The organism is Campylobacter sp. CNRCH_2015_0338h (assembly GCF_025772785.1).
Lineage (GTDB): Bacteria > Campylobacterota > Campylobacteria > Campylobacterales > Campylobacteraceae > Campylobacter_D.
Map to the genome: position 1 here is coordinate 1 of NZ_JAKMST010000001.1, position 55,773 is coordinate 55,773.

The 55,773-nt window shown below is 29.6% G+C and carries 66 protein-coding genes (1 of these 66 only partly in view); 47 read left to right on the forward strand and 19 right to left on the reverse strand.

What is annotated here, in order from left to right; genetic code table 11:
- On the forward strand, positions 1-376 hold a 376-nt coding region (locus L8X30_RS00005), incomplete at its 5' end, for a flagellin (RefSeq protein ID WP_263678363.1).
- A 24-nt stretch (positions 377-400) separates the two neighbouring features.
- Here the strand turns inward: L8X30_RS00005 and L8X30_RS00010 are convergent.
- The 4 genes from L8X30_RS00010 to pseI all read right to left on the reverse strand — a co-directional run bounded on the left by L8X30_RS00010 (position 401) and on the right by pseI (position 7,107).
- Positions 401-2,278 (reverse strand): motility associated factor glycosyltransferase family protein, encoded by a 1,878-nt coding sequence (locus L8X30_RS00010; protein WP_263678364.1) that lies wholly within the window; start codon positions 2,276-2,278, stop codon positions 401-403.
- A gap of 90 nt (positions 2,279-2,368) precedes the next feature.
- Positions 2,369-4,108 (reverse strand): motility associated factor glycosyltransferase family protein, encoded by a 1,740-nt coding sequence (locus L8X30_RS00015; RefSeq protein WP_263678365.1) that lies wholly within the window; start codon positions 4,106-4,108, stop codon positions 2,369-2,371.
- Between the two features lie 57 nt (positions 4,109-4,165).
- Positions 4,166-6,070, reverse strand: coding sequence for a motility associated factor glycosyltransferase family protein (locus L8X30_RS00020; RefSeq protein WP_263678366.1), 1,905 nt, complete (start codon positions 6,068-6,070; stop codon positions 4,166-4,168).
- Positions 6,071-6,072: 2 nt separating this feature from the next.
- Positions 6,073-7,107, reverse strand: a complete 1,035-nt coding sequence (pseI, locus tag L8X30_RS00025; protein ID WP_263678367.1) for a pseudaminic acid synthase — start codon at positions 7,105-7,107, stop codon at positions 6,073-6,075.
- A 111-nt stretch (positions 7,108-7,218) separates the two neighbouring features.
- On the opposite strand from pseI, the gene L8X30_RS00030 reads away from it, so the two are divergent.
- The 3 genes from L8X30_RS00030 to L8X30_RS00040 are packed head-to-tail and all read left to right on the forward strand — an operon-like array spanning position 7,219 to position 8,689.
- Complete coding sequence (locus L8X30_RS00030; RefSeq protein ID WP_012660918.1) at positions 7,219-7,641, forward strand: hypothetical protein; 423 nt, start codon at positions 7,219-7,221, stop codon at positions 7,639-7,641.
- Positions 7,638-7,934: a flagellar motor switch protein FliN gene (fliN, locus tag L8X30_RS00035; protein WP_012660919.1), complete on the forward strand. Its 297-nt coding sequence runs from the start codon at positions 7,638-7,640 to the stop codon at positions 7,932-7,934. The genes L8X30_RS00030 and fliN overlap by 4 nt, the downstream gene beginning before the upstream one ends.
- Complete coding sequence (locus tag L8X30_RS00040) at positions 7,931-8,689, forward strand: hypothetical protein (protein WP_263678368.1); 759 nt, start codon at positions 7,931-7,933, stop codon at positions 8,687-8,689. Before fliN ends, L8X30_RS00040 begins: the two co-directional genes overlap by 4 nt.
- Here the strand turns inward: L8X30_RS00040 and L8X30_RS00045 are convergent.
- The 5 genes from L8X30_RS00045 to plsY form a co-directional block, all read right to left on the reverse strand.
- On the reverse strand, positions 8,686-10,182 hold the full coding sequence (locus L8X30_RS00045; RefSeq protein WP_263678369.1) for a Ppx/GppA phosphatase family protein: 1,497 nt from the start codon (positions 10,180-10,182) through the stop codon (positions 8,686-8,688). The two genes, L8X30_RS00040 and L8X30_RS00045, sit on opposite strands and share 4 nt — an antisense overlap.
- The gene (locus L8X30_RS00050; RefSeq protein WP_012660922.1) at positions 10,182-10,427 is read right to left on the reverse strand and encodes a YfhL family 4Fe-4S dicluster ferredoxin; all 246 of its coding nucleotides are present in this window, start codon (positions 10,425-10,427) and stop codon (positions 10,182-10,184) included. Before L8X30_RS00050 ends, L8X30_RS00045 begins: the two co-directional genes overlap by 1 nt.
- 114 nt (positions 10,428-10,541) lie before the next feature.
- Positions 10,542-11,216, reverse strand: coding sequence for a homeostatic response regulator transcription factor HsrA (hsrA, locus tag L8X30_RS00055; RefSeq protein ID WP_039667907.1), 675 nt, complete (start codon positions 11,214-11,216; stop codon positions 10,542-10,544).
- A 77-nt stretch (positions 11,217-11,293) separates the two neighbouring features.
- A complete protein-coding gene (locus tag L8X30_RS00060; protein WP_173787072.1) occupies positions 11,294-11,611 on the reverse strand; it encodes a dihydroneopterin aldolase in 318 nt (105 codons plus the stop codon).
- Positions 11,596-12,207, reverse strand: a complete 612-nt coding sequence (gene plsY / locus L8X30_RS00065; protein WP_263678371.1) for a glycerol-3-phosphate 1-O-acyltransferase PlsY — start codon at positions 12,205-12,207, stop codon at positions 11,596-11,598. Before plsY ends, L8X30_RS00060 begins: the two co-directional genes overlap by 16 nt.
- 200 nt (positions 12,208-12,407) lie before the next feature.
- On the opposite strand from plsY, the gene L8X30_RS00070 reads away from it, so the two are divergent.
- From L8X30_RS00070 to recO, 33 genes are all read left to right on the forward strand, one after another.
- A complete protein-coding gene (locus L8X30_RS00070) occupies positions 12,408-13,442 on the forward strand; it encodes a cytochrome-c peroxidase (RefSeq protein WP_173787074.1) in 1,035 nt (344 codons plus the stop codon).
- Positions 13,443-13,537: 95 nt separating this feature from the next.
- The gene (locus tag L8X30_RS00075) at positions 13,538-14,884 is read left to right on the forward strand and encodes a COG3014 family protein (RefSeq protein WP_263678373.1); all 1,347 of its coding nucleotides are present in this window, start codon (positions 13,538-13,540) and stop codon (positions 14,882-14,884) included.
- Entirely contained in the window at positions 14,881-15,210 is a 330-nt protein-coding gene (locus tag L8X30_RS00080; RefSeq protein WP_263678375.1) for a YcfL family protein, read from the forward strand. Before L8X30_RS00075 ends, L8X30_RS00080 begins: the two co-directional genes overlap by 4 nt.
- A gap of 13 nt (positions 15,211-15,223) precedes the next feature.
- Complete coding sequence (locus L8X30_RS00085) at positions 15,224-15,853, forward strand: penicillin-binding protein activator LpoB (RefSeq protein ID WP_263678377.1); 630 nt, start codon at positions 15,224-15,226, stop codon at positions 15,851-15,853.
- Between the two features lie 24 nt (positions 15,854-15,877).
- Positions 15,878-17,221, forward strand: coding sequence for a DUF6844 domain-containing protein (locus L8X30_RS00090; RefSeq protein WP_263678598.1), 1,344 nt, complete (start codon positions 15,878-15,880; stop codon positions 17,219-17,221).
- A 9-nt stretch (positions 17,222-17,230) separates the two neighbouring features.
- Positions 17,231-18,388 carry a hypothetical protein gene (locus L8X30_RS00095; protein ID WP_263678379.1) on the forward strand — a complete coding sequence of 386 codons (1,158 nt, stop codon included), beginning with the start codon at positions 17,231-17,233 and terminating at the stop codon, positions 18,386-18,388.
- Between the two features lie 124 nt (positions 18,389-18,512).
- Entirely contained in the window at positions 18,513-18,821 is a 309-nt protein-coding gene (rplU, locus tag L8X30_RS00100) for a 50S ribosomal protein L21 (protein WP_039617324.1), read from the forward strand.
- A gap of 10 nt (positions 18,822-18,831) precedes the next feature.
- Positions 18,832-19,086, forward strand: a complete 255-nt coding sequence (rpmA, locus tag L8X30_RS00105) for a 50S ribosomal protein L27 (RefSeq protein ID WP_002862355.1) — start codon at positions 18,832-18,834, stop codon at positions 19,084-19,086.
- 96 nt (positions 19,087-19,182) lie between these two features.
- The gene (gene obgE / locus L8X30_RS00110) at positions 19,183-20,226 is read left to right on the forward strand and encodes a GTPase ObgE (protein WP_263678381.1); all 1,044 of its coding nucleotides are present in this window, start codon (positions 19,183-19,185) and stop codon (positions 20,224-20,226) included.
- Entirely contained in the window at positions 20,226-20,693 is a 468-nt protein-coding gene (locus tag L8X30_RS00115) for a DUF6194 family protein (protein ID WP_263678382.1), read from the forward strand. The genes obgE and L8X30_RS00115 overlap by 1 nt, the downstream gene beginning before the upstream one ends.
- Entirely contained in the window at positions 20,690-21,601 is a 912-nt protein-coding gene (gene fmt, locus L8X30_RS00120) for a methionyl-tRNA formyltransferase (RefSeq protein WP_263678383.1), read from the forward strand. Before L8X30_RS00115 ends, fmt begins: the two co-directional genes overlap by 4 nt.
- Positions 21,582-22,217, forward strand: a complete 636-nt coding sequence (locus L8X30_RS00125) for a biotin--[acetyl-CoA-carboxylase] ligase (protein ID WP_263678384.1) — start codon at positions 21,582-21,584, stop codon at positions 22,215-22,217. Before fmt ends, L8X30_RS00125 begins: the two co-directional genes overlap by 20 nt.
- Complete coding sequence (locus tag L8X30_RS00130) at positions 22,214-22,996, forward strand: ParA family protein (RefSeq protein ID WP_012660935.1); 783 nt, start codon at positions 22,214-22,216, stop codon at positions 22,994-22,996. The genes L8X30_RS00125 and L8X30_RS00130 overlap by 4 nt, the downstream gene beginning before the upstream one ends.
- 3 nt (positions 22,997-22,999) lie before the next feature.
- Entirely contained in the window at positions 23,000-23,851 is an 852-nt protein-coding gene (locus L8X30_RS00135; RefSeq protein WP_263678387.1) for a ParB/RepB/Spo0J family partition protein, read from the forward strand.
- Between the two features lie 63 nt (positions 23,852-23,914).
- A complete protein-coding gene (locus L8X30_RS00140) occupies positions 23,915-24,340 on the forward strand; it encodes a FoF1 ATP synthase subunit B' (RefSeq protein WP_173787084.1) in 426 nt (141 codons plus the stop codon).
- A gap of 9 nt (positions 24,341-24,349) precedes the next feature.
- Positions 24,350-24,862, forward strand: coding sequence for a F0F1 ATP synthase subunit B (locus tag L8X30_RS00145; protein WP_173787085.1), 513 nt, complete (start codon positions 24,350-24,352; stop codon positions 24,860-24,862).
- Positions 24,862-25,383, forward strand: coding sequence for a F0F1 ATP synthase subunit delta (locus tag L8X30_RS00150; RefSeq protein ID WP_263678389.1), 522 nt, complete (start codon positions 24,862-24,864; stop codon positions 25,381-25,383). The genes L8X30_RS00145 and L8X30_RS00150 overlap by 1 nt, the downstream gene beginning before the upstream one ends.
- A 9-nt stretch (positions 25,384-25,392) precedes the next feature.
- On the forward strand, positions 25,393-26,898 hold the full coding sequence (gene atpA / locus L8X30_RS00155) for a F0F1 ATP synthase subunit alpha (protein ID WP_012660940.1): 1,506 nt from the start codon (positions 25,393-25,395) through the stop codon (positions 26,896-26,898).
- A 9-nt stretch (positions 26,899-26,907) separates the two neighbouring features.
- Complete coding sequence (atpG, locus tag L8X30_RS00160) at positions 26,908-27,792, forward strand: ATP synthase F1 subunit gamma (protein ID WP_263678391.1); 885 nt, start codon at positions 26,908-26,910, stop codon at positions 27,790-27,792.
- 14 nt (positions 27,793-27,806) lie between these two features.
- Positions 27,807-29,261: a F0F1 ATP synthase subunit beta gene (atpD, locus tag L8X30_RS00165; RefSeq protein WP_039667925.1), complete on the forward strand. Its 1,455-nt coding sequence runs from the start codon at positions 27,807-27,809 to the stop codon at positions 29,259-29,261.
- 3 nt (positions 29,262-29,264) lie between these two features.
- On the forward strand, positions 29,265-29,657 hold the full coding sequence (atpC, locus tag L8X30_RS00170) for an ATP synthase F1 subunit epsilon (protein ID WP_012660943.1): 393 nt from the start codon (positions 29,265-29,267) through the stop codon (positions 29,655-29,657).
- Entirely contained in the window at positions 29,657-30,217 is a 561-nt protein-coding gene (locus L8X30_RS00175) for a MotA/TolQ/ExbB proton channel family protein (protein ID WP_173787088.1), read from the forward strand. The genes atpC and L8X30_RS00175 overlap by 1 nt, the downstream gene beginning before the upstream one ends.
- Positions 30,218-30,220: 3 nt before the next feature.
- Positions 30,221-30,607 (forward strand): ExbD/TolR family protein, encoded by a 387-nt coding sequence (locus L8X30_RS00180; RefSeq protein ID WP_012660945.1) that lies wholly within the window; start codon positions 30,221-30,223, stop codon positions 30,605-30,607.
- Between the two features lie 3 nt (positions 30,608-30,610).
- Positions 30,611-31,390 carry a Tol-Pal system subunit TolA gene (locus L8X30_RS00185; RefSeq protein ID WP_039667927.1) on the forward strand — a complete coding sequence of 260 codons (780 nt, stop codon included), beginning with the start codon at positions 30,611-30,613 and terminating at the stop codon, positions 31,388-31,390.
- Positions 31,387-32,586 (forward strand): Tol-Pal system protein TolB, encoded by a 1,200-nt coding sequence (gene tolB / locus L8X30_RS00190; protein ID WP_263678393.1) that lies wholly within the window; start codon positions 31,387-31,389, stop codon positions 32,584-32,586. The genes L8X30_RS00185 and tolB overlap by 4 nt, the downstream gene beginning before the upstream one ends.
- 68 nt (positions 32,587-32,654) lie before the next feature.
- A complete protein-coding gene (pal, locus tag L8X30_RS00195; RefSeq protein ID WP_263678394.1) occupies positions 32,655-33,140 on the forward strand; it encodes a peptidoglycan-associated lipoprotein Pal in 486 nt (161 codons plus the stop codon).
- A gap of 11 nt (positions 33,141-33,151) precedes the next feature.
- Positions 33,152-34,141 carry a tetratricopeptide repeat protein gene (locus tag L8X30_RS00200; protein ID WP_263678395.1) on the forward strand — a complete coding sequence of 330 codons (990 nt, stop codon included), beginning with the start codon at positions 33,152-33,154 and terminating at the stop codon, positions 34,139-34,141.
- Positions 34,142-34,154: 13 nt separating this feature from the next.
- Entirely contained in the window at positions 34,155-34,739 is a 585-nt protein-coding gene (locus L8X30_RS00205; RefSeq protein WP_039617371.1) for an FKBP-type peptidyl-prolyl cis-trans isomerase, read from the forward strand.
- Complete coding sequence (gene fabD, locus L8X30_RS00210; RefSeq protein WP_263678396.1) at positions 34,739-35,659, forward strand: ACP S-malonyltransferase; 921 nt, start codon at positions 34,739-34,741, stop codon at positions 35,657-35,659. The genes L8X30_RS00205 and fabD overlap by 1 nt, the downstream gene beginning before the upstream one ends.
- Complete coding sequence (locus tag L8X30_RS00215) at positions 35,656-36,342, forward strand: 5'-methylthioadenosine/adenosylhomocysteine nucleosidase (protein WP_263678397.1); 687 nt, start codon at positions 35,656-35,658, stop codon at positions 36,340-36,342. The genes fabD and L8X30_RS00215 overlap by 4 nt, the downstream gene beginning before the upstream one ends.
- On the forward strand, positions 36,339-37,100 hold the full coding sequence (locus L8X30_RS00220; RefSeq protein WP_263678398.1) for an ATP-binding protein: 762 nt from the start codon (positions 36,339-36,341) through the stop codon (positions 37,098-37,100). Before L8X30_RS00215 ends, L8X30_RS00220 begins: the two co-directional genes overlap by 4 nt.
- Positions 37,093-37,605 (forward strand): cysteine hydrolase family protein, encoded by a 513-nt coding sequence (locus L8X30_RS00225; RefSeq protein WP_263678400.1) that lies wholly within the window; start codon positions 37,093-37,095, stop codon positions 37,603-37,605. Before L8X30_RS00220 ends, L8X30_RS00225 begins: the two co-directional genes overlap by 8 nt.
- 1 nt (position 37,606) lies before the next feature.
- Positions 37,607-38,221: a recombination protein RecO gene (gene recO, locus L8X30_RS00230; RefSeq protein WP_263678402.1), complete on the forward strand. Its 615-nt coding sequence runs from the start codon at positions 37,607-37,609 to the stop codon at positions 38,219-38,221.
- On the opposite strand, the gene L8X30_RS00235 is transcribed toward recO, so the two are convergent.
- The 7 genes from L8X30_RS00235 to bamA all read right to left on the reverse strand — a co-directional run bounded on the left by L8X30_RS00235 (position 38,205) and on the right by bamA (position 44,422).
- Positions 38,205-38,525: a hypothetical protein gene (locus tag L8X30_RS00235; protein WP_070256278.1), complete on the reverse strand. Its 321-nt coding sequence runs from the start codon at positions 38,523-38,525 to the stop codon at positions 38,205-38,207. The genes recO and L8X30_RS00235 overlap by 17 nt on opposite strands.
- A gap of 61 nt (positions 38,526-38,586) precedes the next feature.
- A complete protein-coding gene (locus L8X30_RS00240) occupies positions 38,587-39,513 on the reverse strand; it encodes a tRNA dihydrouridine synthase (RefSeq protein WP_263678404.1) in 927 nt (308 codons plus the stop codon).
- Positions 39,510-40,493, reverse strand: coding sequence for a hypothetical protein (locus L8X30_RS00245; protein ID WP_263678405.1), 984 nt, complete (start codon positions 40,491-40,493; stop codon positions 39,510-39,512). The genes L8X30_RS00240 and L8X30_RS00245 overlap by 4 nt, the downstream gene beginning before the upstream one ends.
- Positions 40,490-40,846 (reverse strand): RNA polymerase-binding protein DksA, encoded by a 357-nt coding sequence (gene dksA, locus L8X30_RS00250; protein ID WP_263678407.1) that lies wholly within the window; start codon positions 40,844-40,846, stop codon positions 40,490-40,492. Before dksA ends, L8X30_RS00245 begins: the two co-directional genes overlap by 4 nt.
- 8 nt (positions 40,847-40,854) lie before the next feature.
- On the reverse strand, positions 40,855-41,310 hold the full coding sequence (locus L8X30_RS00255) for a 23S rRNA (pseudouridine(1915)-N(3))-methyltransferase RlmH (protein WP_263678409.1): 456 nt from the start codon (positions 41,308-41,310) through the stop codon (positions 40,855-40,857).
- 2 nt (positions 41,311-41,312) lie between these two features.
- Positions 41,313-42,155, reverse strand: a complete 843-nt coding sequence (gene accD / locus L8X30_RS00260; RefSeq protein ID WP_012660961.1) for an acetyl-CoA carboxylase, carboxyltransferase subunit beta — start codon at positions 42,153-42,155, stop codon at positions 41,313-41,315.
- Positions 42,156-42,205: 50 nt separating this feature from the next.
- Positions 42,206-44,422, reverse strand: a complete 2,217-nt coding sequence (bamA, locus tag L8X30_RS00265) for an outer membrane protein assembly factor BamA (protein ID WP_263678411.1) — start codon at positions 44,420-44,422, stop codon at positions 42,206-42,208.
- 78 nt (positions 44,423-44,500) lie between these two features.
- Here bamA and L8X30_RS00270 point away from each other — a divergent pair, with 78 nt between their 5' ends.
- From L8X30_RS00270 to rimP, 9 genes are all read left to right on the forward strand, one after another.
- Positions 44,501-45,328: a prephenate dehydrogenase gene (locus tag L8X30_RS00270; RefSeq protein WP_263678412.1), complete on the forward strand. Its 828-nt coding sequence runs from the start codon at positions 44,501-44,503 to the stop codon at positions 45,326-45,328.
- A 73-nt stretch (positions 45,329-45,401) separates the two neighbouring features.
- Positions 45,402-46,781: a M23 family metallopeptidase gene (locus L8X30_RS00275; protein WP_263678413.1), complete on the forward strand. Its 1,380-nt coding sequence runs from the start codon at positions 45,402-45,404 to the stop codon at positions 46,779-46,781.
- A gap of 2 nt (positions 46,782-46,783) precedes the next feature.
- Entirely contained in the window at positions 46,784-47,668 is an 885-nt protein-coding gene (gene lpxC, locus L8X30_RS00280) for a UDP-3-O-acyl-N-acetylglucosamine deacetylase (RefSeq protein ID WP_263678415.1), read from the forward strand.
- Between the two features lie 41 nt (positions 47,669-47,709).
- Entirely contained in the window at positions 47,710-48,117 is a 408-nt protein-coding gene (locus tag L8X30_RS00285) for a tRNA threonylcarbamoyladenosine biosynthesis protein TsaB (RefSeq protein WP_263678416.1), read from the forward strand.
- Positions 48,118-48,125: 8 nt separating this feature from the next.
- Entirely contained in the window at positions 48,126-49,004 is an 879-nt protein-coding gene (gene thrB, locus L8X30_RS00290; RefSeq protein ID WP_263678417.1) for a homoserine kinase, read from the forward strand.
- Positions 49,005-49,028: 24 nt separating this feature from the next.
- Positions 49,029-49,295 carry a DUF448 domain-containing protein gene (locus tag L8X30_RS00295; RefSeq protein ID WP_263678418.1) on the forward strand — a complete coding sequence of 89 codons (267 nt, stop codon included), beginning with the start codon at positions 49,029-49,031 and terminating at the stop codon, positions 49,293-49,295.
- Positions 49,276-51,894 carry a translation initiation factor IF-2 gene (infB, locus tag L8X30_RS00300; RefSeq protein WP_263678419.1) on the forward strand — a complete coding sequence of 873 codons (2,619 nt, stop codon included), beginning with the start codon at positions 49,276-49,278 and terminating at the stop codon, positions 51,892-51,894. Before L8X30_RS00295 ends, infB begins: the two co-directional genes overlap by 20 nt.
- On the forward strand, positions 51,891-52,253 hold the full coding sequence (gene rbfA, locus L8X30_RS00305) for a 30S ribosome-binding factor RbfA (protein ID WP_039617407.1): 363 nt from the start codon (positions 51,891-51,893) through the stop codon (positions 52,251-52,253). The genes infB and rbfA overlap by 4 nt, the downstream gene beginning before the upstream one ends.
- Positions 52,243-52,665: a ribosome maturation factor RimP gene (gene rimP, locus L8X30_RS00310; RefSeq protein ID WP_263678420.1), complete on the forward strand. Its 423-nt coding sequence runs from the start codon at positions 52,243-52,245 to the stop codon at positions 52,663-52,665. The genes rbfA and rimP overlap by 11 nt, the downstream gene beginning before the upstream one ends.
- A 472-nt stretch (positions 52,666-53,137) precedes the next feature.
- Here rimP and L8X30_RS07890 read toward each other — a convergent pair whose 3' ends face one another.
- The 3 genes from L8X30_RS07890 to L8X30_RS07900 form a co-directional block, all read right to left on the reverse strand.
- Positions 53,138-53,431 carry a hypothetical protein gene (locus tag L8X30_RS07890; RefSeq protein ID WP_318529738.1) on the reverse strand — a complete coding sequence of 98 codons (294 nt, stop codon included), beginning with the start codon at positions 53,429-53,431 and terminating at the stop codon, positions 53,138-53,140.
- Between the two features lie 161 nt (positions 53,432-53,592).
- The gene (locus tag L8X30_RS07895) at positions 53,593-54,522 is read right to left on the reverse strand and encodes a motility associated factor glycosyltransferase family protein (RefSeq protein ID WP_318529739.1); all 930 of its coding nucleotides are present in this window, start codon (positions 54,520-54,522) and stop codon (positions 53,593-53,595) included.
- Between the two features lie 46 nt (positions 54,523-54,568).
- Positions 54,569-55,057 carry a hypothetical protein gene (locus L8X30_RS07900; RefSeq protein WP_318529740.1) on the reverse strand — a complete coding sequence of 163 codons (489 nt, stop codon included), beginning with the start codon at positions 55,055-55,057 and terminating at the stop codon, positions 54,569-54,571.
- 109 nt (positions 55,058-55,166) lie between these two features.
- Here L8X30_RS07900 and ribD point away from each other — a divergent pair, with 109 nt between their 5' ends.
- Positions 55,167-55,773, forward strand: partial view of a bifunctional diaminohydroxyphosphoribosylaminopyrimidine deaminase/5-amino-6-(5-phosphoribosylamino)uracil reductase RibD gene (ribD, locus tag L8X30_RS00320; protein WP_263678422.1) — the 5' portion only. Its footprint extends 386 nt past the window's final position; the window shows 607 of its 993 coding nt (coding positions 1-607); it begins with the start codon at positions 55,167-55,169; the stop codon falls past the right edge of the window.

Genomic DNA, 55,773 nt, shown 5'->3' on the forward strand with positions numbered 1-55,773 from the left:
CGGTGATGGCTCAAGTCAATTTGCAGCATTTATTGCAACTGGTACTAATAGTGGTATAGCAGCAAACGATCAAGCTCCAGGTGTTACTACGCTTAAAGGTGCAATGGCTATGATGGATATAGTTGAAACTGCTACGGCAAATCTTGATGCTATCAGAGCTGACATTGGTGCGGTGCAAAATCAAATCACTGCTACACTTAATAACATCAGTGTAACTCAAGTAAATATTAAATCAGCTGAATCAAACATCAGAGATGTAGACTTTGCAGCAGAAAGTGCAAACTTTTCTAAGTATAACATCCTAGCTCAAAGTGGATCTTATGCTATGAGTCAGGCTAATGCTGTACAACAAAATGTTCTAAAACTTTTACAATAAATCCAAAGTGGGTTTTTGCCCACTTTATATTAAATTTCTTTTTTCTAAGATATCTTGTAAAGGCATAATGGCTATTTTCAAAGCTTTTTCTTGAATCAAGGTTAATTCTGCAATGTCTTCAAGCCAAGTTTTATGTGCTAGTATCCAAGCTGTAAGTTTGTTTTGTTTATCACTTTCATTATGTACAGGAGTAACATAAATTTGAGAAATAGTACTTTCTAAATGAAATAAAGAAGGAGAGATAACTTCTCTTAAAAAAATATATTTTTGACTTTCTAGTGTTGCTTTGAGAGTATCTATTTGAGCGCTTAATTCTTGAGGAGTGTAGCGGATCTTGCTTTGATTATTAAGTGCTTTGTGTAATCTTTTACACTCTTTAAAAAATTTATTACTTGCTTTGATGTGTTGTTTGATTTTTTTATAAGCTTGTAACATAAGTTCATTGCTATTTTTGCGTTTTGGTTTTTGTATTTTTGGAAAAGGCTTTTTGATTTCATTAGTAAGTAAATTTTTGCAAAGTTCTTTAAAAGGTTTTTCTATGGTTCCTTCTATTCTAGCTCCACCCTCTGTAGCATTATAAATTTTTACTTTTGTTTGTTTGTGGAATAAATTTTCAAAAATTTGTTTAAAAATAAGCCATATTTCAGAGCTTTGCACATAGCCTTTTCCGCCATATGCTAGGGTTTCATATTTACCATGATCGCGCTCAAAATCTCCCTCATGATAACTTTCGTGTAAAAAGCCATCGCTGTGTGTTTTACCATCATTAGCATAGGCTAAGTCTTGTCCTATTAAAATGATATTTTCATGCCCTAATAATTGAGCTAGCTCATAATTTAGATGAGCAACACTCATTCCTCCGCTAACATAACCAAAATCATGCAAACCCAAAGAATAAGCAAATGCATAAGCTCTAGAAACTAAAATATATTTTCTTTTATTTTTTTCTAAAAAATTAATACTATCTTGATGGACCAAAGAAACTAAAATAAAAGTTATATCTTTATCAAAATCACCAAAATCATTATCAAAACATTTAGCTACTATATCATCTCTTTCAAGCATACAAACATAATCAGGTTTTATACCTGCTTTTGCTAAGATAGGATAAGCACTATCAGCACAAAAGATAGTTGCTTTATTTGCATATTTCTTAAGCAAAGGAAGTTGTTTTTGTAGTGATGGTCCTGTAGCCACTAATATAGCGTTTTTGCTTTTATGACTTCTTTTTTGTTTTAACTCTTTAAAGCTTGGGTGTGTTAGCATTTTGGGTAAATTTAAAACAAATTGCTCCACTCCTTGCATAGCATCTACTGGGTCATTTCCTTTTCGTAAGGCTATATTTTTGATTACTTTGGAATTTAAGGCACTGATATACTGAATTTCTTTTTTTTGATCTTCATAAAAATATGAGTGAATATGCAAATCATAAGTTCTTAAAAACAAACCCAATAAACTACAAATTAAATCCGCTTTAACATAATTTAATTCTTTAGTATGAACGACAATTAATCTTCCCTCTAAAAGCTCTTTGGAAAAATCAATCATATTAAAGACTAAAAATATAAGCTCTATATCTTTTTCATAAACAATAACCCTTTCATGGGTTTTATTGGTTAATAAATTTTTATAAAAAATTCCATTACCTAAACCATAAAAAAACAACACAGGGTATCTTAGATATTTTTTATTAAAAATTTCTATTTGTTCTTGTAATTCCTTTAGTGGATCTTTATATATGTTTTTTAGATTTTTATAACAAATATTGCAGTTTAAAGGATCTTTATCAAAAACATAAATATAATCTTTTGCTTCTTTGATTTTACCTAATTTTCTTTTTAAGCTCTGGTGTTCGCTTCCTTTTAAAGCTTTGATATTTTTTTTAAAAATTTCTGTTTTCATATTACCCTTTCACCTAAAGAAAATCGTCATTTTTTCAAATAAAAATAGTGTAGTTTTTTACTTAGAAAATAAAAAAATTAAATATGTTGGTTATTTATTATCAAGATTTTCCTTAATAGTCTCATTGTATTTTTCTAGGTATAAAATGATTTCCTCAAAAAAGTCAATTTGCTGAGCTAAGAAAAATTCTAAATCTTTGACTTTCGTAACTTTGTATTTTAAAACCTCACATTCGTTTTGAAAACACCTAGCTTGCACAATATCTGAAAAAAAATCACTTTTTGGTAGCTTTAACCTCAGTTTTTCTAGTTTTTCTAAGTTTTTTTCTTTAATAGCTTTTTTGCATTCATTAATAAATATTTCGCATTGTTTTGTTTGTTTGATAAGTTTTTCTTTACATTGTTTGATTTTTTTTTGAGGATTTTTTGGTTTTGTTAAAGCGATATTTTTGTCAATTTTTTCTTTTAGCATTTCGTCACAAACTTCTTTAAAAGGCTTTTCTATAGTTTCTTCTATCCTAGCTCCGCCTTCTGTAGCATTGTATGTTTTTATATTTAGGATATTTTTTGCAAGAGCAATATCTTTTTCAAAACTTTTTAAAAACAAATACCAAGTGAGTTGTGTTTTAACCTTTCCGTTGCCACCATAAGCGGTTATTTCTTTATAGACTACTTCCTCATCTCCTTGATCACCATATAGATGCTCTTTTGGGTGTGATTTGCCATCATCACTATAGGCTAAGTCTTGTCCTATTAAAATGATATTTTCAAATCTTAAAGCACCAGCAAGTTCATAAGCCATATTGGCAACACTCATAGCATTTCCTAAAAAGCCATACTCATTTAAGCCAAGCTTGCTTTCAAAAAATAAAGGTCTTAAAACAAGTATATAATTTCTATTATTTTTTTCTAAATACTCTATGGTTTTAGGATGGGTTAAAGAAGCAATTATAAATAATATATCTTTATCAAAATCTCCAAAATCATTATTAAAAAATTCACTTGTAAAGTCTACTCTTTCTAGCGAAAAAACATAATCAGGTTTGATCCCTTCTTTTGCTAAAATCGCATAAGAGCTATCAGCACTAAAAATAACAGCATTTTCTTGGTATTTTTTTAAAAGAGGAAGTTGTTTGATTAAAGAAGGGCCTGTTGAAACTATTATAGCGTTTTTTGCCTTTGCTTTTCTGTCTTTTATTAGACTTTTAAAAGGAGTGTGGGTGATGATTTTTTCTAGGTTTATAACATTATGTTTTATTCCTATTAAAGCATCTTTTGGGTCATTTCCTCGAGCAAGCATGAGTGTTTTGATTATATTTAGTAAAGTTTGCATTATATTTTGGGCGTTAGATGAGTAAAAATTGGTGTAAAATTCATTATAAAAATGAAAGTTAAAAATTTTTAATGTATGTTTGATGTTTGGATAATTAAATAAAACTTTGATTTGAGCGGTGTTAATATTTGGTGTAAAAAATAAAATCAATTTTTCCTTTCTTAAAAATGCAGAAAAATCAATCATATGAAAGGCTAAATATAAAATTTCTAATTCATCTTCAAAGATTACGATGTGTTTTAAGTGTTGATTTTTTAAAAGTTCTAAGAAAAATTTTCCATCACCAAATCCGTAAAAAAACAATACTGGATATAGCTCAAATTTTTCAAAGTCAAAAGAGTGATTTTCATCTAAAAGTATTTGATTGTGTGTATCATAAATTTTATTTTCTATAAGTTGAAACCGTTGAGTGTTAGTTAATTTTCTTAATTCATAAGCTAATATTTGATCAACTTCAAAAAGGGCTTGAGTGTTTTTTAAAAATAATTCTTTATTCATTAATATCCATTTTTATTTTAATTATAACAAAATTATATTGAATGTACTTTATATTAATCAACAGCTTTGTAGTTTTGTTGCTTTTATTTTATTTACATATTTTTCAAAGTTATTTTTGATCAGAAAATTTTCTAAATTTAATATATTTGTTTCTAAGGTTATTTTTAATGCAATAATATGTTCGTTAATAATTTCAATAAAAGATAAGTATTCTTTAATCCAAAGAAGCATTTTGTTAAAATTATCTTCTTGTGTTTTAGGGTTAAGCACTTGAATTCTTGCTAAATTAAGCTCAAATTGAACACTAATAGCACTTGTCAGCTCTTTTAAAATATCTACTTTGATAAGTTTTATTTTATAATTTTCTATTTCTTGTATTAAACTAATAAAATTTTTTTCATCACTCATTAAAAAACAAATACGATTGAGCATATATAAATTTTCTTTATGCAAAAACTCACAAAGCTTGATGGCTTGTTGTGTTTTATAAAACGTTTTAAGCATGAGTTCATTTTTTTTATTTTGTGTGATTTTATCAAGTTGTATGAATGATTTTGGTGTGGTGTTTTCAAATAAAGATTCACAAAGCTCTTTAAAAGGCTTTTCTATGGTTCCTTCTATCCTAGCTCCGCCTTCAGTGGCATTATAAGTTTGGATGTTTTGTTTTTTATTATCAGCAATAGCTTCTTCTAGATAATGTTTAAACACCATCCATATTTCGTGTGTTTTCACCATGCTGTTACCACCATAACCCAAAGTTTGAATATGTTCATAATGACTTTCGCAGTCTGCCTTATAATGATAATCTTGAGGATGTGAAAATCCATCATCAGAATAAGCTAAATCTTGTCCTATTAAAATGATATTTTTGTGTTGTAAGCAAGATGCTATGAAATAAGCCATATTTGCCACGCTTGGAGTATTTATTAAGCTACCTAGGTCTTTTAAATGAAAAAGTTTACTAAAATCACCTATTTTTTGTATAAAAATAAAATCCCTATTGTTTTCTTTTAAATATTTAGGGGTGTTTTTATATACAATTTCAGTTAAGATGAATAATATATCTTTATCAAAATCTCCAAAATTATTATTAAAAAATTCACTTGTTTTTTCTATTCTCTCTAAAGATAAAACATAATCAGGTTTTATATTATGTTTTGCTAGTATAGGATAAGCACTATCAGCACAAAAGATAGTTGCTTTATTTGCATATTTTTTAAGCAGAGGGAGTTGTTTGATTAAAGAAGGGCCTGTTGAAACTATAATAGCGTTTTGGTAGGTGTTTTTTCGTTTTGATAATAATTCTTTAAAAGAATGATTTAAAAAAAGATCTGGTAGGTTATAAATAAAATTTTCTATACCTTTTAAAGCATCTTTTGAAGAATTTCCAAATTTTAAAATAGAATTTTTTATATAAGTTTGCATAGTTTCGTTTGTTTTTAAAATATCATTGTGAAATTTTTCATAATAATCACAATGGATATCTAAAAAATAAGTTCTTAAGAAATTAAAAAACGGTGAGCTATTGCATAAAATTTGAAAATGTGTGTAGTTTATATTGTTTATATCTAAAATAATTAGTCGACAGTCTTTTAACTCTTCACTAAAATCTAAAAGATGAAAACTCAGATAAATAAATTCTATTTCTTTTTCAAAAATAACAATTTTTTGTCTATTTTTGTTTTGAAAGAGAATTTTATACAAAATTCCGTTGCCAAAACCAAAAAAATATAATATTGGATATAATAAATATTTATCATTGTATAGATTTATTTTTTCGTTTAACTCATCAAGTGTATTATTATATAACGCTTGTTCTCTTTTATGATGAATAAAATTAATATCTAAAGGATCAGATCCTTGTTTTATTTTAAAATTATTTTGCTTGAAATTTGTTAGTTTTTCTTTTAAATCTTTATTACTTAGAGCTTTTAAATTTTTATTAAAAATATTTTCTTGCATAATTACTCCAAAAAATCTTCTTTTTTTAACGCTTGTCCAAAATCTATATCGCAACTTGCTTTTTTACCAAGTATGATAGGTAAAAATTTAGGATGTAAGCCCAGGCTTGGTCTTATGCTTTTTACATTATCTTGTGTAAAAACCTCACCTTTTTTTATATCTTTACTAGCATATAAGCTTCTTGCAAAATGGCGATTTTTTAAGGTTTTATCATCTATTATTAAGCTAGATTTACCTAGTGCTTGCTCGCTCAAGCGTACCATAGAACACATTTGTTTAAACTCTTCATAATCAAGACTAAATTTAGCATCAGCACTATTTAAGCTTTTATCTAATATAAAATGTTTTTCTATGACTTTTGCTCCAAGAGCTACTGCTAAAGTAGGTGCTAAAAAACCCTCGCTATGATCGCTTAAGCCTACTATGGTTTTAAATTTTTCTTGTAAGGTTTTGATGGCGTTTAGATTTAAATCACAAATTTGCGAAGGATAAGCCGAAGTGCATTTAAGCAAAATTAGATTTGGGTTGTTTTCTTCTTGGAAAATTTTAACAACCATTTCAAGCTCTTCTTCATAAGCTATACCCGTAGAAACCAAAGTAGGTTTGTTTTCTTTTGCCACATAACGCACAAAATCATAATCATTTACCTCAAAAGAAGCGATTTTATAAGCTGGGGGATTAAATTGTTTTAAAAAATTCACATCCTCTTTAGAGAAAGGACTAGAAAAGCATATTAGCCCTTCATTTTTGGCACATTCAAAAAGTTTTTCATGCCACTCATAAGGCGTTTTAGCCTCTTCGTATAATTCGTATAGTTTGCGTCCATGCCACAAACCACCTTCGATAATAAAATCTTTTTTGTCAGAATTTAGTGTTAAGCTATCTGGGGTGTAGGTTTGAATTTTTATAGCATCAGCCCCTGCTTTTTTAGCTGCTTGTATGGTTTTTAAGGCCACTTCAATGCTGTTTGCATGGTTAGCTGAAAGCTCGGCAATGATAAAAACTTTTTCATCTAAATTAAAATTTTCTATAAACATTAAAAGCCTTTTAGCAAATCAAAATTATAGTATTTTATATTTTAATTATTAATTATGATTAAAGGTTTATTTAGTAAAATAAATTTATTATAAGTTTATTAAGGAAAAGCTATGACTAAAACACTTGAGTATTCGATTTATCATTTTTTTGAGCATATTTTAAAATTAAAAATTTCACAAAAAAGCGTGATTAGAGGCGAACTTTATGGGGCTTCTATACCTTTGTATTTTAAAGACGAGGAATATAGTTTTTATTTGTTTTTTCAAAAACAAGCTTTAAATGAAATTGCACAATTTTTATTACATGAAGAATTAAAAGAAGATGGATTGGCAGATTTAGTTAAAGAAGTGGCTAATCAAATCATAGGCTATGCTAAAAAGCTACTTAATGATACTAATGGAAAAGATGAGTATCGTTTAGGTGTTCCTGAGTATTTAGGGCGTATTGATGGATTTTCAAAAATTAAACTCAAAGAAAAATTTACTTATGAAGTAAAAAATGCTTCCTTTAGAATAGGTTATAAAAAAATATGATAGAAGATCATTTAGGATTATTGCAATCTTATGAAGATATTTTAGATATTAGTGTTGATTTTGTTAGTGAGCTTGGCACGACTAATATGAGTGTGAGAGAACTCTTAAAGCTAGAAGTTGGTTCTGTGATAGATCTTGAAAAGCCAGCAGGCGAAAGTGTGGAGCTTTACTTGAATAAAAGAATTTTTGGTAAAGGTGAGGTGATGGTGTATGAAAAAAACCTTGCCATAAGAATTAATGAGATTTTAGATTCTAAATCAGTATTGCAGTATTTTAAAAAAGAATTGCAATGAAATTTATTTGGATTTTACTACTTGCTTTGCCTCTTTTTGGGGCAAAAATTCTTGATTATAATATCTATCCTAGAGAAGATAGGGTGGATATTACTTTTTCATTTGATATTCCTTATAAAGAAGGCATTAGTCAAAAGAGAAAAGGCGATATTATTATTTTTACACTAAATGCTCAAAGTGTTAAAGAAGAAGATAAGATATTAAATTCTAATATAATTAAAAAAATAAAAATTTTTTCAGAAGGTAAAAAAACTTTTATAGCCTTAAGTGTTGGCGATAAGATACAAATTAATGCAGATACGATTGGTGAATATGGATTAAGACTACGCGCTCAAAAAGAAGGTATGAATTTAGCAACTAAAAATAGCTTAGAAGAAAAAAATGAGGAGATAAAAATGCAAGAGTATGATTTTACAAATTATATTTTAGTTGTAAGTGTTTTGATACTTTTGCTTGTTGGACTTTGGTTTTTAAAAATGTATTTAAGACAAAAACATCCTTTAGATAGAAATTTTACTTTGATTTTTCAAAGACCACTTGATAGACATAACCAACTTGTAGTCTTTGAGTATGGCTTAAAACGCTATACTATGATCATAGGAAATTCTAATGTGGTATTAGAAACAAGTGAAGCTATGATGAAAAATGAGGAACAAAACAAAACATCCCAAAAACCAAAAGAAAAAGACTTTGATTCTTATTTTGAAGAAAATAAACAAAGATTGCAAAATTTACTTTTAAAACAAAATGCTTAATTAGATTGATTAAAAGCTAAAACAATAAGTTTTGGCTTTGAAATTTTTTTGATTTCTTCTCTTGAAAAATAAATTTGTTTTTTTGTTGAATAAATATATAAGGTATGATTTTTTAATGTAAAATCAAGATTTTCATCACTATCTTTAGCAAGTTTTTTTGCTAGTGTTAGAATAAAATTAAGCCAAGCTAATATATGGTTATTTGGTAATAATTCTTTAACATGTTCTATAGCAAGGGGATTTATTTTTTTACCATTGGCTTTTAAAAGAGTTGCAATAAGCAAAATTTCTTTGTGTGAAAAGCCAAAGTTTAAGCCACTCATTGCCATATAGGCGCTATGTTCATTAGCAAAATAAAAATTAATTTTTTCACCTATATGGGCTAATTTAGCAGCGCTTAAAAGATCTTTTTTAAAATCTGAACTTATTTTGTGAATAGGTGAAAGCACATCAAATAATTTACTTGCAAAATAAGCACTTTTATCTTTATAATCAACACCAAAGCGATCTTGTAAGGATTTTAAACTTGGGTTGAAATTTGGCGGAAATTTGGCATTAAATTGCGAAAAGTCATTAGTGTCGTTTTTTATTTTGGCGTATTTTTGAAAAAGATTAGATAAAAACACGCCTTCTCTGACACCTACTGCAGAAGTGATGATATTTTTAGCTTTGAGTTTTTTAGCTAAGGCTAAAAATATAACACAACCTTCTTTTATAGTATCAAAGCGATCTTTTTTGATATCAAAATCTGTTAAATTTTTTGCATTTTGAATTTTTTCTATATAATTTTTTTCTCTTTCAAAGCTGTAGCTGAAATTATGGATTATTTTTAAAGGATAGGAATTTTTTTTCATTATAGAATTTGACAATGCTCTTAAGCTTCCACCTATGGCAATAATATTTTCACTTTGAAAATGTTTTGGAACTTGCATTAGAGCTTCTTGTATGAATTGATCTAGAGCATTTAATCTTTTAGTATCATAAAAAATCTCTTTTAATCTTACGGTTCCTAGATTAAGCGAAATACAATCTATAATTTTACCTTCTTTAATCAAGCAAAGCTCGGTTGATCCTCCACCTATGTCTATGGTGGTGGCATTTTGAATATTTGATAGTAAATTTAATGCAGCAAGACCACCTAAAAATGATTCTGTTTTACCATTAATGCATTTTATGTTTAAACCCACATTTTTTGATATTCTAGTAATAAATTCTTTTGCATTAGGCGCATCTCTTAGCGCAGAAGTTCCAACAGCAATAATTTTCCTACATTTTTCTTTTACAGCTTTTTCTTTAAAATAAGCTAGTGCCTTCTCGGCCTTAAACATGGCTTCTTCTTGGAGGATTTTGTTGTTATTATAAGCATTTTCTCCAAGTCTTACTTTCTTTTTGTGTTCACTGCAAATAAAAAAACCATATCTTGAGGTTCTTTCAAAAACAACCATACGAACGGAGTTAGAGCCAAGATCAATTACTGCTGTTTTTTTAGCCATTAAATATCTTTATTTTTATGTTTTAAGCGAAGCTCATCAATACTTTCTACATTATCAGGATCAGGTATGATACAATCTACTGGACAGGCCACTATACAGGCTGGTTCTGAAAATTCATTCACACATTCAGTACATAAATCAGGATCTATGACATAGATTGGATCATTATCATAAATTGCTTCATCTGGGCATTCTTCTCTGCATGCATCACAGGATATACATTCTCTAGTGATTAAAAGTGACATACTTTTCCTTTTATTGATAATAAAGCAAACTTATACTATATAAAAACTTATAGCTAATTTAAAAAGAGATAAAAATATTTAATTTTTAGAATGATTAAATCATTCTAAAAATTTTTAGTTAGTTTTTTTAGGAAAACAAAAGCGATATCCTCTGCGGCGCACAGTTTCTATAGTGGAAATATTAAGAGGTTTATCCATTTTTTGTCTTATTTGATTGATTGCAACTTCTATAACATTTGGAGTTACAAGTTCAGGTTCTTCCCAAATAGCATCTAAAAGTTGTTCTTTTGATACGATTTGATCAGAGTGTCTAGCAAGGTGAGTTAAAACTTCAAAAGGCTTTCCTTTTAACTCTATGTCTTTTCCTTGATAAGTGATTTTTTCTTCATCAGGATCAATCACTAAATCATCAATCTTAATCACATTTGTCCCGCCAAATCTAAGTCTAGCTTCGATTCTTGCCATTAAAATTTCAAAATCCAAAGGTTTTTTTATATAATCATCTGCTCCAGCTTTTAAAGCTTTGATTTCATTTTCTTTATCTGCTTTTGTACACATTGTTACTATAGCAGTTCTTGGAGATTTTTGTTTGATAGCATTGATCAAATCGCTTGCATCATTATTGCCTATAGTCCAATTTGATAATACTAAATCATAATGTCTAATACCTATAAAATACTCAGCGTCTTTAAAATTTTCTGAAGTGTCGCTTTGGTAGCCAAACTCATTTAAAGTGTTTGATAAGGTTTTATTAAGCGATGCTTCATCTTCTACAACTAAAATACGCATTTTATTCCTTTGAAGATAGTTTTAGTGCAAAAGTATAACACAAATTAAGCAAATGTTCAAAATTCTTTAAAAAATTTTTAATATTTTTTGCTTAAACTAGCTCCAACGCACGCATTTTTGATGATATCGGGCTTATAACAAGTAATATTTATAAATTGAAGTTTTTTATGATGTTTTTTGATATCTTTGCATATATATTTTAAAGATTTTTCTATAGTCTTAAATTTTTTCTTTTTATAGATTTTTTCTATTCTAGTGCATAATTTTGCATAATCTAAAAATTTCTTACTTTTAGCTTCTAATTCTATTAGGACTTTTTGCTCTTGGATTCTTTCAAAATCCAAAAGCCCTATAATGCATTTAAATTCTAAGCTAACTTTTATATGACTTTGCATTCTTGTTTTCCAATAAGCCTTAAAATATTTGGTATGTGTTTATAAACTACTATAAAAGCGATGATAAATATCGGCGCATGGGTATTAATCACAGGCATATCATAATGAAATATAAAAGAAGTTGCAATTAAAACAATTAAAGCTCCAAGTGAGGCCAAGCTTGAAATTTTAAATACCTTACCTATAATAAACCAAGCCAAAAGTGCACATATAATCTCAAAAGGTAAAAATACTGCTAAAACCCCAGCTCCAGTAGCTACTCCTTTGCCACCTTCAAATTTTAAATAAGGAGAAAAACAATGGCCAAATACTGCTAAAACCGCCATAGTCCATAAGATATTTTCATCATAGCCTAAAATTTTTGCTACTAATATAGGTGCAATTCCTTTAAGTGCATCTAAGACAATTGTTGCAACAGCAAGTGTTTTGGCAAGCTTAGGATCGCTTTCTTTTACTACTCTTAAAACATTGGTAGCACCTATGCTTTTACTGCCTGCATTTTTGATATTTGTTTTGGCAAAAATTTGAGCTAGTAAAAGACCAAAAGGTATAGCACCTATAAGATAAGCTAAAAGATAAATTATTAAATTTTCCATTTACTTTCTATCCTAATTCTATAAAGATTTATAATAATGATAGCAAAAAACTCTGAAATAAATATTTAAGAGATATTTTATCCTATAATAATTTTTATTTTTAAATATAAATTTTTTATTTTATTTAAAGAAAATTATAGATATATTTTCAATAAGTTTATTTTAAATAGGCTTTATTTTATCTTATTTAGGAGTGAATAATGAAAAAAATTTCATTATTAGTTGCATCATCATTATTAGTTGCATCAACTGCTTTTGCTAACGATAAAGCTTTGCTTGATGAAGCAAAAGCAGCAGGTTTAGCACCTTTGCCAAAGGATCAAGCAGGCGTTGAAAAACTATTAAAAGAAATGGGCGTTAAAGCTAGCAAGTTTTCTAAAGAAAAAGCTAATCTTGGTAAAAAGCTGTATTTTGAACCAAGACTTTCTAAAAGTGGTTTGATTTCTTGTAATACCTGTCACAACTTAGGTATGGGTGGTGCTGATGGTATAGCAGCAGCTGTAGGACACAAATGGACTGCTAATCCTCATCATTTAAATTCGCCAACAGTTTATAATTCTGTTTTAAATTCAACTCAATTTTGGGATGGTAGAGCAGGTACTTTAGCAGATCAAGCAAAAGGACCAATCGAGGCAGAACCTGAAATGGCAACTCCTGCTAAGTTAGCAGTAGAAAAAATTTCTTCTATGCCAGAATATGTTAAAGAATTTAAAAAAATATATGGTAATGATGGGGTAACTTTTGATAATATAGCAGATGCTATTGCTACATTTGAAAGAACACTTCTAACTCCATCTAAATTTGATAAATTCTTAGAAGGTGATACAAAAGCTTTAAGCAAAAAAGAAAAAGAAGGTTTAAAAACTTTCATCGATAAAGGCTGTACAGCTTGTCATACAGGAGTAAATTTAGGTGGTAGCATGCAAGCTTTCCAAGTGGCAGCTAAATATAAATTTGCAAATGTAGGTGATTTTAAAGGTGATGCAAATGGTTTAGTTAAAACTCCAACTTTAAGAAATATTGCCGAAACAGCTCCATACTTCCATAATGGCGCTATTTGGTCTTTACAAGATGCGATTAAAGAAATGGGTAGTGTGCAACTTGGCATAGAAATTTCTGACAAAGAAGCAGCTTCTATAGAAACTTTCTTACATGCTCTAACAGGCAAAAAACCAAGCATTACTTATCCTCAACTTCCAAAAGCTACTGAAAAAACTCCAAAACCAGAGCTTTAATTAAAATTTTCCCTAAAGATATTTCTTTAGGGAATGTTGTTTTTTGTTTATTTTTTATATATAATACATTCTTAATTTTTAATTAGGAATTGGCTATGAAAAATAAAATTTTATTTAGTGTGATTGCATTAACAGCTATTTTATTTAGTGCGTGTGCTAATCATGCAAAAGTAAACAATGAATTAGAGCAAAAGTTAACCCAAAAGATATGTTCTGATGAATTTTTTACTCAAGAAATGACTAAGGTGGATAAAAAAGATGATCCAGTATATGTAGGATTAAATGCAGGTTTAATCGCAAAAAATTGTGGAGATTTTAATCTTAGTAATGAATTTTTTGATAAGGTTGAGGAATCTTATCAAGTTGATGTGGATTTAAGAAGTGGCGCTCAAAAAATTGCTAAAACAGCTGTAACTACATTAATAAATGATTCCATATTAGACTATGATGGCTCTTTATATGAAAGAATAATGGTAAATACATATAAGGGTTTAAATTTTATGAGTGAGGGTGATTATAATAATGCAAGAGTGGAGTTTAAAAGAGCTTTATTGCGTCAAGATAGAGCAAAAGATTATTTTAAAGCTCAAATTGCTAAAAATAAAGCAGAATTAGAAAAGGCCAAAAAAGAAGATCCAAATTTTAATAAAAATTTTAGTGAATCAACAAAACAAATAAATGCTCAATATGAAGTTTTGTTTGAAGAATTTTCAACAAGTAAAAATTTTACCAATCCTTATGCAACTTACTTAGCTTCGATTTTTTATTATATGAGTAAAGATTATACTTTGGCTAAAGATTTATTTAAAGAAATAAAGATTTTAAACCCAAAAAATAAAGAAATTAATAAAGAGTGGAAAGCAATTAGCAATGCTAAATCAAAAAATAAATATGTTTTTATTGTTTATGAGAATGGTTTTGGTGTGATAAAGGATGAGTTTAAATTAACTCTGCCTTTGATTTTAAATGACACTCTTACGACAACTTCTATTGCTCTACCTAAGCTAAAAAAAAGAAGTCAGTCTTTTGAGTATTTAAGTGTAAATGATACTAATACTACAAAATTAGTTGATTTGGATAATGTTGTAGCAAGCGAGTTTAAGTTCGAGCAACCATCAATAGTTACAAAAGCAATAGTTTCAGCTATCTTAAAAACTACTTTCAATGCAGCAGTAGCTAATAATGACTCAACAGGAGGTTTTTTAAGCCTTGCTAGTGGTATCATGAATGCAGCAACTACTCAAGCTGATGTTAGATCTTGGAGAGGATTGCCACAAAATATTGGTATTGTTATGATTAAAAATACAGGTAAAATTATTATCAAAACTCCAAGTAATGATGTGCTATTTGAAAGACAGATTAATCCAAAGAAAAATGCATTGGTTGTAGTGCGTTCTTTTGCACCTAATATTGCTCCAAGTATAAATATTATAGAAAAATGAAAAAGATAATTTTTTTATTGTTATTAAATTGTATGTTATTGGTTTCGCAAGATACTTTTGATGCAAATTTTAAACATACAAATGTAAAAAGTATAAAAGAAAGAATAAATAATGCAGGATTATTAGAAGTGCAGATTACTTTTTATAGTTCTGTTGATAAAAAGCTTTCTTATAAAATAGAATGGTTTGATAAGGATGGGTTTGCTATAAAAAATACTATTGATAAAAACTATAAAAATATAAGATTATTAGCTAAACAAGAGTATATTATACAAAATATAGCTAGCAATAAGGAAGCAAAAAAATATAAAATATATATTAAATAAAAAAGGATAAAAAATGCAAAAAATTAAAATTTTAACAAGTGTAGTGGTTATAGGTGTTTTATTTAGTGCGTGTATGCAACAACCTATTTATGTAGATGGAACTGCGACAAAAGTAAAACAAGGCGATTCTTTAAGCATGGCTTTAACTGGTGAAGATTTTGACAATACAGCTAAAGAAATGTTAAATAGTTTGTTTAATTCAAGTTATGTTGTGAATAAAATAGGAAATTCAGGTAAGGCTATTGTGGCAGTTTATGATGTGGTAAATGATACGGCTTTAAGAATAGATACTAGAAATTTGACTGATTTGATGGTAGAAGAACTTATAAATTCAGGTAAATTTGCAGCTTCAGCTACTCAAGGCAGTGATAGTGCTACTCAAAATAATATGGATGATGTAACGAGCGATAAAGATGATGATAGATATGATAAAGCTACAGTATCTAAAAATCATACGCAAATTAGTGCTTCTTTGACTTTACAAGGAAGAATTGGTCAGCAAAATATAAAATTAAGCAACGGTAAAACCCAAGTTGAATACTTTTTTGTTATGAAATTAGCTGAAAAGGGCAGTGGTTTGGTAGTATGGCAAAAAACTAATAGAATCAATAAACTAGGATCTAGTAAAACTGTAAGCTGGTAATATAAAACAACAAGGAAAGATATGATGAAAAAAAGATTTGTTATTGGATCATTATTGGTAGCGAGTTTTCTTTATGCTCAAGCAACTCCACAAGTTGAAATTACTCAAGAAGATATTAAAATTCAAAATGAAATGTCAGATGCTAGCTCTAAAGATATTACTCCAAAATCTTTAGATGATTTTTTTGAAGAATTTGCAGATAATTTTGGTATAGAATATGGTATTACAAAAGATGGAAAAACCTTTTATACGGGTAGAAGTGTAGTTGCGCTAAGCGATAGCGATCCTCAATTTGCTCAAGCTTTGCAAAATGCTTACCAAAAAGCTATGCTTAATTTACAGTCTGATTTTATTGAAGATGCCTTTGGAAGAATGGCAGTGAGTAAAATTCAAAATTACGAAGCTGATAATTCTACTAATGCAAAAGAATTTGAAGAACTGCCAAAAGGAAGTGTTGTAGGGCAAATTTTTGATAAACTGGTTCAATTAAGTGGTGCAAAATTAGATAAAGCTTTGAGAGATTTGGGTATTAATGTAGAAGGTTTAACAGAGGAAAGAAAGAAGATTTTATTAAAAGAAGAGTTTCTTAATAAAACAATTACTAGTGCAGTTGGCTCAATGAGCGGTTTAATTCCTGTGCAAACTATAGTTACGCAAAGAAGAGGGCAATATGATATTGGTGTAATTGCAGTTGTTTCTAAAAAAACTCGTCAACTTGCTAAAGATATGTCTTTAGCGCGTCAAAGCAAGATCAAAGGTAAAGGAAAAAATATCAACGAGTATTTACCAAAAGACAATAAAAGCTTTCTTAATGAATATGGCATTCGCTTAGTTTATGATGAAAAAGGTTCACCGGTTATTTTAAGCTATGGAAATTGGGGTTATATTGCTGATGCAAATAATGCCAAGAAGACAAATATATTAGAAGATAGGGCTAAAGATACAGCTTCAACTATGGCTGATGCAGCTATAATTGAATTTATCAATACAAATTTAAGTTTAAAAGATGAAAAAACTACAGGTGAAAGTTATGAAGAAATCATCAAGCAAAGCTTAAATATCAATGACAACACTACTCAAGAACAAATTCAAGATTTCACAAATATTGTAGAAAAAATCAATACAAAAATAAAAGCAAGTGCTAGCGGAAAAATCAAAGGCATAGGAACACTTAAAAGATGGAATTATACAAGCGAAAATGGTATAGAACATGTAGGTGTTGTAAGATTTTATTCTTATGATAATGTGGCAAATATTAACGAAGCTTTAAAATCAAATTCAAACACTAGTGTCCCAAAAACTGAACCTAAAAAGTCTTCTAATATACAAAGAAGTTCTAATGTTGTAAATGATATAGATGATTTTTAGGAAAAATTTATGAAGATATTACAAATTTGTATTTTGATTTTATGTTTTCATTTGAGTTTATATGCCAAAATAATCACCACAAGCACTACCAATTCAAGTACAGGCGAGGGTATAGGAGCTAGCAGAGAAGAGGCAATAAATAATGCCATAATAGAAGCTATTGGTAAATTAAATGGTGTTAATATTGACTCAACCAAGCAGTCTTTTGTCGGGGTAAATTCAAATAATAAAAAGACTAATATAGAAGATAGCTATAAAGAGCAAATCATAAAAGCTACAAAAGGCAGAGTTGATGCATATGAAATTGATAGTGTGGTTCAAGAAAACGACAAATACATAGCAAATGTAACCATTTTTAAAACTACTACTCATAAAAAATATCAAATACCAGGTTATAAGCCAGATAGTAGAAGAAGTATTACGGTATTTAATACCTCTTCTAAATACCAAGAGCTTGGAAACATTTTACAGCAAAAAATTATCACAGATTTACTTCAAAGTAGGAAATTTAATGTTTTAGATAGAGATTCTAAAGGTTATTATGAAATGGAGAAAGCTTTGATAAATTCATCTAATACGCATAAAGATGAAATTTACAAACTTAAGAATGTTTTAGCTACTGATTATATATTATTATTTAATGTTGGTGGAGTTGATCTTAAAACCAAAGGAAATAAAAATAAAATAGATGTTGTGGTGGATTATCGCGTGCTTTTATTTGCCACCAGACAAATTAAATTTTCAAATACTTTAACCATGTCAGCTTCTGTTAAAGGTGATTCTTTAGCAGCTAGTGAAAAGCTAAGTGAAAAAATTGCAAAGAAAATTTCAGATGATATTTTAAATGCTATTTATCCTTTAAAAGTTGCACAAGTTAGTAATAATGAAGTAGTCTTCTCGCAAACTTTGAGTAATGATGAAATTTATGAGTGTTATTCTTTGGGTGAAGTGATAAAGGATGCTTATACTAAAGAAAATACAGCAAGAATAGAAACAAAAAGTGGAAAGGTTCAAATTATCCGCTCAACACCAAAACTATCATATGCTAAAATTCTTGAAGGAAGTGTTAAAAAAGATGATATTTGTAGACCTTTAGATGATAGCGGTGTTGGAATGGAAAAACAACATAGTGTAAATCCAAATGGTACAGTAAATTTAGGTTGGTAATTAACCTAAATTTAAAATTATTTTGAGTATAATCTCAAGTTTTAACCACTAAAGCTTTTTAAATTTATGTTTTATACATAATGCTTTATGGTGCTACCAAAATATTTTAAGAAAGGATAGCTGTATGTATGCTATTATAAAACACAGTGGAAAACAATATAGAGTAAGCCAAGGTGATGAGCTTAAACTAGATCGTTTTGAAGCTGAAGCAAAATCAAGCGTAGAAGTAAGTGAAGTTCTTGCTGTATGCGATAAAGAATTAAAGGTAGGTGCGCCGTTTGTTGCGGGTGCAAAAGTTGTTTTAGAAGTGATTGCTCATGGAAAAGACAAAAAAGTTGTGATTTATAAAAAAAGACGTAGAAAAGACTCAAAATTAAAACGCGGTTTTAGAAGACAATTTACTCGCGTTAGAGTAGTAGATATTAAAGCTTAAGGAGTAAAGAATGGCACACAAGAAAGGTCAAGGTTCAACTCAGAATAATCGTGATTCTATAGGTCGTCGTCTAGGTGTTAAAAAATTTGGTGGAGAATTTGTTCGCGCTGGTAACATCATCATTCGCCAAAGAGGAACAGCAACTCATGCAGGTAATAACGTAGGCATGGGAAAAGATCATACAATTTTTGCTTTAATTGATGGTTTTGTAAAATTTGAAAGAAAAGATAAAAATAGAAAAAAAGTTTCTGTTTATCCTGCATAATTTTTAAGGCTACTTTGTAGCCTTTTTCTTCTTTTTAATCTTAATATATTAAAAAAAATATAATATCATTTTAAAAATTTATACTTTGGTGATTGTATGTTTATAGATAATGTAAAATTAGTTTTAAGTTCAGGTAATGGTGGTAAAGGTGCTGTGAGTTTTCGCCGTGAAAAACATGTTCCACTTGGTGGACCTGATGGTGGCGATGGTGGAAATGGTGGCGATGTGTATTTTATATGTGATAACAATACCCATACCCTAGCGCACTTTAAAGGCAAAAAAGAACTTAAAGCACAAAATGGCCAACCGGGTTTAGGTCGTAATAAAAATGGTAAAAGAGGGGAGAGTTTAGAGTTGATTGTCCCTCAAGGCACTCAAGTAATTGATGCACAAAGTGGGGAAGTTTTACTTGATATGCTAGTAGAAGGCCAAAAAGAACTCTTTTTAAAAGGCGGTAAAGGTGGTCTTGGCAATACTCACTTTAAAAACTCTACTAATCAACGCCCAGATTATGCCCAACCAGGCGTGGCAGGAAAAACCTTAAGTGTGCGCTTAGAGTTAAAACTCATAGCAGATGTTGGGCTTGTAGGCTTTCCAAATGTAGGAAAATCTACTCTTATAAGCGTAGTGTCTAATGCAAGACCTGAAATAGCTAATTATGAATTTACTACTTTAACTCCAAAACTTGGTATGGTTGAAGTAGATGATTGTAATTCTTTTGTAATGGCAGATATCCCAGGTATTATAGAAGGTGCAAGCGATGGTAGGGGTTTGGGACTTGAATTTTTAAGACACATAGAAAGAACTTCTTTTTTACTTTTTGTGCTTGATCCATTAAGAGATATGAGTTTAAAAGAACAATTTTGCATTTTAAGAAAAGAATTAGAAAAATTTTCAAGCAAACTTTATGCAAGAAATTTTGGCTTAATGCTTTCAAAAAGTGATAGTGTAAATTTAGGTGAGGAATTTGCACAAAAAATGGAAGATGATTATAATGAGTTAAAAGCTTATTTGCAAAGTCAAAATAATCCACAAAGCTTTTTTGTTAAAGTATCAAGCCTTGAAAAAACAGGTTTAAAAGAGCTTAAATTTATGCTTTTAGAAGAAGTTAAAAAAATTAGAAGTCAAAATAATCTTTGATGAGTGAAAATTTAACTATAGATTTTATCCAAGAATATATCAAGTCCAATTTTAAAGGTTTGGTATATAAATTTACCTATAAAGAACATAGCTTTTTTTATAATCCCGATAAGGTTTTAAAAAACAGAGTTTATTTTTGTACTATTAAAGAAAATGATGGCATAAATGATAAAGCTTCGAATTTAAATAGAGAAGGTGTGTTTCGTCTAAGTTGCTCTCTTTGTGATCAAGATTACCAAAATCTTTTTGGTCAAAAACCTAAAAAAGCTTTAAAGGGTGAAATTGTTAGTTTAAATTATGATTTTTCTATGCTTGATCTTATCATGCCTCATCCAATTTATGCTTATATGGGATATATTTGTATTAACAATCCTTCAAGAAAAAATTTTGAAATTTTTAAAGATTATCTTGAGCTTTCATATCAAAAAGCTATAAAAACTTATCAAAAAAGGATAGTGGCGCTATGAAAAATATCATTTTTATGGGAACTCCCTCTTATGCAACATGTATTTTAAAAGAGCTTGTTGATAAAGGGTTTAATGTCCAAGCTTTATTTACCCAGCCTGATAAACCTGTGGGAAGAAAGCAAATTTTAACTCCAAGTGATACTAAAAAGTTTGTTTTGGAAAATAATTTAAATATAGAAATTTTCACTCCAAAAAGCTTAAAAGATGAAAACACAATCAATGGAATAAAAAGCTTAAAACCTGACTTTATAGTTGTTGCTGCTTATGGGAAGATTTTACCAAAAGAAATTTTAGATATTGCTCCTTGTGTCAATTTACATGCTTCCTTGCTTCCTAAATATCGTGGCGCTTCGCCTATACAAAGTGCTATTTTAAATGGGGATAAAATAAGCGGGGTTTGCACTATGCTTATGGAAGAAGGGCTTGATAGTGGTGCTATTTTAGAAAACATAGAATGTGATATAGAAGGTAAAAATTCAGCTGAAGTTTTTATTATGCTTTCCAATTTAGCAGCTAAGCTTACTATTTCTACACTTTTGAATTTTGAAAAAATTGTCCCAAAAAAGCAAGATGAAAGTTTAGTTACACATTGTAAAAAAATTAAAAAAGAAGATGGCTTGATTGCTTTAAATAATGCAAGTGAAATTTATCAAAAATTTCTAGCTTTTGCACCTTGGCCTGGAATTTTTTTAGAAAATGGTTTGAAATTTTTAGACATAGAGCTAATTGATAGTGAAAAAACTCAAAAACCAGGTGTGATTTTACAAATAGAAAAGGAAAGCTTTTTGCTTTCATGTACAAAAGGTATTTTAAGGATTAAAACTTTACAAGAAAGTGGAAAAAAAGTTTTAGACGCTAAGACTTATTTAAATGGAAAAAGGTTAAAACTTGGAGATAGTTTATTTTGATGAACTTGAATCAACTCAAGTTTATTTAAGTGATAAAATTCGCAGTGGAGAGATTACTAACAATACAGCCATTTGTGCTTTTATCCAAAGTGCTGGTATAGGTAGTAGAGATAATACTTGGCAAAGCAAGCAAGGAAATTTACATGTATCTTTTTGCATAAAAACTCAAGAATTAGCACAAGATCTTCCTTTGGCTTCTGCTAGTATATACTTTGCATTTTTAATGAAAGAAGTATTGCAAAGACAAAATTCAAAAGTATGGATTAAATGGCCTAATGATTTTTATATAGAAGATAAAAAAATAGGCGGATTGATGAGTTCTAAAATCAATGATTTTTTAGTTGTAGGAATGGGGATTAATCTTAAATACGCCCCATTTAATGCTGAAATTTTAGATATAGAAGTGGATATAGCAAAACTTTTAAATGAGTATTTTTCTTATGTAGATGAGAAAATTTTATGGAAGAATATTTTTAGCAAGTATATGCTAGAATTTGAAAAATCAAGAAATTTTTTTATACATAATGAAGGTAAGATTTTATCTTTAAAAGATGCTTTGTTGTATAAAGATGGTTCTATATTGTTAGATAATAAAAGGATATATAGTTTAAGATGAGTGAGATAATAACTATTGCAAATCAAAAAGGTGGGGTAGGTAAAACTACTACCGCTATTAATCTAGCGGCTTCTTTGGCAGTAGCTGAAAAAAAGGTTCTTTTGATAGATATTGATCCACAAGCTAATGCTACAACAGGACTTGGTTTTAATAGAAGTAATTATGAATATAATATTTACCATGTTTTTATAGGTAGGAAAAAACTTTCTGAAATTATTTTAAAAACTGAGCTTCCGCAATTATATTTAGCTCCATCGAATATTTCTTTGGTTGGAATTGAGCAAGAAGTAGTAAAAGAAAGCGGAGAATATAGAACAATTTTAAGAGAAAAAATCAAAGAAATTGCCAAAGATTATGATTTTATTATCATTGACTCACCTCCTGCGCTTGGAAGCATTACGGTAAATGCTTTTGCGGCAAGCGATAGTGTTATTATCCCTATACAATGTGAGTTTTATGCGCTTGAGGGTGTTGCGATGGTTTTAAACACTATTAAATTTGTGAAAAAAACTATCAATCCAAAACTAAAAATAAAAGGCTTTTTGCCAACTATGTATAGCTCACAAAATAATCTTTCAAAAGATACTGTGGAAGATTTAAAACAAAATTTCAAACAAAAGCTATTTAGAACAGGTGATAATGAAGATGATTTCATCATCATACCAAGAAATGTAAAACTTGCTGAAAGTCCAAGCTATGGAAAGCCTATTATACTTTATGATATAAAATCTCCAGGTTCAGTGGCATATCAAAATTTAGCACATTCTATATTAGGATAAAAAATGGCAAAAAAAAGTGCATTAGGAAGAGGTTTAAGTAGCATTTTGGCTGATATTGATGAGGTTTATGAAAAAGAATTAGGCTCTAATGAAGGCAGAATAGAAGAAATTGATATAGATTTAATTAGTCCAAACCCTTATCAGCCAAGAAAAAATTTTGATACCCAAGCTCTAGAAGAACTTGCAGGTTCTATTAAAGAATATGGTTTGATTCAGCCTGTTGTGGTTTTTAAAAAAGATGAATTTGATTATATTTTAATAGCAGGTGAGAGAAGATTTAGGGCATGTAAGCTTTTAGAAAAAGAACAAATTAAAGCTGTAGTTTTAAACGTAGATGATATAAAATTACGTGAGCTTGCTTTAATAGAAAATATTCAAAGAGAAAATTTAAACCCTATAGAATTAGCACATTCTTATAAAGAGTTATTAGAAATTCATGATATCACTCAAGAAAAATTAGCAGATCTTATTCACAAATCAAGACCTCAAATTGCTAATACCTTAAGACTTTTAAATTTAAACGAGCAAACGCAAAATTTCATTATAGAAGGTAAAATTTCACAAGGTCATGCAAAAGTTTTAGTGGGACTTGAAAAAGAAGAAGAAAAAATGATAGTTGATACTATCATAGGGCAAAAACTCAATGTAAGAGATACCGAAAAGTTAATTAAAAATTTTAAAAACACAAACCAATTAGAAAAAAACACAACTTTAAACAAACAATATCAAACTATAATAAATTTAAAAGAAAAAATTGAATCTTTAGGCTTAAAAGTAAATGCAAAAGATTTAAAAATTACTATAAATTTTGAAAATGAAGATGAGGTTAGGGAATTTCTAAAGACATTAAATTAAATATGTTTTTAGGTATGTTTTGCTATAATTTCGCGTTTTATTTAGATTTATTTAGGAGTATTAATGTTTAATGATGTACATTTTTCCATCATGATAGCCACCGGTGTCATTTTTTTGCTTATGATAGCGATTTTAAATTCTATGCTCTATAAACCTTTGATTAAATTTATGGATTCTAGAGATTTAACCATAAAAAATGATGAAGAAAAAATGAAAAAAAATTCCGACGATGTTTCAAATGTGGAAAGTGAGTTGGAAAAAATTCATATCCAAACAAGAGATGAAATCAATCAAATCAAAGCAAAAGCCATAGAAGAAGCTAAATTAAAACAAGAAAAAGAATTATCAACAAGAAAAAGAGAATTAGAAGATCAAATGCTTGTTTTTCTTAAAAGTCTAAAAGAAAAAGAAAAAGAGTTAAAAGAAGAAATGCGTTTAAAAATGCCAGAATTTAAACAAAGCTTTAAAAATAGCTTGAGTAAAATTTAAGGAAGATAAATGTTGAAAAAAATTACATTATTATCAATACTTCCTTTTTATGCTTTTGCAGCAGGTAATGGAAGTGGTGAGTATGATATTATTCCAAGAGCGGTGAATTTTGTTTTATTTGCTGCTATTTTGTATTATTTCATAGCAACACCTTTGAAAAATTTCTATAATGGTAGAATTGCAAAGATTGCATCTAGAATGAATGAAATTCAAGAAAAACTTATTGCAAGTAAAAATCATAAATTAGAAATGATGAAAAAATTAGATTTAGCCAAACAAGAAGCTGTTAATGCAATTGCTCTTGCAAAAAAAGAGGCAGAAATTATTACTGAAAAAATCGAGAATGAAACAAAAATGGAAATTAAAGCTCTAGAAAAAACTTACGAAGAGCACAAAGAATATGAAATAAGAAAAATGGAAAAAGAAGTTGTGCAAGCAGTTTTAGAAGAAATTTTTGAAGATCAAAATTTACAGCTACAACAAAAAGAAATTTTAAATATCATGATGAAAAAGGTGTCTTGATGGAAAAAGTAATTGCTAAAACATATGCAAAGGCAATATTAGAAAGAAATGATTTTGAAGATTTTTATTCTAATTTGTTAGAGTTAAGCTCAGCTTTTGCATCTAATAAATTTATAGATATTTTAAATTCATACGAAATAAAACAAGACAAAAAATTAGAGTTAATACTTTCATTATTGAATAATCCAAGTGATGCTTTTAAAAATTTTATAAATTTGATTGTGGATAATAAAAGAGAAATGCTAATTCCAGAAATCACTAAAGAATTAAGTGAACAAAAAGCATCAAAAGAAAATACATTTTTAGGACAGGTTTACTCAAAAGAAAAATTAAGCGAAGAAGAAATTAAAAATTTAGAGGAAAAACTTAGTCTTAAATTTAATGCAAAAATTAGATTAGATAGTAAAATAAGTGATAATGACAGTGTGAAAATTAGCTTAGATGGACTTGGATATGAAATTTCATTTTCAATGCAAAGCTTAAAAGCTAAGATGAATGAATATATATTAAAAGCAATTTAAGGAGATTTGATGAAATTTAAAGCAGATGAAATTAGTTCTATTATAAAAGAAAGAATTGAAAAATTTGACTTTAATCTTGAAATAGAAGAAACCGGTAAAATTATTTCAGTTGCCGATGGTGTTGCTAAGGTATATGGCCTTAAAAATGCTATGGCTGGAGAGATGGTTGAATTTGAAAATGGCGAAAAAGGAATGGTTCTTAACCTTGAAGAATCAAGTGTTGGTATTGTTATCTTAGGTAAAGGACTTGGACTTAAAGAAGGAAGTTCTGTAAAAAGATTAAAAAAACTTTTAAAAGTTCCAGTTGGAGATGCGTTAATAGGACGTGTTGTAAATGCTTTAGGAGAGCCAATTGATGCTAAAGGCGTAATTGAAGCGAGCGAATATCGTTTTGTAGAAGAAAAAGCAAAAGGTATTATGGCTAGAAAAAGCGTTCATGAGCCATTACATACGGGTATTAAAGCTATTGATGCTTTAGTCCCAATTGGTAGAGGACAAAGAGAATTAATCATCGGTGATAGACAAACAGGTAAAACAACTGTAGCAATTGATACAATTATTAGTCAAAAAGGTAAAGATGTTATTTGTATTTATGTTGCAATTGGTCAAAAACAAAGTACTGTAGCTCAAGTAGTTAAAAAGCTTGAAGAATATGGTGCAATGGATTATACTATAGTGGTAAATGCGGGTGCATCAGATCCTGCTGCGTTACAGTATCTTGCGCCATATGCTGGGGTAACTATGGGTGAATATTTTAGAGATAATTCAAGACATGCATTGATCGTTTATGATGATTTAAGTAAACATGCTGTTGCATACCGTGAAATGTCTTTGATTTTACGTCGTCCTCCAGGTCGTGAGGCTTATCCTGGTGATGTGTTCTATCTACATTCAAGATTGCTTGAAAGAGCAAGTAAGTTAAGTGATGAGCTTGGCGCGGGAAGCTTGACTGCACTTCCTATTATTGAAACTCAAGCAGGGGATGTTTCAGCTTATATTCCAACCAATGTTATTTCAATTACAGATGGTCAAATTTTCTTAGAAACAGATTTATTTAACTCAGGTATTCGTCCTGCGATTAATGTTGGTTTATCTGTATCTCGTGTTGGTGGTGCCGCGCAAATTAAAGCAACAAAACAAGTTTCAGGTACATTAAGACTTGATTTAGCTCAGTATAGAGAATTGCAAGCTTTTGCACAATTTGCAAGTGATTTGGATGAAGCTAGTAGAAAACAACTTGAGCGTGGACAAAGAATGGTTGAAGTTTTAAAGCAACCTCCATATTCTCCACTTTCACCAGAAAATCAAGTTGTGATTATTTTTGCAGGCACTAAAGGTTATTTAGATGATGTTGCGGTTTCGAAAATTGGAGAATTTGAAGCAGCTTTATATCCATTTATTGAGGCTAAGTATCCAGAAATTTTTGAGCAAATTAGAACTAAAAAAGCTTTAGATAAAGATTTAGAAGAAAAACTAGCTAAAGCATTGAGTGAGTTTAAAGCAAACCATATATAAGGTTTTTAAATGTCTAATTTAAAAGAAATTAAAAGAAAAATAAAAAGTGTTCACAATACACAAAAGACAACCAATGCGATGAAGCTTGTCTCTACTGCTAAACTAAGAAAAGCAGAAGAGGCAGCTAAAAAATCAAAGGTTTTTGCTCAAAAAATCGATGAAGTTTTATCAGAAATTGCGTTCAAGATCAATCAATACGATGGGCTTGATGACAAACTTCCATTTTTTAGAAAAAAAGATAATATAGAAAAAATGGATATTATTTTTGTCACAGCCGATAAGGGTTTGTGTGGTGGATTTAATATTAAAACCATTAAAGCCGTAAATGAAATGCTTGAAGATTGCAAAACAAAAAAAATCAAGGTAAGATTAAGAGCTATTGGTAAAACAGGTATAGAATATTTTAATTTTCAAAATATAGAAATTTTGGAAAAATATTTAGATACAAGTTCAAGTCCAGATTATGATAAGGCTTGTGCTATTATCCAAAAAGCTGTTGATGATTTTGTAAATGGCGTGACAGATAAAATTGTAATCATTCACAATGGTTATAAAAATATGATTTCTCAAGAAATTTGTATTAATGAGTTGTTGCCAGTAGAAGCTATTGTTGGTAAAGAAGAACAAAAGTCTGAATCTTTAATGGACTTAGAACCAGAAGATGAAGAAATTTTAAACGATTTGTTAAAAACTTATTTTGAATATAACATGTATTTTTCTTTAGTTGATTCTTTGGCAGCTGAACATAGTGCTAGAATGCAAGCCATGGATAATGCAACCAATAATGCAAAAGCTAGAGTTAAGCAGCTTAATTTAGCTTATAATAAAGCAAGACAAGAATCTATTACCACCGAGTTGATAGAAATCATCAGCGGTGTTGAGTCAATGAAATAAATTTAGGAGTGATGATGCAAGGTTTTATTTCTCAAGTTTTAGGACCAGTGGTTGATGTTGAATTTAAAGACTATCTTCCACAAATTAATGAAGCTATTATTGTTAATTATGAATTAGAAGGAAAAGAATGCAAGCTAGTTCTTGAAGTAGCTGCACATTTAGGTGATAATAAAGTAAGAACCATCGCTATGGATATGACGGATGGTCTTGTTAGAGGTTTAACAGCTGTTGCAACTGGAAATCCAATTAGCGTTCCAGTAGGCGAAAAAGTTCTTGGAAGAATTTTTAATGTAACGGGTGATTTGATTGATGAGGGCGAAGAAATCAATTTTGATAAACACTGGTCAATTCATAGAGATCCGCCTCCATTTGAAGAGCAAAGTACAAAAAGTGAAATCTTTGAAACAGGTATAAAGGTTGTTGATTTGCTAGCTCCTTATGCTAAGGGTGGTAAAGTTGGTCTTTTTGGTGGTGCAGGTGTTGGTAAAACCGTTATTATTATGGAATTAATTCACAACGTTGCATTTAAACACAGCGGATATTCGGTTTTTGCAGGTGTTGGCGAAAGAACTCGTGAGGGTAATGACCTTTATAATGAAATGAAAGAAAGTAACGTATTGGATAAAGTTGCATTGTGCTATGGTCAAATGAATGAACCACCAGGAGCAAGAAATCGTATTGCGTTAACAGGTCTTACTATGGCTGAGTATTTTAGAGATGAAATGGGACTTGATGTTTTAATGTTTATTGATAATATTTTTAGATTTTCTCAATCAGGTTCAGAAATGTCAGCGCTTTTAGGAAGAATTCCTTCAGCTGTTGGTTATCAACCAACCCTAGCTAGCGAAATGGGTAAGTTCCAAGAAAGAATTACTTCAACCAAAAAAGGATCTATTACTTCAGTTCAAGCAGTTTATGTACCAGCAGATGACTTAACAGACCCTGCGCCAGCAACAGTTTTTGCACACTTGGATGCAACAACAGTTTTAAATAGATCAATTGCTGAAAAAGGTATTTATCCAGCTGTTGATCCACTTGATTCTACTTCAAGAATGCTTGATCCGCAAATTATTGGTGAAGAGCACTATAAAGTAGCACGTGGAGTACAATCAGTATTACAAAAATATAAAGATTTGCAAGATATTATTGCTATTTTGGGTATGGATGAGTTAAGCGAAGAAGATAAATTGATTGTTGAAAGAGCAAGAAAAATTGAAAAATTCCTATCTCAACCATTCTTCGTTGCTGAAGTTTTCACAGGTAGCCCTGGAAAATATATCAGCTTAGAAGATACAATTGCAGGATTTAAAGGTATTTTAGAAGGTAAATATGATGATTTACCAGAAAATGCTTTTTATATGGTTGGTAATATTGATGAAGCTATAGCAAAAGCTGAAACACTTAAAGAAGTTAGCAGAAAAGACGTTTGTTTAGATAATTGTAAAGTGGATAAGGCTAAAAAAGGTTAATTTATGCAAGATTTAATATCTTTAGAAATCATTACACCCCTTGGTATGATTTATCAAGGGGATGCAAGATTGGTAGTTCTTCCTGGAAGCGAGGGTGAATTTGGTGTTTTAAAAGGACATGCATCTTTAATCTCTTCTTTAAAAGCAGGAATTATAGATATAGAAAAATCAGATTCAACTCATGAATTAGTTGCTATTGATTCAGGTCATGCAAAAGTTTCTGAAACTAAAGTGAGTGTTTTAGCAAAAGGCGCTGTATGGGTTGGAGGAAATAGTGATAGTGAAATAGCAAAAAGATTAGAAGAAGCAAAAGATTTAATTAAATCTATGAGCAGTGATAGTATTGCACTTGCTTCTACTTTTGCTAAAATGGATAATAATGTAAGGCAAAAATAGTGGATTTTCAAGCAATTTTTCATTTTTTTGAAAATACAAGCTTAATCACTTATATAGTATTAGCTTGGCTTTCGGTGTATTTTATACTTAGTTTTAGTATATTATTTTCAAGGTTGATGCTTATTAATAAATGGACTCAAAATGAAAGCCAGGCTTTAGAAGCTTTAATGAGAGGCGAAAAAGATTTAAGTCAAAGTGCATCAATTTTAAAAAAATGTGTTGAAGTTGATGAAACAAAGATGAATATTTATAAAAATTCTGTAGAAAAAAAAGCTACGGTAGGGTTAACTTGGCTTAGCATTATCGCTTCAACCTCTCCTTTTATAGGTCTTTTTGGCACGGTTATTTCTATACTTGAAACTTTTGGTGGCTTAGAGATGCAAAATTCTTTAAGCATTATAGCTCCTAAAATCAGTGAAGCTTTAGTGGCTACAGGTTGTGGAATTTTAGTAGCGATTCCTGCATACAGTTTTCATTTGATTATTAAACGTAAAGCCTATGAATTGATTAATATCTTAGATAGCGAGATCAAAGTATTGGTAAGCTCTACAAAGGTATAGTTAATGTTTTTAGAAGAAAAACCTGAACTCAATATTACACCTTTGGTAGATATTATGCTTGTGTTGCTTGCTATTTTAATGGTAACAGCACCAAGCATCACATATGAAGAAAAAGTTCAACTTCCTCAAGGTTCGCAAAAAACTTCAAGTGCGCCAAATATTAAAAGTTTGATTATAACAATTAATGCAAAAAAAGAAATTTTTATAGGAAAAGATAAATTTGATTTTATAAGTTTTGCGGATAATATGAATGCTTTAAAAGTTCAGTATAATACTCAAGAGACAGTTTTTATCAGAGCAGATAAGAATCTAAAATATGATGATGTAATGAGTGTTTTAAGAACAATGAAACATTTAGGTTTCCAAAAAGTTGCTTTGCAAACTGAGTAAAAAATGGAAGAAAATTCTACACATAATCTTAAAGCTTTTATTTATGCAACTTTAGTTTATTTTTTTGTTGTTTTTTTGGTATTTTTTAAGTTGGTTGAGTATAAACCAAAAGCCATTGAATATACTGATGATCCTAATAGTTTTATCAATATAGAACTTGGAGATAGCATAAATCAAAATCAAGTAAATATGATACAAGAATTACAAAAAGAAAATCTACAAAGTTTATTTGAAGAAAATCTTCTACAAAAATACACTACCAATAAAAGCGTTAACACCCAAAATATAGAACAACAAGCAAGTGTTTTTAATGAGTTGTTTGGTAAAATAGAAGACTATCAAGAAGAAAAAACGACTAAAGTGCAATCTTCTATGCCTTCAAAAAAACCTACTTTTGCCCAAAGAGAAAAAATCAATGATTTTTCTAAGCAACTCAATGAAAATTTAAAAATAAATCAAGAATTAGGTCAATCTGTCATGGAGCAAAAAGTAGGGGTTTATGATCAATTCTTAGGCGCTGTTAGAAAATATCTTGAAGATAGATGGAGGATTTATAATCCTAGTGGTAACTTAAGTATAGAAGTAGAATTTGTAATTGATAATAATGGTTATTTTTACCTGTTAAACACTACTAGTGCACATAGTGATAATTTTGATAAAAAAGCAAAAGAATTTTTACAAAATTTAGAAGGAAAATACATAACTTTACCTCCAAATGGTAAAATAAGAAAAATTAAAATGCAACTTAGTGATATAATTGAGTTTAAAACGGAGAAACAATGAAAAAAATACTAGTATTTTTATTTTTTTGTTCAGTATTATTTGGACAAGATGCAACAATATCTGTTGTTAATAAAGGTATGCAATTGCCAAAAATTTATATTAAAGATCAGTCTAAATTGAATGATTTAGATCTTAAAAAAAGTTTTTATAACATGCTTGTTAATGATATAAAAGTAAGTTCAAATTTTGAGATAACTCAAGATGAAAAACAAGGTGATTATATTTTTTCTTATATATTAAATAAAAACGGCAAACTTTTAGATATTGATGTTGAAATTTTAGCTGCAAATGAAACTAAAACAAGATTTTATGAACAAATTCTTTCCATCGAAGAGTATCCATTTTTAGCACATAGAAGTGTTGCTCAAATGAATAAAAAGTTAGGTTTTGCTCCGGTTGATTGGATGGATCATAAAATTTTAATAGCTAGAACACAAGGTAGTAAGCAAAGTGATATTTTATTAGCAGATTATACTTTAACTTACCAAAAAGTATTGATTTCAAAAGGTTTAAATTTGTTTCCTAAATGGGCAAATAAAGAACAAAATGCATTTTATTTTACTGCCTATGAAGATGAGATTCCAACTCTTTATAAATATAATATGAAAAATAAAAATATAACAAAAATTATTGCTAGCAAAGGTATGATGGTTGCTTCTGATGTGAGTGATGATGGTAAAAAAATTTTACTTACCATGGCTCCAAAAGACCAACCTGATGTATACTTGTATGATGCAGATTCAAAAAATCTGACACAAATTACAAACTATATGGGTATTGATGTAAATGGCAATTTTGTTGATGGTGATAAAAAAATTGTATTTGTGTCTGATCGCTTAGGCTATCCAAATATTTTTATGCAAAATTTAGATTCAAATTTAACAGAACAAGTTGTTTTTCATGGTAAAAATAATTCTTCGGTTTCTACTTATAAACACTACATGGTTTATTCTAGTAGAGAAGTAAATCAAAGCGGAGTTTTTAATCTTTATTTAATGTCAACCCAAAGCGATTACATAAGACAACTCACTGCAAATGGTAAAAATCTTTTTCCAAGATTTTCAAGTGATGGAGAAAGTGTTGTGTTTATTAAGTACTTAGGCTCTCAAAGTGCTTTAGGTGTTATTCGAATTAATGCAAATAAAGCTTTTCATTATGGCTTAAAAGTGGGTAAAATTCAATCAATTGATTGGTAAAATACTAAAATCATATTTTTTTTGTTATAATTAAATTATGATTTTTAAATAAACAAAAGGGGAAATCAATGAAAAAAATCATTTTTGCTTCAATTACTGCATTTGCTGTTATTGTAAGTGGTTGTGCTACTAAAAACACTAGCGTTAGTAGTTCAAGTAGTGTAGATGGCTCAAAAGGTAGCGGTGGATCTGATAGATTTGAAAATCTTGAATCTTTAAATTCTGTAGCAAATGTATATTTTGATTTTGATAAATTTAATGTTAGATCAGATATGCAAAAGGTTATTGCAAATAATGCTGAAATCTTTAATAAAGAAGCTGCTAATGCTGCAATAGTAGTTGAAGGAAACTGCGATGAGTGGGGGACTGATGAGTATAATCAAGCTTTAGGTTTAAAAAGAGCTAAAGCAGTAAAAGAATCTTTAGTAGCTCAAGGTGTTAGCGCAGATAGAATTAGCGTTAAAAGCTACGGAGAAACTAATCCTGTATGTACTGAAAGAACAAAAACTTGCGATGCTCAAAATCGCCGTGCAGAATTCAAATTATCAAAATAAGTTTTAAATAAATGAAATTAAAATTATTATCAGTAGCTCTTTTAGGAGCTACTTTTTTACACGCTGAAATTTCAGCTTTTGATGCAGGAAAAGTAGATACAAAAACACCTTATGGTTTAACTCAAAATGAAAAATTACAATATGAAAATCAAGAACGCCTAAGAGTACTGAATGAATATTATACAAATTTAACAAGTAAAATAAATACAGCAGTAGAGAATATAGAAGGATTGCAAAGTGTAACAGAGGGTTTGAATGCTCAATATTCAAAAGCTAACACAAAATTGCTTTCATTAGAAGAAACTTATCAAAATTTTGACGCAAACATAACTCAAGAAATTCAAAATTTAAGAGCTTATGTGGAGGAAAATAGGCAAATTCAAGAAAAAAATCATCAAGAAATTCAAAAAGTTTTAAGTGAAATTACAACTTTAATTAATAAAATCAACGATGATTATATTTCAAAAGAAGATATGAATAAAACCATAACCTTCTTTCAGTCTGAAATAGCTAGAGTGCAAAATCAAACAAAAATTACTTCGGTTGTTCCTGTTGTAAGTGATGATAATAAAACCGAAGAAATTATTCAAGATGTAAATGAAACTCAAGATGAAGTGATTGAAGTAAAAGATGATAGTTGGAAAAAATTGCAATCTAGTGAAATTTTGAAAAAAGCGATAGAAGAAACTAATAAAAATCAATTTGAGGATGCAAAAGAAAAATTTGAACATCTAATAAGTATTCACTACAAACCTGCTAGATCTACTTTTTGGCTTGGAGAAATAAGATATAAACAGCAAGATTACGCAGGTGCTTTGGGATTTTATAAGAAAAGTTCTGCTATAAGCACTAAAGGAGATTATGTACCGAAATTGCTTTATCATACAGCCATTAGCTTAGATAAGGTTGGGGATCCAAAAAGTGCAAATAAATTTTATAAAGCTTTAAAGACGGCTTATCCTGATAGTCCTGAAGCAAAAGTTTCGCCAGATAGAAAATAACAAAGGAGATAAAATGGCTATAGAAAAAAATAGTGTAGTTTCAATGTTTTATGAATTAAAAGATGCAAATACTAATGAAGTTTTAGAATCAAATATTTATGCTGAACCTATTTCTTTTATTTTAGGTAAGGGTCAAATTTTAGAAGGATTAGAAGAAGAAATTCAAAAGCTTAATGCTCCTTGTAATGCTGATATTGTGATAAAAAAAGAAAATGCTTTGGGCGAATATGATGCAAATGCATTACAAACTTTACCAAAAGAGCAGTTTGCAGGGATTGATTTGCAAGTTGGTATGGAGCTTTTTGGCGAAGGTGAAGATGGTAATACGGTAAGAGTAATTGTTAGAGAAATCACCGAAAATGAAGTTACTATTGATTACAATCATGCTTATGCAGGAAAAGACCTGTTGTTTTCAATCAATATTGTAGATGTTAGAGCTGCAAGTGAAGATGAAATTTTAACAGGAATTATTGCAGGCAGTAGAAGCTGTGGATGTGGTGGTGGAGGACATCATCATGATCATCATCACGGACATGGCGGCGGTGGATGTTGTGGTGGCCACGGACATGGCGGCGGCGGTTGCTGCGGTGGTCATTAATGAATAGCGCATTTATTTTCCCAGGTCAAGGTTCTCAAAGTGTTGGCATGGGTTTGAGTTTTTATGATAATTCTAAAAAAGCGAAAGAATTATTAGATAATGCTAGTGATTTTTGTAAAATTGATTTTAAAAATTTGCTTTTTAAGGAAAATGAAAATTTAAATAAAAGCGAATTTACACAAATGGCCATAGTATTAAACTCACTAATGGCTTATGAAGCTTTGAAAGAGCAAGTTGATATAGAAGCTAAGTACAGCCTAGGTCATTCGCTAGGAGAATTCAGTGCTTTGGCAACCCAAAATGCATTTAGCTTTTTAGATGTTATAGCGCTTGTTAATAAACGCGGTAAGTTTATGCAAGAAGATTGCTCTAAAATAGAAGCTGGTATGATGGTGATTTTAGGGCTTGAAGATAAAGTGGTAGAAGAACTTTGTCAAAAAGCATTGAGTGAGAAAAAAAACATTTTTGCGGCTAATTATAATTGTGATGGGCAAATTGTAGTAGCAGGTTTAAAGCCTGATTTAGCTTTTTATGAGAGTGAGTTTAAAAATGCAGGAGCTAAAAGAGCTATGCTTTTGAACATGAGCGTTGCAAGTCATTGTCCATTATTAAAAAATGCTTCTTTAAAACTTACAAAAGAATTAGAACCTATTTTAAAAGAGAGCTTTAAAAGCGTAGTGTCAAATGTTAATGCAAAAGTGTATAATGATAAAAATCAAGCTCTAATGCTTTTAAGCGAGCAACTCATCAAGCCTGTTCTTTATAAACAAAGTATTAAAGCAATAGATGAAGAAGTAGATTTTTATATAGAATTTGGTGCAAATGTGTTAAAGGGATTAAATAAAAAAATCACTCAAAAAGAAACTTATACTTTGAGTAAAATAGAAGACATTGATGAAATTTTAAAGGTAATTAAATGAAAATAGCTATTTTAGGAGCTATGCCTGAAGAGGTCACTCCTTTACTAGAAACATTAAAAGAGTATCAAACAATAGAATATGCAAATAATACTTATTATCTTGCAAAATATAAAAATCATGAATTAATTATTGCTTATTCTAAGATAGGGAAAGTCAATTCTACCCTTAGTGCGACTATTATGATAGAAAAATTTAAAGCCGAGCTTTTACTCTTTACGGGTGTGGCTGGTGCTTTTAATCCTAGTTTAGAAATAGGGGATTTAATCTATGCTACAAAATTAGCTCAATATGATTTAGATATCACAGCTTTTGGGCATCCGCTTGGCTATGTTCCTGGTAATGAAATTTTTATAAAAACAGATGATAAGCTAAATAATCTTGCCATAGAAGTTGCTAAAGAACTTGGTATTAAATTACAATCAGGTGTTATCGCTACGGGTGATGAGTTTATTTGTGATGAGAATAAAAAAGCAAAAATTAGAGAAATTTTTAATGCAGATGCTTGTGAAATGGAAGGAGCTAGTGTGGCTTTGGTGTGTGATGCTTTAAAAATTCCATGTTTGATTTTAAGATCTATGAGTGATAAAGCAGGTGAGAAAGCTGAATTTGACTTTGATGAGTTTGTAGAAAAATCAGCCAAAATTTCAGCTAATTTTGTTTTAAAAATTTGTGAGAAATTATGATAAATCTTAGTAAAAAACTAATCAGAGAAGTAGCTAAAGCTAATGCTAAATTTTCTTTAATAGGAGACAATGATAAAGTTTTATTAGGGCTTAGCGGTGGAAAAGATTCGCTTGCCTTAGCACATCTTTTAAAGCGTATGCAAGCACATGCGCCTTTTAAATTTGAACTTAAAGCAGTAACTTTAAGCTATGGCATGGGTGAAGATTATACTAAACTTCATAATCACTGCAAAGAACATGATATTGATCATGAAGTGATTGATTCTAATATTTATGAAATTTCAGGTGATACGATTAGAAAAAATTCAAGTTTTTGTAGCTATTTTTCAAGAATGAGGCGTGGTGCTTTATATACTTATGCTTTGGAAAATGGTTTTAATAAATTAGCTATAGCTCACCATTTAGATGATGCGGTAGAGAGTTTTTTTATGAATTTTATTTATAATGGCTCTCTTAGGAGTCTAGCTCCCAAGTATAAAAGCAAAAGAGGTGTAGAGGTTATTCGTCCTTTGATTTTTGTAAGAGAAAGACAATTAAGAGAAAATGCTATTAATAATGAATTAGAAGTAATTGGTAATGAATTTTGTCCTGGCATGAAATTAAGTGAAAAAAATGTAAAATTTCCTCATGCAAGAGAAGAAGCTAAGCAGCTTTTGGCAAATTTAGAAAAAGAAAATCCAAAATTATTTACAAGTTTAAAAACTGCATTTGAAAATATCCACACGGATAGCTTTTTTATGGTCAAGGATAATGGCTAATCTTTTAGTTGTTGTTGATTATCAAAATGATTTTATCGATGGTAGCTTGGGTTTTGAAGAAGCTACCAAGATAAAAGATAATATTCTTGCTCTTTTAAAAAATCATCAAGGTGATATTGTTTTTACTTTTGATACGCATGATGAAAATTATTTAAAAACTCAAGAAGGAAAAAATTTACCTACTTATCATTGCATTAGAGATACTTTAGGTTGGCAAATGCCAGGTGATTTTGATGTGTATTTAAAAAATGCAAAAAAAATATTTTATAAGAATGCTTTTGGTAGCTTAGAATTAGCCAATTTTTTAAAACAAAATTATTATGAAAGTATAGAATTTTGTGGTCTTGTTTCACATATTTGTGTATTTAGTAATATTATTTTAGCTCAAAGCGCTAGCATTAACTCAAAAATTATATTACATAAAAATGCAACAGCGAGTTTTAGTAAGTCTTTGGAAAATAGTGCATATGAAATTTTGCAAGCTTATGGCATAGAACTTTTATAAAATGCAAGGGTATATTTTACACACTCAGAGTGTAAAAGATGAGGATTTAATCGTTTATCTTTTAAGTACTAAAAAAGTTATTAAAAGTTATAGATTTTATGGCATGCGTCATTCTAATATACTAAGTGGGTATAAGATTGATTTTGAGCTTGAAGAAAGTTCGAGATTTTTACCACGTTTAAAAGATGTTTTACATATTGGTTTTTCTTGGATTTTAGATAGAGAGAGAATGTTTTTTTGGCAGGAATTTATTAGACTTTTTTATTGGCATTTAAAAGATGTTGAGGAAATTGATAGTTTTTATTTTGAGCTTTTAGAAGATTGTGCTAAGCGTTTTGAAAAGCAAGATTGCAAACGTGTTATAGTGGATGCTTATTTAAAAATTTTAGATTTTGAAGGGCGTTTGCATAAAAGTTTTGTATGTTTTTATTGTGATGAGTATATTCAAAAAAATGTTGTACTAGTAAGAGCTTTTTTGCCCGCTCATAAAAAATGTGCTTTTGGTTATGAGTTTAATGCTAAAGATCTTGTAAAATTATATAGGAGTTTTAATTCATCGCATTTTAGCGATGAATATATTGATAATTTATATAAAATTATCAAAGAGGGTTTTTAAGGGTAATATCATACATCATAATGACTTCTTGTCTTAATCTTGCAATGATATTTGCACTATCTTTGTGTATATTTTTTGTGATAGTATCTTGGCTATTTTTAATATTTTCAAGCAAATTTTCAAGTTCTTTTTGAGAATTTTGTAAACAAGTTTTTATACATTTTGGTTGGGTTTGTTGTAAAACTTGCTCGAAATTTAAACTTTGATTGTTAAGCTTTGAAGCATGTGCTGCTAAATTATTCGCACTTGTTCTAATGCCACCTAATGCTTTGTAAATCCCTTTTGAATTGATATGAGCTGCCATGAACCTTCCTTGTTTTATGGTATCTCTTCATTCATATTGCTTGATAATTTACAAGCAAAAATCATTCCTTATTGAAAAATTCTTGAATATATTTTCGCATAATTTCTGCATCATTAATGCGATTAACACAATCTCTAAAATTAGAAGCATCATCATAGCCCTTAGAATACTCATGTAAGTGTTTTCTAAAGATGCTTATGCCTTGTTCTTTATAATGCTTTAACATTTCTTCAAAATGTGCAAAAATGATTTTATTTTTCATAGCTTTTTCGATTTTTTTACCAGTTTTTATCTCATAAAATATCCAAGGTTTTCCTACACTTGCACGTCCTATCATCAAAGCATCACAATTTGTTATTTTAAACACTTCTTTGGCATTATCTTCACTAATATCACCATTTGCAACTAAAGGAATTTTGATATTTTCTTTGGCTAAAGCTATGGCTTCATAATCAGCATTTCCACTATACATTTGTTTTCTAGTGCGACCATGCATACTGATAAAATCTACTCCAGCATTTTCACACGCTTTAGCGATGGCGATGGGATCTTTTTTATCAAATCCTAATCTTACTTTGACACTAGTTAGTTTTTTGTTGCTTGCTTTTTTGATAAGTTCTAAAATTCTTTGTAATTTATCAAGATCTTGTAAAAGAGCACTACCTGCGCATTGTTTTATAACCTTATTTACAGGACAACCACAATTAAAATCAATCCCATCTATAAAATCAAAACGATTTAAAATTTCTACCGCTTTTTGAATTACACTTTCATCTGAGCCTGCAATTTGAACTATGTAAGGATTTTCAAGTTCAGCTTTTTCTAGCATTTTAAGAGTTTTTGAGCTCTCATATACTAAGGCATTAGAACTTATCATTTCACTAATGGTTACATCAGCCCCAAATTGTTTAACTAAATTTCTCAAAGGCAAGTCAGAAAAACCTGCCATAGGGGCTAAAAATAAAGGCTTTTTATTAAAATCTATCATTGTATTAATTTTTCAAGTTCTATTTTTTTATTATGTTCTCTTAAAAAGAGCAAGAGTCTAAAGTCTTTATGCTCATTTTGATCATTTCCTAATTCATTAAGCAATTCATCATACATACCAAATTCTGCCAAAGTATAAAGATAAGCTCTTAAAGCTTGAGAATAATTATCTTTTAACTTTTTAAATAAAGCAATCAACACTTGAGGTTCTATTTTTTTACAAAGTATTTTAGCACAGCGTAAATATGACTTATCATCCAAAGTATTCATACTAAGTAAAACTTCGATTTCAGCGTGATTTAATTCTAAGTTTTCTTTTTCAAATCTATCCAAAAGCAATAAAATATTATCTTGGTTTTTTTGAACTTTTAGTGTTTTAATCTGACTATAAGGCGCATTTTCTAATACCATTTTATAAGCAAAAATTTCTAGCTCACTAGCTAAGGTATCTTTGTTTTTGATAAAAGAAAAAGCATAATTGCTATCATTTTGAAAGCGATTTTTTTCATTTAAAATGAAAATTTCATTATTTGAATCTAATTTATATTTTTTTAATTCCACAAATTCTTTTTTATCTAAGTGTTCAAAAATATCAATAATTTCATCTATTTTGGGATTTTGAATTTTTTCTTTAAAACAAAGAGCTTGCGTATCTTTTGCAATGTTTTGAAATTCTTGAGTTTTGAATTTAACCCTGCTTATTTTTTTTAAAAAAATATCAATAATAAAATTTTCATAATTTTTACTATCTTTAATTAGATTTTTATATTGTAAATGTTTTAAAAAGCCATAAAAACTCATATGTGCTAAAGCTAGTATCATCAAAAGTAAAGCAGGCAAAACAACCCATAAGCTAATAGGCAAATTTAATTCAAAAGTGGAAATTGTAAAAGTATAATTTCCTAAATTTAGATTATAAACTAAGGCTGCGATGATTAGAAGATAAACTAAACTTGCAAAGAAAAATAATCTAATTTTCATAGCTCTTTCCTTTTTTCTAAATTTTCACGACAATTTATGCAATATTTTGCGTGAGGTTTAACCTTAAGTCTTTCAGGATGAATATCATCTTCACAATATTCACAAATACCATAAGTATTGTTATCTATTTTGCTTAATGAATGTTTAACTTCTTCTAGTTCAGCTTTTAAATTTTCATTGATTTTAAAGTCGATATGAGAGCTATTGTCAATTTGCTGTAAATCAACTTCATCTCTAGGTTCACTATCTTGTAGATTATGGATATTGTCTATATTGCCTTGAAGTTCTTGTAAAATTTCTTTTTGTCTTTGAAGTAATATATTTTTAAATTCTTCAAGATTTAATTCTTGCATAAACGCTCCTATTTGTGATATGGGTGATTTGTATTAATGCAAAATGCACGATAAATTTGCTCTAAAAGCATAGTTTTAGCAAATTTATGCACCAAGGTCATTTTGCTAAGAGCTATACTTGTATGCATTTGTGCAATAAATTCTTGCTCAAATCCATAAGCACCGCCTATAAAAAATGTAATTTCATTTTTATCTTGCAATAATTTTGCAAATTCTACACTTGTAAATTCTTTACCCTTTTCGTCTAATGCTATGCAAAAACCTTTTTTGTAAGGACTTAGTGCATTTGTATAAGATTTTTTTGCTTCTATGGCGTTAGTATTTTGTGCTTGATTAATTTTGTTATTAAAAACACATATATCATTAAAACTACAAAATTTCTTAATAAGCTTAGTATAATGCTCATCTATCTTGCTAAATTCATCATTATTATTTTTTTGAATGCTTAAAAGATTAATTTGCATTTTTAGTTTTTAGAAAAAAATCTTAAAAAGTCTGCTATAAATTTTTTATGTTCACTTCTTTCTACAATCGCATCAATCAACCCATGTTCAAGTAAAAATTCAGCCTTTTGAAAGCCTTCTGGTAAATCAGCCCCTATGGTTTGTTTGATTACCCTAGCTCCTGCAAAGCCTACTAGGGCACCAGGTTCAGCCATGATGATATCTCCAAGCCAAGCAAAAGACGCGCTTACGCCACCCATAGTTGGATCAGTTAATACTGAAATATAAGGAAGTTTTTCTTCTGCTAGCAGTTTTAATGCTGCACTTGTTTTGCTCATTTGCATTAAAGAATAAGTGCTTTCTTGCATCCTAGCTCCACCGCTTGCGCTCACTATAACAACAGGGGTTTTTTTCTCAATCGCTCTTTCAATAGCTCTAAGAATTTTTTCACCTTCTACTGAGCCTAAGCTTCCACCCATGAAAGAAAAATCAAAAACAACTAATTGAGTTTTTATCCCATCTATGGTGCATTCCCCGCTTATTATAGCACTTTTTCTACCTGTTTTTTCTTCATTTTCTGCTAATCTTTTTTTATACGATTTGCTATCTACAAATTTAAGTGGATCGATTGCATGTAAGTCTTTATCCATTTCCACAAAAGAGCCTTCATCGCTAAGTAATTCAATGCGTTTTAGAGGGTTTAATCTCATATGAAAATTACATTTAGGACAAACATTATAACAAGTTTCTATTTCTTTATAATACATTAACGCATGACAAGAATTACATTTTACCCAGTGATTTGGAGCTTCGCTTGGAGCGGCTTGCTTGCGTCTTATACTAGAAAAAATATCTAAAAAATTCATTATCTCTACCTAAAATAAAATTTCAAAATTATAGCAAGATTTTATTGCTTTTAAAATCTTGCACCCAACATAAACTCAAATTTGCTCAAATCATCTTTTGAGCTAGTATTAAATGGTTTAGCAAAAACTAAATTTAAAGCACCTAGTGGGGTTAACCACTCAAAGCCAACGCCTGTACTCCATCTTTGAATTTGATTTAAAGAACTCTCTCCTATAGCACCATAATCAAAAAATACACTACCTCTAAGTTTGATTCTATCAAAGATTGGAAAGCTAAGTTCTACAGAATTTGCAAAAGCCACTGTACCACCTGTTTCATCACCCCATTCATTTTTAGGACTCACACTTCTTCTATCAAAACCTCTAATAGTTCCTATACCACCAAGATATAATTTTTCATTGATAGGTAAATAGCCTTGATCCCATACTTTATAAAAACTCGCTTTATAACGATAAATCAAATCCCAACCTATAAACTCTTCCAAGCCTTGATAATAATTAAATTTAGTAGTAGAACTTATGAATTCTTGATCCCCGCCTAAGCCTGCATATTCAAGCGAAGTTGAGGCGATAAAACCTGATCTTGGTAAATAATAATCATCTGTATTGTTAAACACTATCGAAGGAGTGATAGAACTTTTATAAGTTTTACCAAGTTTATATCCTTGAGCGATTAAGCGATCACTTAAATGATAAATATCACTTTGTTCAAGATTATAAGTTAAATCTATGCTTGTATATCTTCCTAAAGTTTTACCAACGCTTATGTCAAAACCATAGTTTCTCTCATCATAGCTATCCCATTCTAAACGATCTGAATATAATGATCCTCCAAGAGAATAATCACTATCATTTACTCTAGGATTTCTTAAAGATACTCTACCAGAAAGTGTATCATCGCCTTTGTCTATACTCACACTTCCTTTCATACCAGAGCCTAAGATATTTGCATCAGATAATGAAGCGCTAAGTAAAATTCCATCACTAGTTCCATAACCAATACCACCTGAAATGGCTCCAGTTGAAGCTTCCTTGACTTCTACTATCAAATCAATATGCGTATCATCTACTCTTTGTTCTTTAATATCTACATTTTCAAAATATGCAGTTCTTCTTAAGGCATTTCTTGAGTCTATTAAATCAGTTCTATTGTAAAGATTACCTTCGGTTAGGTAAAGCTCTCTACGAATAACTCTATCAACTGTTTTGGTATTGCCTGAAATTTCAACATTTCTAACATATACTTTTTCATTAGGTATGACTTTAAAAATAATCATAGCTTCATGATTTTCTTTATCTTTTTGTATATCAGGTATAACTTGTACAAAAGCATAGCCTAAATCTGCTGTTTTAGTTTCTATAGTCTTTATATCTTCTCTTAGTTTTTCTATATTAACTATTTTTCCAATACTTAATTTTAAATCATTTGCCAAAGCTTCATTTTCTTCATCACTAAAAATTGGATTAAAAATTTTAATCCCTTTGACTTTATAAACCTCACCCTCGTTGATAAAATAAGTTAAATCAGCTTGATAAGTATCTGTGTAAGTATTTAAAAAAGCAGGAGATACGCTTACATCAAGATAACCTTCTTTTAAATATACATCCGAAATTCTTGAGCTATCATTTGCTAAATCAAAGATTTTAAGCTTACCATCATTAAAGCCCCACATCCAGCCCAGGGCTTCTCTTTGTTTATTTGCTACCGCAGGTTCAATATCTGAATAGCTTAAATTTTTTGCACCACTTAAATGTACTTTTTCTATGATGATATTTTCCCCACGATTTACAACAAAAGTAAGTTTTAATGAGCTTGAATTACTTAATTTTTCATCTTTGATTTCTACAACAGTATCATAAAAACCTTTGGCTTGATAAAAAAGTTTGATTTTTTCGGCTGCATCTTTGGCTGAATTTTCATCATATAAAATTCCAGGTTTTAAGCCAACAAGGCTTTCTATTTGTTTTCTATCATTACTTGCTATACCTTGAATATCTATTTTTCCAATGGAAGGTTTTTCTACTACTTTAAAAATCAGCACCCCATTTTTTTCTTCTACTACTATGTCTTTAAAATAATTTCTATCAAAAAGATTTTTAATCGCTGTATCTATACTAGCAGGATCAATTTTTTGTCCTATTTTTAATTTAGAAATCGCAATAGCGCTTTCTTTAGAAAGTTGCGATAAGCCTTCAAATTTTATATCTTTAATCGTAGCTGCACATAAAGAACTTGAGAGTGCAAAGAAAACAAACCATTTTTTCATCAAATCTACCTAAATTTTTATATACAAAATCGTTATAATACCAAAATATTTTTAACTAATGCTTTTTAAGGAAAATTTATGAAAGTAGGTATAATCGGACTTGGCTTAATAGGTGGATCTTTGGGTCTTAGCTTAAGAGAGAATAAGTTAATAGATTTAGTTTGCGGATATGATATAAACAAAGAATTTGAACAAATTGCACTAGAGCGAAAATTAATAGATAAAATTGTTTCATTTGAAGAGTTGAAAAAATGTGATGTGATTTTTTTAGCTATTCCTGTAAGAGCTATTGTAAAAATCTTAAAAGAATTTCAAGGCATTTCTAAAGATTGTACTATCATCGAGCTTGGAAGCACAAAAGAAGAAATTATTAAAAATTTACCTTCTTATTTGAAAAGTCAATTTATCGCAGCTCATCCTATGGCAGGAACTGAAAATAGTGGTCCAAATGCAGCTATAAAAGATTTATATAAAAGTGCAGTTTGTGTTTTGTGTGATGTGCAAAATGCTGATCATATCCATCAAAAAAGGGCTATAGAAATTTTTTCAGATTTAGGAATGAAGCTTGTATTTATGGATAGTATTGCGCATGATCATCATGCTTCTATCATTTCACACTTACCGCATGTGATTAGTTTTTCTTTGGCAAATTTTGTGATGAAAGAAGAAAATAAAAAAAATATAGCTCACCTAGGAGGCCCTTCTTTTAAAGATATGTGCAGGATTGCTAAGTCAAACCCTCAAATGTGGAGTGGTATTTTTGAACAAAACAAACAAAATTTATTAAATTCTATTGATTTATTTCAAAAAGAATTACAAGAATGTAAAAAAATGATAGAAAAATGTGATATAAATGAGCTTGAGACTTGGATTAAAAGTGCAAATAAATTAAGAGAAATTCTATAAAATTTTTTATAATTTACTCTTAATTTGCTAAAGAATAATATATTTTTAAAAAATATAGATTGAAAGTGAAAATATGGTTTTTGCGCGTAAAAGATCAAATAAAAAATGGATTTTTGTAGTTTTTTTAATACTTTTAGCCTTTGTGGTGTTTGTTTTAAATACAAAGTTGTTTGAAAAAAATCATCCGTTGATTCAAACAAAATCAGATGTAATTTATAGTAATCTAACAGACCCTATATCTATAGAAATAAGCGATGAAAGTGCTTTAAAAGATGTTAAAGTCACACTATTTAAGGCAAATGAGTTAAATGGTGAAATACTTGTTAATGAACATGTTAAAGGCAATAAAAAAAGCATTCATTTTGATTTAAAATTACCAAAACCAGCTTATAAAGAAAAAATCGATTCTTATAAACTTGTAATAGAAGCAAGCGATAGTAGTTTTTGGAATTTCTTTTTAGGAAATCAAGCGCTTAAAGAAGTGAAAGTTATCATTGATACCAAAAAACCACTTGTAGAAATTTTAGACAATTCTTACCAAATCGAACAAGGCGGAGTAGGTAGTGTGGTATTTAAAGCAAGTGATGAGAATTTACAAGAAGTTTATATCACAACCGATAAAGATAAAATTTTTAAAGCAACTCCTTATGTGAAAGAAGGATATTATGCTGCTTTGATTCCTTGGGAGGCAACTGATGAGCACTTTAGAGCTTATGTAGTGGCAGTAGATAAAGCAGGTAATTTAAACAAACAAAGAATTAGATATTATTTTACTAATAAAAAATACCGTGTATCAAATATAAAAGTAAGTGATAGATTTTTAGATGGTAAGATTGAATTTTTAGCACAAAAATATGCTCCAAAAGATAGAGAATTAAGCAGGCTTGAAAAATTTAAATTTGTTAATGAAGATTTAAGAGCTTCTAATGAAGTTATCATTCATGATATTACAAGTAAAGTTCCTGATACTATGATTAATAATTTTAAAGTTAATCTTTTCAAACCTTTAAAAAATGGCCAAAAAGTAGCTGATTATGCCGATCATAGATTTTATTCTTATAATAATCAAGCATTTAGTAGCTCTTATCATATGGGGCTTGATTTAGCAAGCGTAAAAGAAGCACCTATTATTAGTAATAACGATGGTGAAGTGGTATTTGTACAAGAAAATGGAATTTATGGATTAAATATTATTATTTATCATGGCTTTGGTATTTATACTCTTTATGGACACTGCACTAATGTGGATGTAAATGTGGGCGATAGAGTTAGAGCAGGTGATGTTATAGGCACTACAGGCACTACAGGCTTAGCACTTGGAGATCATGTGCATTTTGGTGTTTTGGTGCAAGGTGTTGAAGTGCGTCCTGAGCAATGGCAAGATGCAAAATGGATAAAAGAAAATATCTATAATGTATTAGAGTCAAGCAAAAAAAGAATTTTGAGTGAATAAAAATGAATCAAACAACAATAGCAAAAGAAGTTAAAGGTGTTGGCATAGGTTTGCATAAGGGTGAGCCTATTAGCATAAAATTAGAGCCATTAGAAGCTGGCAGTGGTGTAGTGTTTTATAGAAGTGATTTGGGAATTTCTTATGAAGCAAAGCCTGAAAATGTCATCGATACGCAAATGGCTACTGTAATAGGCGATCATAGGGGTTATGTTTCTACTATAGAGCATTTAATGAGTGCAATTAATGCTTATGGTATTGACAATGTGCGTATAGTTTTAGATGCTAATGAAGCTCCTGTAATGGATGGTAGTAGCATAGGCTTTTGTATGATGCTTGAAGAAGCAGGCATAAAAGAGCTTGACGTGGCTAAAAAAATTTTAGTGATTAAAAAAATTGTAGAAGTAAAAGAAGGTAATAAATTTGTGCGTTTAAGTCCTACGGATATGCCTATTATAAACTATACAATCGAATTTGATAATCCTATTATAGGTAAGCAAAATTATTGTTTTGAATTTAGCAAACAAAACTACATAGAGCAAATAGCAAGAGCAAGAACCTTTGGCTTTTTAAAGGATGTTCAAGCTTTAAGAGCTATGAATTTAGGTCTTGGTGGAAGCTTAGAAAATGCTGTTGTAATTGATGATAATCGTATTTTAAACCCTGAAGGTTTGCGTTTTAAAGATGAATTTGTGCGTCATAAAATTTTAGATGCCATAGGTGATTTAACCTTGCTTGGATGTAGAGTTTTTGGAGACTATACTTCTTATGCAGGTTCGCACAAACTTAATCATCTTTTAACCAAAGAACTTTTAAAAGATCCTAGTGCTTATGAAGTGGTAAGTTTAGAAAAAAGTGCATATAAAGTTTATGAAAAGGTTTTTGCATAAAAAAGGTTACTTTACTTTTAAATGCCATAGCAAAACCTTTAATGCTTGGTATTTATGAAAATGATGTATTGATAAAAACCATTGAGAATGATTTAAAAGTTAGTGAAGTTTTGCCAAAAATACTGCAAGATTTACTTTCACAATATGAGTTTGAAAAGCTTATTTATGTACATGGACCAGGCTCTTACATGGGTATAAAAATTTCTTATGTTTCTTTTAAAACCCTAGCTATAGTTAAAAATATACCTTTAAAAGCTATTAGTGCTTTTGAGCTAAATAATAACGCTCCTATAGCTGCAAATAAACATTTATGTTTTGTAAAAAAAGATGATGATGAGATTGTTTTAGAAAAGACACAAGCGGGAAGTTTTTTTATGCCCCAAAGTTTAAAAGGTTTAAATTTCAGTAAAGAAAATACACCTTTTTATGTTTTAGATGCGATTAATTAAGGTAAAAAATGAAGATTTTAGTTCCTGCTACAAGTGCAAATTTAGGTCCTGGTTTTGATTGTTTGGGTTTGAGTTTAAAATATTTTAATCAAACCATAGTTGAAAAATCTAAATTTTTTAGCATTAGCATACACGGAGAAGGTGAAAATAATATCTATCTTAAAAAAAACAATAGTTTTGTCAATATTTTTTATGAAATTTATCAAAGACTTAGTGGTAAAAAAGATAATTTCCGCTTTGTTTTCCAAAATAATATCCCTTTAGCTAGAGGCATGGGAAGTTCTTCTGCTGTAATAGTTGGAGCTATTGCTTGTGCTTATGAATTAAGTGGGTTTAAAGCGGATAAAAATATCATTTTAAATGAAGCTTTAAAATATGAAAACCATCCAGATAACATAGCTCCAGCAGCACTTGGGGGTTTTGTGTGTGCATTAACTCATAATGAAAAAGTTTTAGCTATAAAAAAAGAAGTGGATAAAGACTTACAAGCTATTATAACCATACCAAATGTAGCGATGAATACTCAAAAATCAAGAGCAGTTTTAGCTAAAAAAATCAATCTAGAAGATAGTGTTTTTAATCTTTGCCATGCTTCATTTTTAACCGCTTGTTTTTTAGAGAAAAAATATGATTTATTAAAATATGCAAGTTTGGATAAACTTCATCAAAATCAAAGAATGAAACTTTTGCCCGAGCTTTTTGAAGTGCAAAAACTAGCTTTAGATAATAATGCTTTCATGAGCACGCTTTCAGGATCAGGCTCGAGTTTTTTTACTCTAGCTTATAAAGATGATGCTAAACAAATCAAAGAAAAAATCAAAAATAAATTTGCTAAATTTAGAGTTGAGCTTTTAGAATTTGATGATGAGGGCTTTAAAATTTGCTAAAAATTCCAAAAAAAAGATATAATTTTGAAAAATCATATACCCATTAGAATGTGCATTGTTTGCAAAGGTCGTTATGAAAAGCAAAGTTTGCAACAATTTCAAATAAAAAATTCTCAAATTATCACTAAAGTGGAATTTGGTAGGAGTTTGTATATTTGTAATTCATGTTTTGATAAAGATGAAAAAACATTGCAAAGGGCTTTTATGAGAGCTTGCAAAGGCAATTTTCATGGTAATATAAATCAGCAGGATTTAAAGGAGATATTTTTTAATGGCAGATGTAAAGATTAGCGAGATCGCTCAAGAGTTAGGATATACAAGTAAAGAAATTATAGAAAAAGCCAATGAAATGGGCTTAGAAGATATCAAATCCCCTAACAAAAAAGTATCTTCTGAAATTGCAGAGGCGATTTATCAATACGTTCAATCCGGTGAAATACTAGATGTGGTAAAAAAAGTAGCCAAACCTAAAAAAGAAAGTGCAGCAAAAAAAACTACTAAAAAAGAAGAGAAAAAAACTACTACTAAAAAAGAAGGTAAAAGCCCTACTAAAGCAGTAAGTGAAAAAAAAGATGAAATAAAAAAAGAAGAAAAACAACCTGAAAATCCTATAAAAAATGAAGCATTAGAAGAAAAAAAAGAAGAAATTAAACTTGATGAAAAGCTAGGTTCTAATTTAAATTTAGCCAAAAGAAGAGGCTTGGTCATCGTTAAAAAGAAAAAAGAAGAAAGCAAAGAAACTCAAATAAACAAAGAAGAAAAAGTTAGTACACAAGCTACTCAAGGTTTAAGCTTTAGCATGATTTTTTCAAATTCAGATGAGAATTTAAAAAGAAAGAAAAAAGAAAAGAAAAATCATCCTGTAGCAAGCAAAAAAGAAAGCACTACTAAAATGGATCTTTTGGGAGATAAAGACTTTGCTGATATTTCTTTAGAAGATGATGATATGGTGGTTTTACCTGATTTTAGTGTAAAAGAAAACAAACCAGCACAACCAGCAAATAAAAAACAACCCAATATTTTAAAACAATCTTTAAATAATTCTATCAATCCATTTGGCGAGGGTGGTATACAAAGAAGAAGTCGTAAAAAACCACCTAAAAAGGTAGAAAAAAAAGAAAGCGAAGCGATCACAAGTGTAAGTATACCTAAAGAAATTCGTGTGTATGAATTTGCTGAAAAACTTGGTAAAAACACCGGAGAAGTTATCTCTAAACTTTTTATGCTTGGTATGATGACGACTAAAAATGACTTTTTAGATGAGGATGCTATAGAAATTCTTGCAGCTGAATTTGGCGTGGAGATTAATATCATTGATGAAGCTGATGAGTTTGATTATGTAAAAGATTATGATGAAAATCAAACAGAAGAGAATTTAAGCCAAAGAGCCCCGGTTATCACTATCATGGGGCATGTGGATCATGGTAAGACTTCTTTGCTTGATTATATAAGAAAATCACGCATTGCAAGTGGCGAGGCAGGCGGGATCACTCAGCATGTTGGTGCTTACATGGTGGAAAAAAATGGTAGAAAAATCACTTTTATCGATACTCCAGGCCATGAGGCATTTACTGCTATGCGTGCAAGGGGAGCTAGTATAACGGATATTGTTATTATCGTAGTAGCTGCAGATGATGGGGTAAAACCACAAACTAAAGAAGCGATTAATCATGCAAAAGCAGCTAATGTGCCTATCATCATCGCTATTAATAAAATGGATAAAGAAAACGCAAATCCTGACATGGTAAAAACCCAGCTAGCAGAAATGGACATCATGCCAGTAGAATGGGGCGGAAGCCATGAGTTTGTGCCAGTTTCAGCTAAAAAGGGTGATGGTATAGAGGATTTACTTGAAATTGTATTATTACAAGCTGATATTTTAGAGCTTAAAGCAAATCCAAAAGCCCACGCTAAAGCAAGTATTATAGAATCTTCGGTTCAAAAAGGTAGAGGCCCTGTGGCTACTATCATCGTGCAAAATGGTACTTTAAGAGTAGGAAATACTGTTGTAGCAGGGGAAGCTTATGGTAAAGTGCGTGCTATGAGTGATGATCAAGGCAAAGCTTTAAAAGAAATAGGTCCAGGTGAGTGCGGGGTGATCATAGGTCTTAGTGAAGTAGCTGATGCAGGAGAAACGCTAATAGCTGTAGATAGCGATAAACAAGCAAGAGAATATGCTAATAAACGCCATGAATACAACCGCCAAAAAGAACTAAGCAAATCCACTAAAGTAAGCATAGATGAACTTGGTGCTAAAATCAAAGAAGGTAATTTAAAAGCCCTTCCTGTGATTTTAAAAGCAGATGTGCAAGGTTCACTTGAAGCGATTAAGGCTAGTTTAGAAAAACTCAAAAACGATGAGATTAAGGTTAATATCATCCATAGTGGGGTAGGTGGAATTACTCAAAGTGATATAGAGCTTGCAAGTGCTAGTGAAAACTCTATCGTTTTAGGCTTTAATATACGCCCAACTGGTGAGATCAAAGAACGTGCTAAAGATAAAGGCGTAGAGATAAAAACTTATAATGTTATTTACAATTTGCTTGATGATGTAAAAGCCTTATTAGGCGGTATGATGAGTCCTATCATCTCTGAAGAACAACTTGGTCAAGCTGAAATTCGTCAAGTGATCAATGTACCAAAACTAGGACAAATCGCAGGTTGTATGGTGACAGAAGGCACGATCAATCGTGGTGCTAAAATCAGGCTCATTAGAGATGGAGTTGTGGTATTTGAAGGTAATGTAAGCTCACTTAAACGCTTTAAAGATGATGTAAGAGAAGTTGCAAAAGGCTATGAATGCGGTGTAGGCATAGAAGGTTGTAATGATATGAGAGTGGGCGATTATATAGAAAGTTACAAAGAAGTTGAGGAACAAGTAAGCCTATGAATCCAGCTGAAATCAAAAAGCTACGCACAGAAAGCATTTTAAAAGAACTTATACCAGAAGCTTTAGCAAATTTAGACAACGAAGCTTTAAAAAATTTGTGCGTAGTGGATGTAGAGTGTAAAAAAGGCAGATATGATGCTTTTGTGTATTTAGATAAAATGTTTTTTAATACCCAAGAGCAAGAAATCATACTCAATCAGCTTAAAAAAGCTGCCCGTGCTTTGCAAAATTACTGCATGAGCGAGCAAGGGTGGTATAGATGTCCGAATTTTCACTTTAAATTTGATGATAGATTAGAGTATCAAAACCATATGGATGCTTTATTTGAAAAAATCAAAAAGGAACAAAATGAATCTTGAAGCACTTTGTAAAGAAGCAGGACTTGGCTTTTATGATGATGAACTAGTCAGTGAAAATGGTAGAAAGATTTATAGAATTTATGTGCAAAAAGAAGGTGGGGTAAATCTTGATGATTGTGCTAGACTTAGTGAGATTTTATCGCCTATTTTTGATGTAGAGCCACCTGTGAGTGGGGAGTATTTTTTAGAAGTATCAAGCTGTGGACTTGAAAGAAAACTTAGCAAAATCGAGCATTTTGCAAAAAGCATTAATGAGCTTGTAAAAATCACAACTAGTGAAAAAGAAAAAATCGAAGCAAAAATCATAGCCGTAGATGATGAAAATATCACTTTAGAAAATTTAGAAACTCAAGAAAAAACTACTATAAAATTTAGCGATATAAGAAAAGCTAAAACCTTCATACAATGGTAAAAATTTAGAAATCTAAATTTTTACTCATCTTTTGTATAATTGAATTTAAACATAAAAACAAAAAGCTATAAAAATTTTATATTTGCAGATTAAAGGGAAATAGTATGAATATTGTTGAATTTCACTTTTTAAATGAAAATAAAATACAAGCACAAATAGAAAATTCAAATGAAAATTTTTAGGATATTTTTGGAAAAAAGTAAAAAGTACAATTAATATATTAAAGCCTTACAAATATTTAGTAAATTTGATTTTTTAAATTATGAGATATATGTCTTAGTTTTAAAATTTTTAAGATGCTTTGATTATTGAATTTGTTTTCTTAGTGTGTGAATTTTATCCTTTCCTAAAGCAAAATAATGTCTTTGTTTTTTCTACAAAAAATTTAAGACTGGCAAGTATTTATTTCTTAGTGAGTAAGAACAAAAATTAGAGAAAATAAAAGTGCAGTTTTTGCATTTTTATTTTTGTATTAAAATTGATAGTGTAATCTAGTTTTTTCTATTTTTAAAATATACTTTTGAAGATGCATATTTTTTAATTCATTTTCTATATTTATAATATTTTTTTTCAAAGTATTTTTTAATACTTTTATATGGCTATTTATTGTGAGTATCCATTCTAAGTGTTCTTTAATCCAAAGATGGTTTTTATTGAAAGCCTCTTCTTTTGTTTTTGGATTAAATATATAAATTCTAGCAAGATTGAGTTCAAATTGAGCATTTAAAGAATCTGCAATAGAACGTAATATTAATACTTTGTGCATTTTTTCTTTGAAGATATCTAATTGGTTTATAATATTATTAAAATTTTTCTCATCATTGCTTAAAAAATACAAAGTATTAAAAGTGAGAGTGCATTCTTTTTCTAAAATATTGCATATTTTTATAGCTTTATGAACTTTGTAAAACGACTTTAACATAAGTTCTATTTGTTTATTAAGGTTAGATTTTCAAGTTTGGTAAAATATTTTTTTGGTTCTTTTTCAAGAATTTTTTGACAAACTTCCTTAAAAGGTTTTTCTATAGTTTCCTTTATTCTAGCTCCACCTTCGGTGCAGTTATATGTCGTTATATTAAGAAAATTTTTTGCATATAATATTTTTTTCTCCAATTCGGTTTTAAACATAATCCATGTATTTGTTGTTGGAATAAGGTTTTTGCCACCATAAGCTAATATTTTTAAGTTGTAATGGATTTCTTGAGGATTATAGGTATCATATTTTCCGTAGTGATATTCTTCTGGATGTGAAGATCCATCACTGCCATAAGCTAGATCCTGTCCTACTAAAAAGATATTTTTATATTCTAGTTTTAGTGCTAAAAAATAAGCCATATTTGCAACACTGGGGCATCCCGTTGAGTATTCAAATTGCTTTAAGTGAAAATATTTATCCAAAGGTAGCATTCTTTGGATAAATATAAATTTACGATGATTTTGTTTTAAATATTTGACCGTGTTAAGATGTGTGACACTTGATAAAATAAAAATTATATCTTGATCAAATTCTCCAAAATCATTATTAAAAAATTCACTAGTTTCTTTAATTCTTTCTACAGATAAAACATAATCAGGTTTTATGTCATGTTTTGCTAGTATAGGATAAGCACTATCAGCACAAAAAATAGTTGCTTTGTCTGCATATTTTTTAAGTAAAGGAAGTTGTTTAATTAAAGAAGGGCCTGTTGAAACTACAATAGCGTGTTTGGAACCACCTTTTCTTTTAAGCATTAATTCTTTGAATGAAAAATTTGAAATAATATCCGGAAGGTTGTAAATAAAATTTTCTATACCCTTGAGAGCATCTTGAGAGTCGGTTCCTTTTGCTAATATAGCTTGTTTTATATGTATTTGCATATTTTGATTCGTTTTTATAATATCTTCTTGGTATCTTTCATAATAATCACAATGAATATCTAAAAAATAAACACGTAAAGTTGAAAAAAGGACTATTTGAACAGATGTTGTTATATGTGTTAATATCAATTGATTCTATATCTAAAATAACTAATCGGCGATCTTTTAATTCTTCACTAAAATCTATACATTGAAAACTTAGATAAATAAATTCTATTTCTTTTTCAAAAATAACTATTTTTTGTCTATATTTGTTTTGTAAAAGGGCTTTATATAAAATTCCATTTCCAAAACCATAAAAATAAAGCACAGGATATAAAAGATATTTATCATTATATAAGTTTAGTTTTTCATTTAACTCACTAAGAGTATTACTATATAGCGTACACTCTTTCCCATGGTGTATAAAATTAATATCTAGAGAATCTTTTCCTTGTAGAATTTGGAATTTTTGAGGTTTAAAATTTTCTAATTTTTCTTTTAATATTTTATTATTTAAGGCTTCTAGATTTTTATTAAATAAAAATAAATTCATTTTTTATCCTTTAAAATGTTCATGATTTTATTATACTTAAATTTTAAATTATTGATAAGTGGTTAATATATTTTGCTATATTTTTAAAAGTAAAACGATAGAAGGTAGTATGAATCACGAATTTTATATGAATTTAGCCATAGATGAAGCTTGGAAATATCAGCTTTTAACCTACCCCAATCCAGCCGTAGGCTGTGTGATCTTAGATAAAAATGGCAAAATTTTAAGCATAGAAGCACACAAAGAAGCAGGCAAGGCTCATGCAGAACTTGAAGCAGTGAGTAAAGCCTTAAAAGCACTTAATCTAAATTTAGATTTACCACAAAATGCAAATGATTTGCATGAGTTTATTTGTCAAAATCATCAAGGCTTGCTAAAAGGCGCTAGTGCTTATGTGAGTTTAGAACCTTGCAATCATCAGGGTAAAACCCCACCTTGTGCGAAACTTTTTAGCACGCTTGGTTTTAGCGAAGTTTTTATCGCTACTAAAGATGAGCATAAGCTCGCAAGCGGTGGAGCAGAGTTTTTAAAAAATCAAGGCGTAAAAGTTCACATGGGAATTTGCGAGCAAAGAGCCAAAGAGCCTTTAAAGCCTTTTTTAAAATGGCAAAAGTCAAGTTTTAAATTTTTTAAACTAGCCCTTTCTTTAAATGGCTCTGCTTATGGTAAAATCGTAAGTTCTAAAGCAAGTAGAACCTATGCTCATGCATTACGTT

What these genes read in the sequence shown, in the direction of transcription:
- rplU (WP_039617324.1), top strand. Translation starts at nt 18,513, where the DNA reads ATGTATGCTATTATAAAACACAGTGGAAAACAATATAGAGTAAGCCAA.
- dksA (WP_263678407.1), bottom strand. Translation starts at nt 40,846, where the DNA reads ATGCAAGAATTAAATCTTGAAGAATTTAAAAATATATTACTTCAAAGA.
- atpG (WP_263678391.1), top strand. Translation starts at nt 26,908, where the DNA reads ATGTCTAATTTAAAAGAAATTAAAAGAAAAATAAAAAGTGTTCACAAT.
- L8X30_RS00285 (WP_263678416.1), top strand. Translation starts at nt 47,710, where the DNA reads ATGCTTGGTATTTATGAAAATGATGTATTGATAAAAACCATTGAGAAT.
- thrB (WP_263678417.1), top strand. Translation starts at nt 48,126, where the DNA reads ATGAAGATTTTAGTTCCTGCTACAAGTGCAAATTTAGGTCCTGGTTTT.
- plsY (WP_263678371.1), bottom strand. Translation starts at nt 12,207, where the DNA reads ATGGAAAATTTAATAATTTATCTTTTAGCTTATCTTATAGGTGCTATA.
- L8X30_RS00270 (WP_263678412.1), top strand. Translation starts at nt 44,501, where the DNA reads ATGAAAGTAGGTATAATCGGACTTGGCTTAATAGGTGGATCTTTGGGT.
- L8X30_RS00215 (WP_263678397.1), top strand. Translation starts at nt 35,656, where the DNA reads ATGAAAATAGCTATTTTAGGAGCTATGCCTGAAGAGGTCACTCCTTTA.
- L8X30_RS00095 (WP_263678379.1), top strand. Translation starts at nt 17,231, where the DNA reads ATGAAGATATTACAAATTTGTATTTTGATTTTATGTTTTCATTTGAGT.
- L8X30_RS07890 (WP_318529738.1), bottom strand. Translation starts at nt 53,431, where the DNA reads ATGCACAAAGTATTAATATTACGTTCTATTGCAGATTCTTTAAATGCT.
- L8X30_RS07895 (WP_318529739.1), bottom strand. Translation starts at nt 54,522, where the DNA reads ATGCAAATACATATAAAACAAGCTATATTAGCAAAAGGAACCGACTCT.
- atpA (WP_012660940.1), top strand. Translation starts at nt 25,393, where the DNA reads ATGAAATTTAAAGCAGATGAAATTAGTTCTATTATAAAAGAAAGAATT.
- rbfA (WP_039617407.1), top strand. Translation starts at nt 51,891, where the DNA reads ATGAATCCAGCTGAAATCAAAAAGCTACGCACAGAAAGCATTTTAAAA.
- L8X30_RS00135 (WP_263678387.1), top strand. Translation starts at nt 23,000, where the DNA reads ATGGCAAAAAAAAGTGCATTAGGAAGAGGTTTAAGTAGCATTTTGGCT.
- L8X30_RS00085 (WP_263678377.1), top strand. Translation starts at nt 15,224, where the DNA reads ATGCAAAAAATTAAAATTTTAACAAGTGTAGTGGTTATAGGTGTTTTA.
- L8X30_RS00010 (WP_263678364.1), bottom strand. Translation starts at nt 2,278, where the DNA reads ATGAAAACAGAAATTTTTAAAAAAAATATCAAAGCTTTAAAAGGAAGC.
- infB (WP_263678419.1), top strand. Translation starts at nt 49,276, where the DNA reads ATGGCAGATGTAAAGATTAGCGAGATCGCTCAAGAGTTAGGATATACA.
- atpD (WP_039667925.1), top strand. Translation starts at nt 27,807, where the DNA reads ATGCAAGGTTTTATTTCTCAAGTTTTAGGACCAGTGGTTGATGTTGAA.
- hsrA (WP_039667907.1), bottom strand. Translation starts at nt 11,216, where the DNA reads ATGCGTATTTTAGTTGTAGAAGATGAAGCATCGCTTAATAAAACCTTA.
- L8X30_RS00115 (WP_263678382.1), top strand. Translation starts at nt 20,226, where the DNA reads ATGAGTGAAAATTTAACTATAGATTTTATCCAAGAATATATCAAGTCC.
- L8X30_RS00090 (WP_263678598.1), top strand. Translation starts at nt 15,878, where the DNA reads ATGAAAAAAAGATTTGTTATTGGATCATTATTGGTAGCGAGTTTTCTT.
- L8X30_RS00015 (WP_263678365.1), bottom strand. Translation starts at nt 4,108, where the DNA reads ATGAATAAAGAATTATTTTTAAAAAACACTCAAGCCCTTTTTGAAGTT.
- L8X30_RS00140 (WP_173787084.1), top strand. Translation starts at nt 23,915, where the DNA reads ATGTTTAATGATGTACATTTTTCCATCATGATAGCCACCGGTGTCATT.
- L8X30_RS00235 (WP_070256278.1), bottom strand. Translation starts at nt 38,525, where the DNA reads ATGGCAGCTCATATCAATTCAAAAGGGATTTACAAAGCATTAGGTGGC.
- pal (WP_263678394.1), top strand. Translation starts at nt 32,655, where the DNA reads ATGAAAAAAATCATTTTTGCTTCAATTACTGCATTTGCTGTTATTGTA.
- pseI (WP_263678367.1), bottom strand. Translation starts at nt 7,107, where the DNA reads ATGTTTATAGAAAATTTTAATTTAGATGAAAAAGTTTTTATCATTGCC.
- L8X30_RS00070 (WP_173787074.1), top strand. Translation starts at nt 12,408, where the DNA reads ATGAAAAAAATTTCATTATTAGTTGCATCATCATTATTAGTTGCATCA.
- lpxC (WP_263678415.1), top strand. Translation starts at nt 46,784, where the DNA reads ATGAATCAAACAACAATAGCAAAAGAAGTTAAAGGTGTTGGCATAGGT.
- L8X30_RS00040 (WP_263678368.1), top strand. Translation starts at nt 7,931, where the DNA reads ATGAAATTTATTTGGATTTTACTACTTGCTTTGCCTCTTTTTGGGGCA.
- recO (WP_263678402.1), top strand. Translation starts at nt 37,607, where the DNA reads ATGCAAGGGTATATTTTACACACTCAGAGTGTAAAAGATGAGGATTTA.
- L8X30_RS00130 (WP_012660935.1), top strand. Translation starts at nt 22,214, where the DNA reads ATGAGTGAGATAATAACTATTGCAAATCAAAAAGGTGGGGTAGGTAAA.
- fliN (WP_012660919.1), top strand. Translation starts at nt 7,638, where the DNA reads ATGATAGAAGATCATTTAGGATTATTGCAATCTTATGAAGATATTTTA.
- L8X30_RS00220 (WP_263678398.1), top strand. Translation starts at nt 36,339, where the DNA reads ATGATAAATCTTAGTAAAAAACTAATCAGAGAAGTAGCTAAAGCTAAT.
- fmt (WP_263678383.1), top strand. Translation starts at nt 20,690, where the DNA reads ATGAAAAATATCATTTTTATGGGAACTCCCTCTTATGCAACATGTATT.
- L8X30_RS00225 (WP_263678400.1), top strand. Translation starts at nt 37,093, where the DNA reads ATGGCTAATCTTTTAGTTGTTGTTGATTATCAAAATGATTTTATCGAT.
- L8X30_RS00145 (WP_173787085.1), top strand. Translation starts at nt 24,350, where the DNA reads ATGTTGAAAAAAATTACATTATTATCAATACTTCCTTTTTATGCTTTT.
- L8X30_RS00180 (WP_012660945.1), top strand. Translation starts at nt 30,221, where the DNA reads ATGTTTTTAGAAGAAAAACCTGAACTCAATATTACACCTTTGGTAGAT.
- tolB (WP_263678393.1), top strand. Translation starts at nt 31,387, where the DNA reads ATGAAAAAAATACTAGTATTTTTATTTTTTTGTTCAGTATTATTTGGA.
- bamA (WP_263678411.1), bottom strand. Translation starts at nt 44,422, where the DNA reads ATGAAAAAATGGTTTGTTTTCTTTGCACTCTCAAGTTCTTTATGTGCA.
- L8X30_RS00185 (WP_039667927.1), top strand. Translation starts at nt 30,611, where the DNA reads ATGGAAGAAAATTCTACACATAATCTTAAAGCTTTTATTTATGCAACT.
- L8X30_RS00050 (WP_012660922.1), bottom strand. Translation starts at nt 10,427, where the DNA reads ATGTCACTTTTAATCACTAGAGAATGTATATCCTGTGATGCATGCAGA.
- L8X30_RS00075 (WP_263678373.1), top strand. Translation starts at nt 13,538, where the DNA reads ATGAAAAATAAAATTTTATTTAGTGTGATTGCATTAACAGCTATTTTA.
- L8X30_RS00080 (WP_263678375.1), top strand. Translation starts at nt 14,881, where the DNA reads ATGAAAAAGATAATTTTTTTATTGTTATTAAATTGTATGTTATTGGTT.
- L8X30_RS00255 (WP_263678409.1), bottom strand. Translation starts at nt 41,310, where the DNA reads ATGCAAATTAATCTTTTAAGCATTCAAAAAAATAATAATGATGAATTT.
- rpmA (WP_002862355.1), top strand. Translation starts at nt 18,832, where the DNA reads ATGGCACACAAGAAAGGTCAAGGTTCAACTCAGAATAATCGTGATTCT.
- fabD (WP_263678396.1), top strand. Translation starts at nt 34,739, where the DNA reads ATGAATAGCGCATTTATTTTCCCAGGTCAAGGTTCTCAAAGTGTTGGC.
- L8X30_RS00060 (WP_173787072.1), bottom strand. Translation starts at nt 11,611, where the DNA reads ATGCAAAGTCATATAAAAGTTAGCTTAGAATTTAAATGCATTATAGGG.
- L8X30_RS07900 (WP_318529740.1), bottom strand. Translation starts at nt 55,057, where the DNA reads ATGAATTTATTTTTATTTAATAAAAATCTAGAAGCCTTAAATAATAAA.
- L8X30_RS00275 (WP_263678413.1), top strand. Translation starts at nt 45,402, where the DNA reads ATGGTTTTTGCGCGTAAAAGATCAAATAAAAAATGGATTTTTGTAGTT.
- accD (WP_012660961.1), bottom strand. Translation starts at nt 42,155, where the DNA reads ATGAATTTTTTAGATATTTTTTCTAGTATAAGACGCAAGCAAGCCGCT.
- obgE (WP_263678381.1), top strand. Translation starts at nt 19,183, where the DNA reads ATGTTTATAGATAATGTAAAATTAGTTTTAAGTTCAGGTAATGGTGGT.
- L8X30_RS00020 (WP_263678366.1), bottom strand. Translation starts at nt 6,070, where the DNA reads ATGCAAGAAAATATTTTTAATAAAAATTTAAAAGCTCTAAGTAATAAA.
- L8X30_RS00205 (WP_039617371.1), top strand. Translation starts at nt 34,155, where the DNA reads ATGGCTATAGAAAAAAATAGTGTAGTTTCAATGTTTTATGAATTAAAA.
- rimP (WP_263678420.1), top strand. Translation starts at nt 52,243, where the DNA reads ATGAATCTTGAAGCACTTTGTAAAGAAGCAGGACTTGGCTTTTATGAT.
- L8X30_RS00245 (WP_263678405.1), bottom strand. Translation starts at nt 40,493, where the DNA reads ATGAAAATTAGATTATTTTTCTTTGCAAGTTTAGTTTATCTTCTAATC.
- L8X30_RS00045 (WP_263678369.1), bottom strand. Translation starts at nt 10,182, where the DNA reads ATGGCTAAAAAAACAGCAGTAATTGATCTTGGCTCTAACTCCGTTCGT.
- atpC (WP_012660943.1), top strand. Translation starts at nt 29,265, where the DNA reads ATGCAAGATTTAATATCTTTAGAAATCATTACACCCCTTGGTATGATT.
- L8X30_RS00150 (WP_263678389.1), top strand. Translation starts at nt 24,862, where the DNA reads ATGGAAAAAGTAATTGCTAAAACATATGCAAAGGCAATATTAGAAAGA.
- L8X30_RS00200 (WP_263678395.1), top strand. Translation starts at nt 33,152, where the DNA reads ATGAAATTAAAATTATTATCAGTAGCTCTTTTAGGAGCTACTTTTTTA.
- L8X30_RS00030 (WP_012660918.1), top strand. Translation starts at nt 7,219, where the DNA reads ATGACTAAAACACTTGAGTATTCGATTTATCATTTTTTTGAGCATATT.
- L8X30_RS00240 (WP_263678404.1), bottom strand. Translation starts at nt 39,513, where the DNA reads ATGATAGATTTTAATAAAAAGCCTTTATTTTTAGCCCCTATGGCAGGT.